Origin of the sequence: Pararhizobium sp. DWP1-1-3, from assembly GCF_049896125.1 — a bacterium.
Classification (GTDB): domain Bacteria; phylum Pseudomonadota; class Alphaproteobacteria; order Rhizobiales; family Rhizobiaceae; genus Pararhizobium.
This window is the reverse complement of the sequence record NZ_JAFCTR010000007.1, coordinates 218,866-275,812: the sequence shown is the minus strand read 5'-3', so window position 1 is coordinate 275,812 and position 56,947 is coordinate 218,866. Positions and strand designations below refer to the sequence as shown.

Genomic DNA, 56,947 nt, shown 5'->3' with positions numbered 1-56,947 from the left:
GCAGGCTGTAATTGGACGATATATCGACGGTGTAGGTCTTGCTGTTGCCGACAGTGTTGGTCGCCGATTTTTCAACGATGTTGATCTTGGTGTTGTTCACAAACGCAGCGTCGAAAGCGGCAATCTCCTCAGGGCTCATGCCGGCGGTCAAGGAGCTTTTCGATTGCGACAGCTGCGACAGCATAAAATCCCTGGCGAGCTTGGTGGCGTTCGGGATGCTCATGCCTTCGTTGATGAGAGACGACGATGCGGCAAGGGCTGCGGTGTCCGTTGCTTCCTGCAACTGGTTTTTGGCCATCATCATACTCGCCATGTCGACGGCGACGCCGCCGGCGGCGAACAGGACCGGAATGATCAATGCTGCCGTCAGGGCGAAATTGCCGCCGCGGTCGCCGATGAAGGTTGAACAAGACTGCCGGAATTTCGATCGCTTTACCATTTTCCCCACTCGAAACAGACGTTGCCTTTTTTGGTGAAGCGACGTCTATCCCGTAAACATTACGATCCAGTTCAACTCATGGGTTGTAATTGAATACAATTCTAATTGTGCCGGAAATCCAGGCATTCCACCCGGTGTTGCGATGTGCGGAAACAAGACAGCCGGCTTTCCTGTTCCGGGTCACTGCAGCGGAATTACATCGACGGCCTGTTCGGTCTTATGCGATCCGTAGCTTTTCAGGACACCGATAACCGGCGCCACGTCGCTATAGTCGCGGCCATGGCCAACGACGATATGATCCAATCCGGCAAAAATATTGTTGGTCGGGTCAAGTTCGAGCCAGCCGGTCGTGGTTCCGCACCAGACGCGCACCCAGGCATGCATGGCATCGGCGCCTTCGAGACGTTCCTTGCCGGCAGGCGGGATGGTTCTGAGAAAGCCGCTGACGTAACCGATCGGGATGCCGAGGCTGCGCAGCGCCGTGATCATCACATGGGTGAAATCCTGGCAGACGCCGCGCTTCAGCTCGAACGCCTCGCGCGGAGTGGTATCGACCGTTGTCGCCTTCGGATCGTACGCGAAGTCCTTGTGGATTTCCGCGCAGACAGCTGTGGCGATCTGGCGGATGGTCATGCCGGGCTTGGCGATATCGCGGGCATAGGCGGAGATGGCTGCATCCTCGGGAAGGCGCGGGCTGGTGCCGAGGAAATGATGCGGCGAATTGGCGTCGAGCGACCAAACATTGGCGATCTCGGTGGGGAACCGGGTGAGGTCGGGCGAAAAATCGGCGGCAAGCGCCTGCTGTTCAAGCTGGACCCGGGCCTGCATGCGGATCACCAGTTTTTCGTGCTGCTTGCGAAACAGGATCGAGGTCGAGGGATTGGCGAAGAAATCGACGCTGTCGCGCCGTTCCTCCGGTGCCGGCGTGCAGGTGACGGTGCCGGCAACGAGGCGCTGGCGGTCGGGAAGCGACAAGGGCAGGACGCGCACGACATGCCGGCCGCCGGAAACCGGAACTTCGTAGGTATAGGTGATCCGCAGATTGATGTCGTAGAGCATGGGTTCCCAAATCCGGCGCGGTGCTGCGTTCGTCGTATCTTATCCGAGATAGGTTTGCGCGAGGATGTCGGAGAAGCGGCCGAGTTCCTGTTCGAGATTGTCGTAGACCTCGGAATTCATCGCTTCCGGGGTCATGACGGCAAGGCCGGCGTGGAGCTTCATGGCCTCGCGGTAGAAGGGCGACATCTGGCCGTTGACGAAGGCGTTCGGCAGTTGCTCGACCTCCGTCTTGATCTCGTTCAGCTGGTAGAGGATCGAGCGCGGGTTGAGCGGATCGAGCGCCAGGAGGTCGGTGACGGTGAGGGCTGCGGTGTTGACGTTGTAGCGGCGGCGGTGGGTCATGACGCTGTCGCCGATTTCAAGCAGCATGTCATAGGCGCCATCGGGTGCATCCTCGCCGGACATATGGCCGAGCAGCCTGGTCATGTGCAGCCCGCGCTCAAGATAGCGGCCGATCGACAGAAAGCGCCAGCCGGTAAAACGGTACATGTTTTCATGCACCAGACCGGCAAAGCCCGCGAGCTTGCGCAGGAGCACGGTCATTGCATGGGTGGCGTCGTCGCCGGCCTGGACCGTCGACTGGAATTTGCGGGCGGTCTTGGCAAGATCGTTCAGCGCCAGCCAGCCATCGGCGGAGAAACGGTCGCGGATATTGCTGGCGGAAAACAGGGCGCTGTTGAGGTTGGCCATCAGGCTGTCGGGGACCGGCTGCTTGGTGTCGATATCGAGCACGGCCAGATAGTCGGTGATGTCCTTCAACAGCGGCATTTCGGTATTGGCGGTTTCGGCATAACGGCCATGCCAGGCGCGCAGGATGCGCAGCGCGCCTTCGGCCCGCTCGATATAGCGGCCGAGCCAGAAGAGATTATCGGCCGCCCGGCTCGGCAGGCTGCCGGGCATGATGCGGATGAAACTTTCCTCGGCCGGCAGAAGCGTCGTGTGTTCCACAGGCTTCTGGCTGACGATCCAGACGTCGGCGGCCGAACCGCCCGCCTGCATGGCGATGGCGGCGGCATCGGCACCGGAGCCGATGCGGGCAAAGCCGCCCGGCATGACCTGCCAGCCATCGCGGGTGCGGGCGACATAGACGCGCAGGCTCATCGGCCGCGGTGTCAGCTTGCCGTTGATCCAGGCGGGTGTGGTGGAAAGGGTGACGACCTCCTGGCCGACAAGTTTCGGGCCATCCGTCTGCAGCCAGTCGGTGACCGACACCTTCGCCGTATCGCGCAGCGACGAGCCGAGAACGGACTGGCCATTGTCGTCGAAGAAGGGGCGGGTGGAATAGGCCGGGCCGATCACCATTTTCTCGATATTGCCGGCCACCTGATCGCGTTCCGGCTGCTGGCCGCACCACCAGGTGGCGATGCTCGGCAGGATCGGATCTTCGCCAAGCAGGTGGCGGCAGATGGTCGGCATGAAGGCGAGGAAGGCGCGGGTTTCGAGTATACCGGAGCCGAGCGAATTGACGATCGACACCGAGCCGGAGCGTAGCGCCTCGACGATGCCCGGCGTGCCGATATGCGAGCTCTGGTTCAATTCCAGCGGATCGGCAAAGGCGGCATCGAGGCGGCGCCAGAGCACGCCGACGGGCTTCAAGCCGGCCACGGTGCGGACCATGACGCGGCCGTCGATAACGGTCAGATCTTCGCCTTCGAGCAGCATGAAGCCGAGATAGCGGGCGATATAGGCGTGCTCGAAATAAGTTTCGTTGGCAACGCCGGGGGTCAGAACGGCGATGCGGTCGTCCGGATGTTTCTTGCGCGATTGCAGTTCGTCGCGGAAAGCGCCGAAGAAGCCGGCCAGGCGATGGACATGGGTTTCGGCGTAGAGATCGGAGAAGGCGCGGGTGGTGGCGACGCGGTTTTCCAGCGCGAAGCCGGCACCCGACGGCGCCTCGGTGCGGTCCGACAGCACCCACCAGTTGCCATCCGGACCGCGGCCGATCTCGAACGAACAGAAATGCAGGAAATGGCCATCGGCCGGAAGCACGCCGACCATCGGACGCAGGAATTCCGGGTTGGAGGCGACCAGCGACGGTGGCAGAAAACCTTCGGCCACCAGCCGGTTCGGGCCGTAGATATCGGCGGCCATGCGCTCCAGCAATTCGGCGCGCTGGATGAGGCCTTTGGAGACCGCCTGCCACTCCACGTCGTCGATCAGAACCGGAACGTGGGAAAGCGGCCAGCTACGCTCAGAATTCTCCTTGGTGCCATAGGCGCGGTAGAATACGCCGGCATCGCGCAGATAGCGATCGGCGCGGGCGAAACGGTTGGAGAGCTCGGTCTCGTCCATGCGGCCGATGGAGGCGAGAAAATGCTGCCAGACCGGCCGGACATTGCCCTGCGTATCGAGCATTTCATCGGCGATGCCGGGCAGGGCGCGATAGCCGAAGACCGGATCGTTGCCGATCCGGTCTTCGCTCAGTGTCGCGTGGGCCGTCTGCTTCTTTGACATCAAAGTCCTACACGCCTGCCGGACGCCGCAAATCGAGCGTCAGGGGAAATTCTGCCGATGGGGCTTCCGGCGCCAGCGCATAAGCGCCGGCCGTATGGCCCCAGGGTTCGAAACGGGCCAGCCTGCGGGCTTCCGCTTCGTTGCCGTTCACCGGAAAGGTGTCGTAACTGCGCCCGCCCGGATGGGCAACATGATAGATGCAGCCGCCGATCGAACGCTTCGACCATGTATCATAAATGTCGAATGTAAGCGGCGTGTTAACCGGCAGATTGGGATGCAAACCCGACACCGGCTGCCAGGCCTTGTAGCGGACACCGGCAACGGAAACTCCATTGAAGCCGGTCTTGGTCAGCGGCAGGGCACGGCCGTTGCAGGCAACGGTGTAGCGTTCGGGATTGGCCGTCTCCAGCTTCACCTGCAGGCGCTCGACGGAGCTGTCGACATAACGCACGGTGCCGCCGGGCGCGCCTTCCTCGCCCATCACATGCCAGGGTTCCAGCGCCTGGCGCAGTTCGAGCTTGGCACCTTCATATTCGACTTCGCCGCAGAACGGGAACCGGAACTCGAGCTGGGCCTCGAACCATTCCGGCCGGATATTGAAGCCGTTGGCCCCGAGATCATTGAGGATGTCGAGGAAGTCCTGCCAGACATAGTGCGGCAGCATGAAGCGGTCGTGCAGGGTGGTGCCCCAGCGCACCAGCTTGCCCTCGGCCGGGTTCTGCCAGTAGCGGGCGATCAACGCCCGCACCAGCAGCTGCTGGGCAAGGCTCATGCGGGCATTCGGCGGCATTTCGAAGCCGCGGAACTCGACCAGGCCCAGCCGCCCCGTCGGGCCATCCGGCGAAAACATCTTGTCGATGCAGATTTCAGCACGATGGGTGTTGCCGGTGACGTCGGTCAGGAGATTGCGGAACAGGCGATCGACCATCCACGGCAGAGGGGTCTGCGCCATGCCGGGTACAGGCACCTGCGCCATGGCGATTTCGAGCTCGTACAGCGTGTCGTGCCGGGCCTCGTCGACACGCGGCGCCTGGCTGGTCGGGCCGATGAACATGCCGGAAAACAGATAGGACATCGCCGGATGGCGCTGCCAGTGCAGGATCAGGCTCTTCAGCAGGTCCGGCCGGCGCAGGAACGGGCTGTTGTTGGGATTGTTGCCGCCGACCACGACATGGTTGCCGCCGCCGGTGCCGGTGTGGCGGCCGTCGATCATGAACTTGTCGGCGCCAAGGCGGGTAAGCCGGGCTTCCTCATAGATCGCCGTGGTGATGGCGACGCAATCGGCCCAGTTGGAGGCCGGGTGAATATTGACCTCGATGACGCCGGGATCGGGTGCGACCCGCATGACGTTGATGCGCTCGTCCTGCGGCGGCGAGTAGCCCTCGATATGGATCGGCAGGCCAAGATCAGACGCGGCTTTTTCAGCGGCGGCGATCAGTTCCAGATAATCCTCGATGCGCTCGACCGGCGGCATGAAGACGCAGAGACGCCCATCGCGCGGCTCGACGCTCATGGCGGTGCGCACAGCACCGCGGATATCGGCATTCGCCGCTTCCAGCACCTGCTCGATGCGCTTCTGGCGGGCGTCGGTGGCCGCCTTGCGGGAGGCCTCGGCCAAGGCTCTGGCCGGCGTTCCGTAATCCGGAAGAGGCTGGCGGTCGATCGACGGGTCTTCCGGGTGGATATAGGGATATTCCGACGGCGGCACGTAAGGCAGCGTGCCGAGCGGCATGCGGAAGCCGATCGGCGAATCGCCCGGCATCAGGAAGATCTTGCCGCGGCGGGTGCGCCATTTCTCGGAGATCCATTTCTGGCCCTCGGCCTTGGAATTCCACGCCTGGACGGGAAGAATGTAGCCGGTCGGCGTCGTCAGGCCGCGCTCGAACACCTTGGCGATGCGGGCGCGTTCCTCCGGGCTTTCCAGCTTTGAATTTTCCGGATCGACATTTTCCGGCAGGCTGCCTTCCTTGATGATCCATTCGGCGGGATCCTCGAAGGCGGGGATGATCATCTCCGGTTCGATCTCAAGCTCGGCGGCGATGCCGGTGAGAAGCGCTGCTGCCTCCTTGTCGGTGACCTTGGTATCCTGGCCCTCGGCAGCGATCAGATCGGGATTGTGCCAGATCGGCAATCCGTCCTTGCGCCAGTAGAGCGAGAAGGTCCAGCGCGGCAGGCTTTCGCCGGGATACCACTTGCCCTGGCCGTAATGCAGGAAGCCGCCGGGAGCGAAGCGTTCGCGCAGGCGGCGGATCAGCTCGTCGGCCTTGTCGCGCTTGGTCGGGCCGACGGCGCCGGTGTTCCATTCTTCCGATTCGAAATCGTCGATGGAAACGAAGGTCGGCTCGCCGCCCATGGTCAGGCGGACGTCGCTGCCGTTCAGCACCTTGTCGACATGCTCGCCGAGCGCATTCAGCGCCTGCCAGCTTTCCTCGGAAAACGGCTTGGTGATGCGCGGATGCTCAGCCACGCGGCTGACGGTCATGGCGAAATCGAAGGTGGTGTTGGCGTCGCCATAGAGACCGCCGGAAATCGGCGCGGCGTTGCGGTAATGCGGCGTGGCCGCCAGCGGGATGTGACTTTCGCCGGTCAGAAGGCCGGATGTCGGGTCAAGTCCGACCCAGCCGGCGCCAGGAATATAGACTTCGCACCAGGCATGCAGATCAGTGAAATCCACCTCGGTGCCGGACGGGCCGTCGAGCGCTTTCAGATCCGGGGCAAGCTGGATGAGGTAGCCGGAGACGAAGCGGGCGGCCAGCCCGAGATTGCGCAGAATTTGCACCAAGAGCCAGCTGGAATCGCGGCAGGAACCAAGCGCCAGCAGCAGGGTCTCTTCCGGTGTCTGGACGCCGGGTTCCATGCGGATGATATAGTTGACCTTCTGCTGCAGGCGGGCGTTCAGGCCGACGATGAAGTCGATGGTGCGCATCGGCGTCAGGTCGATGCCGTTGATATAGGCTTCCAGCGCCGGGCTCATCGGCTCCGGCTGCATGTAGATCTTCAGGTCGTCGCGGATATCTTCGGGATAGGTGAAGGGGAAAGTCTCGGCCTCTTCCTCGATGAAGAAGTCGAAGGGATTGTAGACCGTCATGTCGGCGACGAGATCGACCTCGATCTTGAACTCGGTGACGGGGTCGGGGAAGACATAGCGGGAGAGGTAGTTGCCGTAGGGATCCTGCTGCAGCGTGACGAAGTGATTTTCCGGCGTGACCTTGAGCGAGTGGCTGATCACCTTGGTCTTGGAATGGGCCGCCGGCTTCAGCCGGATGATCTGGGGACCGAGCCGGACCGGCTTGTCATACTTGTAATGTGTGAGGTGATAGATGCTTGCTTTGATCGCCATGCAGATTTTTATCCCCTTGATGACGGGTCTATGCCGCCATTGCGGGGATTTTGTGCAATGCGAAGAGAGATTGCAAGGCGCAATTCCCGCCGGACGGATTCATTTCCCAAGGGCAAGACGAAGCAGGCGCCTGACGGGCGCTATTCCTGCGGCTCGATATTCTGATTGAGGCGGAACAGGTTGGCGGGATCGAGACGGGCCTTCAACCGTGCGAGGCGCCGGTATTTTTCATCGCCATAGGCATCTCGGGCGATGCTCAAGCCGGTGTCGCTCTGTTCGTTGACATAGTTGCCGGTGATTGACGCATCGGACAGCAACCGGCCGGTCGCGCGGCCCCAGGCAATGCATCTGTCGTCGTCGGCGATATCGTCCCAGATGGGCTCGGACAGCCAATAATAGCCTGCTTCCCGTCCGGTATAGGCGGCTGCCTCATCCGGCACGTCACGGATGGCGCCCCCCAGCTGCATGGCATAGATCTCGCAATCCGGCGTCGGTGCACGAGCGATTGCGTCGATGAGATGCACAATCGCCTGGTCACTGATATCGGACCAGAAGCCACCCTTGGCATAGTAACGGCGCGACCACGCGAAAGCCACGTCATTGCGGCTTTGCAAGGTGAGATAGGACAGGTTTTCAAGCCCGCCGCTGGCGCCGTCCGCCAAGGCTCCGAAAGGCAACAGTGCAGCGGTGGCAAGGCCGGCATCGCCGAACCAGACGGCTGTGACGTGGATGCCAGATTGGGATGCGGTGAAGGAAACGGCAAAATCGCGGGATTGTTGACGCGCCCGATCGCGCAATACAGACAGGACCTTCTGGGCCTGCTCGATCGGGTAGATCCATTGGCCGGCGACGATGCCGCTGAACGCATGCAACTGGAACCTGAAACGGGTGACGACGCCGAAATTTCCGCCGCCACCGCGAATAGCCCAGAACAGCTCGGGGTTCCAAGTTGGGCTCGTCCAGGTGATATCTCCGGTGGCAAGCACGATCTCGGCACCCAGCAGGCTGTCGATCGTCAGCCCATATTTCCGGCTTGCCCAGCCCATGCCGCCGCCCAGTGTCAGGCCAGCGATCCCCGTGTGGGAAATCACGCCTGCCGGGACGATATAGTCTCTCGGAACCGTTGCGCGATCGAGATCGCCAAGCAAAGCGCCGCCGCCGACATCGACGGTTTGGGCGATGTTGTCGATGACGACGGAATGGATCAGAGACAGGTCGAGCACCAGGCCGTCATTGCAGGTGGAGAAGCCGGGCAGGCTGTGGCCGCCGCCGCGCACAGCGAGCAAGGCGCCGGACGAGGCCGCCGCACGCACGGCTTTTTGAACATCCTCGACCTCCTGCGGCCGCACGATCGCGAGAGGCAGCCGATCGGCGATGCCGTTCCAGACCCGGCGATAGTGATCGTATTCCGGATGACCGGCCATGATCACCGGGCAGTGAAGATCTGCAGCGGTCAGCGCGTCTAGCAGCGAATTGGACATGATGCTTGCCCCCGACTGGTGGCGACATCTACCATATTTTAGCGAGTGCAGAAATGCCCTGTTTGGAGGCAATGCATCTGCCGCGCGAGCGCGCGACGCACGCCGTCAGCTGAGCTCCTGGGCGATCTCCCAGACATGGCCGGAAGGATCGGCGAAGGCTGCGGTGCGGCGTCCCCAGGGGCGATCGACCGGACCGTTGAGCAGCGTCACACCGCGCCGCTGCAGCTCGGCGCAGGCGCCGTCGGTGTCATCCACCTTGATCGTCAGGAGGACGCGCGAGCCTGACGATGACTTGGCGACGATTGACGGTGCGACCAGCTCCGGTGCTTCCGTTGATTTCAGCAGGTTGACCATGGTGCCCGCGAATTTCAGCACAGCGGATACCGCGTCCTGGTAGACGATTTCGGCCGCAAAGGCCGTTTGGTAGAACGACCTTGCTTCGTCGATGTCATCGACAAACAAGGTGATGACCTCGATCGCGTCAAGCTTCATGGGGGCTCCGGAGTGGCTGGCGGCAAGGCCCCGGCGGTTTTACGCCGGGGCCTTGCCGTGGGGAGACGGATTTACCGTTTCATTGCCACAAGATTGAAATAGGCGCCTTGAGGATCGACGCAATTGACCACCCAGGCGCCGCCGGGAACTTCCATCGGGCCGTTGACGACTTTGCCACCCTTGGCGGTTGACCGTGCGATGGCGGCATCGAGGGCTTCGACGTTGAAGTAGAACCCCCAATAGGGCGGCGCAGGGATCGTCTCCGGCTTTTTCATCATGCCGCCGATCTGGGCGCCATCGTGGGAGAAGAGCTGGTAGACGCCCATGTCGCCCATATCCAGACCCTCGTCCTTCTTCCAGCCGAACATTTCCTGATAGAAGGGCAGGTCGGTGGCGAGATCACCGGCCATCAGTTCGTGCCAGCCGATGCTGCCGGGGTCCATCTGCTTGATATCCGGCATGTCGCCATCATCGGTGCCGAACAGGGCAAAGACAGCGCCGTGCGGGTCGGCGACGACGGCGAAGCGGCCAACGCCCGGAATATCGTCCGGCTGACGGTGGACGGTGCCGCCGAGCTTGGCAAGCTTCTTGGCTGCGGCATCGACGTCATCGACGCCGACATAGCCGAGCCAGGCCGGCGGAATGTTCATCGTAAGGGCACTTTCCGGCATGGTCATCAGTCCGGCAACGCGCAGGCCGTTGGTCTTGAACAGCGTGTAGTTCGCATCCGGCATGCCGGAATCGGCCGAGGTCCAGCCGACAACATCATCGTAGAAAGCTTCGGCAGCCTTGGTATCGGTGGTCATCAGTTCGTACCAGACGAACGCGCCGTGCGGCTTTTTCATAACAATCCTCCTCTTTGATGTTGATGGCCATCCGGCCGGAAAATAGGGTGGTTGCAATGTTCAAATGCGGTGATGCTCGCAGGACATGACCGGTTTCCACGTGAGTTGCAGGCGGCGGTGGCCGTCTACAAGGACTGCCTCGATCGCGAAAAACGTTCGATCTGCGTCTTCTTCAGCATGCCGGACGCAAAACCGCTGCGCAGTCTTGCTGGAAACGTTTCAAGCGTGATTGCCGGTCGGTCATGTCAGGCGCAGCAGGACTGCGCCTTAGGCTCGGTGTCATATTCGTCATGACGCTTCACGAAGCTGAGGGTTCCGGTCTCGTTGCGGCCCTTTGGTGCGCGGTCGAGGATCATCAGGGTGGTGAGGATCTCCTCGCCGCCGCGGGCGTAGTCGGAATAGGTGTGGTAGACATTGCCGGCCTCGTCGCGAATGAAGGCGCTCATGCCGGGCAGTTCGTCATTGGCGTCGTCGCCGGAGATCTCGCGGAAATTATAAAAGACCTTGCCGCTTTCCAGCTCCTCCTTGGTGAAAGAGACATGGTAGTCGAAATTGAAGTCGCTACTGACGGACGAGACCCAGGGGAATTTCCAGCCCATGCGCGTCTTGTAGGCTTCGATCTTGTCAAGCGGGGCGCGGGAGACCGTCACATAGGTGACGTCGTGATTGTTGAGATGGGCAAGCGTGCCGTCGATATGATCGGACAGGAAAGAGCAGCCCGGGCAGCCGGCCTCCCAGTCGGGGCCGAACATGAAATGGTAGATCATCAGCTGGCTGCGGCCGTCGAACAGGTCGGCCAACGTCTTTTTGCCGGCGGGCGTGTCGAATGTGTAGGTCTTGTCGATCTTGACCCACGGCATGTTCTGCCGGCCGGCGCGGATCTTGTCGCGCAGTTTCGTCTCTTCCTTCTCGGTGGCGAGCAGCGCCCTGCGCGCCTCAAGCCATTCGTCGCGGGATACAACCGGATTGCTCAACATCGTTCATTCCTCCTCAGAAAATCGCGTTTCGTTCCGCTTGACTGAATAGGTTGATATCAACATTATGTAAGCATGTCAAAGCCCATCGTGATTCCCTTTCAGACCACCCTTCATGTCCGCGACACATGCCTGTGCCTTCATGTGCAGCGCGCGGCGCGGGCGTTGGCGCGCAAATTCGATGACGCTTTGCGGCCGCTCGATCTGACCAACGGCCAGTTTTCCCTGCTGATGTCGCTCAATCGGCCGGACCCACCGGGCATGGGGCCGGTTGCCCGTCTTCTGGCGATGGACCGCACCACTCTGACGGCCGCGTTGAAACCGCTGGAGAAACGCGGGCTGGTGGTGACCGTGGCCGATGACAAGGACCGACGCTTGCGGCGAATGAAGCTGACGCCTTCAGGCCATGCGTTGTTGTCGATGGCGGTGCCGATCTGGAAAAGCACGCATGCCGATGTCGATGACGCGCTGGGCGAGGGGCGGCCGGACCGCTTGCGCTCCGACCTTCTGGCGCTTGCCTGAGCATCCATTGCTGTCCGCTCAACGAGCGGACAACCCCATCAACAATGAGGAGACTGTTCATGAGGATGATTTTCGTAAACCTGCCGGTCAAGGACATTTCGCGGTCGAAGGCATTCTTCGCCGGGCTGGGATTCGGCTTCAATCCGGATTTCTCCAGCGACGATACGCTGTGCATGATCGTCGAGGAAAACATCTTCGTCATGCTGATGCACGAGACGCGCTTCAAGGAATTCATCATCGACGAGATCAGCGACACCAGCAAGGTGACGGAAGTGCTGACGGCGCTCTCGGCCGGAAGCCGTGAGGAGGTGGACGAGACCTTGGCCAAGGCCCTGTCGCTCGGCGGCAAGGCATGGCGGCCGGTGATGGACTATGGCTTCATGTATGGCTGCAGTTTTCAGGATCCGGACGGTCATGTCTGGGAGCTGGCCTATATGGAGCCGCAGGCGGCGGGTTGATGGGGAGGGTGTCTTCGATTGCCTCTGCGTGTCCTCGATTGTTCTGCGGCAGAAAATTCTCCTCCGTCGTCCTCGGGCTCGCCCCGGGGGGCCAGTGTGCCATGTCTACGGCGCCCAAGACTCTTTAGGTTGCGATTGAAGGAGTCTCCTCACGGCGCGGACGCGCCGTGGCTGGGTCCCCGCCACAAGGGCGAGGATGACGGAGGATGAGGTTGGCCAAAGTCCATAACCGATCCTTTATGCCCCATCTCATTTTGTGAAAACGCATTCCCGATCCCACAATTCCTGCCACAAAACGCTGACATGACGGGGCAGGCATCGCGATATGCGTCCCCCGACGACAAAGAACATGGTGAAACATGACCCAGAACGTCTACGACAATCCCGAATTCTTCGAAGGCTATAGCCAGCTTGGCCGGTCGGTGGAGGGGCTGGACGGGGCGGCGGAATGGGCGTCGATCCGGGCGCTGCTGCCCGATCTGAACGGCCGGCAGGTTGTCGATCTCGGCTGTGGCTTTGGATGGTTCTGCCGGTTTGCGTGGGAGGAAGGTGCGGCAACCGTGCTCGGTTTCGATGTTTCGGAGAACATGCTGGCGCGGGCGCGGGCAACGTCCGATCCGGCGATCGTCTATGAAAAGGCCGATCTTGAGGTGCTGGAATTGCCGGAAGCATCCTTCGACCTCGTCTACAGTTCGCTCGCCTTCCACTATATCAGCGACCTTGAGGCGCTTCTGGCGCGCGTCCATGCGGCGCTGGTGAACGGCGGCCAGCTGGTGTTTTCGATCGAGCATCCGATCTACATGGCACCTGCCCATCCCGGCTGGTCGAAGGATGTCGACGGTCGTGCGACATGGCCGGTCAACGGCTATCTCGATGAAGGTCCGCGCACGACGGATTGGCTGGCCAAGGGCGTCGTCAAGCAGCACCGGACTTTGGGAACGCTGATCAACATCCTGATCGGCCTCGGGTTTACCTTGCAACATGTCGAGGAATGGGGGCCGTCGCTGGAGCAGGTTCTCGCCCATCCGGAATGGGCGGAGGAGCGCGAGCGGCCGATGTTCCTTCTGGTTTCTGCGCGGAAGTAGCGGCGCGCGCCCGTTCTCTCACGGGAAAGTGCTATTCCGCCCATTCCGTATCGGCCGTAAAGGCGATGGTCAGCCAGCGGTTGGGGCCTTCGCTGCCGATGCGGGCGCCGATGTCATCGCGCAACTGGTCCCACTCTTCGATCGTGCGGGCGGGCATGCCGGGCGGCACGATGAAATAGAGCTCCACCTGCATCAGGCGACCGATACGGGCGACATAGGCGCGATGGGACAGGAAAGCCTGTTCCTGGACCACCTCCTCAGCCACTTCATCGATCCTTGCCCGCAACGGCATTGGCGTCATCAGCAGAATATCCGACAGCGCCTGGCGCACGGTGCCGACCGGCATCGGGATGATGACGACCGAGACCAGCGCCAGAACGGCCGGATCGATATAGGGTGCGATCCACGCAAGCGACGTGCCTTCCACGACAAAGCCGCCGATGAAGGCGATCAGCAAGGCAGCGGTGATGCCGGCGGACATGATCCATGCGGTGGCATCCAACGTCAGAAACTCGGAGCGGATGGTGGCGTTTTTCTTCCGGACGACGATCGCCATGGTCAGGCACGCCACGAGCGCTATAGCGGCGTAGAGGATCGCATAGTCGAATTCGAGCGTATGGCCACCGGAGAGGATGCTGATGATCGCGTTGATCAGGGCGTAAACGGCGACGCTCATCAACAGGATGCCGTTCAGCCCGAGTACGATCGGCTCGAGATGCCAGAAGCCGAGGGAAAACCGTGCTCGCAGCTTGCCCCTGCCGCGGCTCGGATCGGTATCGCTGGCAATCAGCTTGGCAACCACCAAAGCCAGCGTGCTCATGCTGGCATCGGCCAGGGAATAGACCCCGTCGAAGGCGATCGAGAAAGAGCCGGTGACGATGCCGAAGAGAATACCGGAACAGGCGATCAGGATGGTCACGCCGATGGAGATTTTCAGGACGGTCTGTTCGGCTTGCATGGGTTTGCTCGGAGTGTGGTGGGCTTTGGGACGGACTTATGGGGATTGTGGGCGCGTTTCGCGGATTTGACTATATCGCAATGACGGCCGAATGGCGGCTTGGCAAAGAACTGCAACCATGTGCCGGCTTGCAGCGCATCGCCTAACCCAGAAGAGTCTTTGCGGCGGAAAAAGAAACACCCCTGAATCCGTTGGGATTCAGGGGTGCGCTAGGAGTTGATGAAGGCGCGTCGCCCGTTTTAGCCGAGGTCACCCAGATCGCGGACTGCGCCGCGGTCGGCCGAGGTGGCGAAGGCGGCGTAGGCTTTCAGCGCCGTGGTGACCTTGCGCTTGCGCAGTTCGACCGGCTTCCAGCCCTTGGCGTCCTGCTCGGCGCTGCGAGCGGCGATTTCCGCTTCACTGACGCGCAGCGAGATCGTCCGGTTGGGGATGTCGATGTCGATCATGTCGCCTTCGCGCACGATGCCGATCAGGCCGCCATTTGCAGCTTCCGGCGAGACGTGGCCGATCGAAAGGCCCGACGTGCCGCCGGAGAAGCGGCCGTCGGTGATCAGTGCGCAGGCCTTGCCGAGGCCCTTCGATTTCAGGTAGCTGGTCGGATAGAGCATTTCCTGCATGCCCGGGCCACCCTTCGGGCCTTCATAACGGATGACGACGACGTCGCCGGCCTTGATCTCGTTGGAAAGGATCGCCTTGACCGACGAATCCTGGCTTTCGAAGACGCGGGCGGGTCCGGAGAATTTCAATATCGATTCGTCCACGCCGGCCGTCTTCACGATGCAGCCGTTGGGGGCGATATTGCCCTTCAGGACAGCGAGACCGCCATCCTTGGAGAACGGATGCTGGGCATCGCGGATGACGCCCTTTTCGCGGTCGAGATCGAGTTCCTTCCAGCGGGCGCTCTGGCTGAAGGCAACCTGCGTCGGGACGCCGCCGGGAGCGGCGCTGAACAGTTCGAGCGCAGCCGGATTGTCGGTGACGGAAATATCCCATTGCGACAGCGCGTCGCCGAGCGTCTTGGCATGGACGGTCGGCAGGCCGGCGTTCAGCAGGCCGGCACGGTTGAGCTCGCCGAGGATGGCCATGATGCCGCCGGCGCGGTGCACGTCTTCCATATGCACGTCTGCCTTGGCCGGTGCGACCTTGGAGAGGCACGGAACCTTGCGCGACAGGCGGTCGATGTCGTCCAGATTGAAATCGATTTCGCCTTCATGGGCGGCAGCCAGGATGTGCAGCACGGTATTGGTCGAGCCGCCCATGGCGATATCCAGTGCCATGGCATTCTCGAAGGCACCCTTCGAGGCGATGGTGCGTGGCAGCGCGGTTTCGTCGTCCTGCTCGTAGTAGCGCTTGGCGAGACCGACAATGCGGCGGCCGGCTTCCAGGAACAGCTTTTCACGGTCGGAATGGGTGGCCAGCGTCGAGCCGTTGCCGGGCAGGGACAGGCCAAGCGCCTCGGTCAGACAGTTCATCGAATTGGCGGTGAACATGCCGGAGCAGGAGCCGCAGGTCGGGCAGGCCGAGCGTTCGATGGTCTGGACGTCCTCGTCCGACATATTTTCGTCGGCAGCGGCGACCATCGCATCGACCAGGTCGAGCGAATGAATCTTGCCGTCGGAGAGCAGCACCTTGCCTGCTTCCATCGGGCCGCCGGAGACGAAGATCGTGGGGATGTTGAGGCGCAGCGATGCCATCAGCATGCCGGGGGTAATCTTGTCACAGTTGGAAATGCAGACCATCGCATCGGCGCAGTGGGCGTTGACCATGTATTCGACGCTGTCGGCGATGATTTCGCGCGACGGCAGCGAATAGAGCATGCCGTCATGGCCCATGGCGATGCCGTCATCGACGGCGATGGTGTTGAATTCCTTGGCGACGCCGCCATGGGCTTCGATCTCGCGGGCAACCAGCTGGCCAAGGTCCTTGAGGTGCACATGGCCCGGCACGAACTGGGTGAACGAGTTGACCACCGCAATAATCGGCTTGCCGAAGTCGCTGTCCTTCATGCCCGTCGCGCGCCAGAGGCCGCGAGCGCCGGCCATGTTGCGGCCGTGGGTGGTGGTGCGGGAGCGATAGGCGGGCATGGACGTCTTCCTTGATCTTGTCTGGGTGAACGGCAGATATAGGGTTCAGGGACCACAATTTCAGCGGTTCCTAGCGCAAAACTGCGCCCACGTCACGAATTTCGTAACAATATTTCGTGTTTTTTGGACGCGAATGGTATCGCGGATCTCTCAGCAGTGCACGCTGAAATGGATTGCCTTGTGGCGGCATCGCCAGGAATTGCACGTTTGGCCCGATCTGTCGAATATGTTGCATGTAGCGCAGGGTTTCCTGCCCAACCGGTTGATTCCGAACAATAACGGTGTCTGCCTACCTTGTTTGGGGGATGCGTGGCGCAGCTTTTCAATCTTTATTGCCGCCGCTGGACACTTTGCAACCCAGCAATTTCATCACGTAAACCATTGTACAAATCTCCTCTCCGGCAACGGGGAGGGGATTTTGCGCTCTATACCAGCGGGCTTTTCCGCCCGGCGAGGTGATCTCCGTTCAGCGCATCCATGATGTCTTTTGCATCGTCATGCTCCAGGCCAGTCAGATCGCGGCCGTCCGAGGCCGCAGGCACCCGCGTGACGACGTCGATCACGGTCCATGTGCCATTCTTTTCCTGGCGGAGATCGTAACGCGCTTCTTTCACTGGCGAAATCGTCCTTGGCCGCAGCGTTGCATCGATGGGCTGTTCTTGATGTGGCCGGTCGGGCGGCGGAGCATGATTCGGACGGTGAACCGCAAAGTCAACCGGTCCGGTCGCTGCTTGGGTGCGCCGTTCTTCAGGCATGCCGCAAAAACTTAAAAGGCCCTCCGGTTTCCCGAAAGGCCTTTAAAAACTGGATGGTGGGCGTAACAGGGATTGAACCTGTGACCCCTACGATGTCAACGTAGTGCTCTCCCGCTGAGCTATACGCCCATCCGATGTCGGCGCATAGACCACAAACCTCCTGGGGCGTCAATAGGCTTTTTTCGGCTTTTTGACAGGAAGTTTTGCGGCCCTTGCGGCGCAGGCCTATGCGGCCAGCATCTTGTTCACTTCGTCCACAAGATCACGCAGATGGAAGGGCTTGGACAGGACCTTTGCGTCCTTCGGAGCCTTCGAATCAGGGTTGAGCGCCACCGCGGCAAAGCCGGTGATGAACATGACCTTCAGGTCCGGATCGAGTTCAGTCGCCCGCCGGGCGAGCTCGATGCCGTCCATTTCGGGCATGACGATGTCGGTGAGAAGAAGCGAAAACGGCTCTTCGCGCAGCCGGTCGTAGGCGCTGGCGCCATTGTCGAACGACAACACCTTATAGCCGGCCTTTTCCAGGGCTTTCACCAGGAACCGGCGCATGTCGTTATCGTCTTCGGCGAGGAGGATTTTTGGACTCATGGATTAAAGCCGTTGCACCTTACGTGTCGATGTCGGGAATTGCGGTAACGTCATGAAACCGCATGTGGGTAAATATCCGGTGAAGACTTAAGATCAAGCCCGTTCACTGGCAGGAAACGACTATGGACATGATTGCCGCCTGCTGGCAACATACACGAAGCATCAAGATTGTGACATGGTAAAAAAGGGCTGCGATGACGCAGAACGTCAGCGAAACCGAACAGTTCGAAGTTCGCGAGCCGGAAATGCAGCGCATTCCCTTTGTCTTCAATTCCCCTCACAGCGGCAGGGTCTACAGCCGTTCCTTCCTTGAAAAATCGCGTCTGGACGAGGTGTCGATCCGCCGGTCGGAGGATCATTTCGTCGACGAACTGTTCCATTCCGTGACAGATCTGGGCGCGCCATTGTTAATGGCGCATTTCCCGCGCGCCTTTCTCGACGTCAACCGCGAACCCTATGAACTCGATCCGCGCATGTTCGACGGGCCATTGCCGCCGCATGCCAATATCAGCTCGATGCGGGTGGCGGGTGGTCTCGGCACCGTGCCGCGGCTGGTGGCGGAGAACATGGAAATTTATCGCGGCCGCTTTCCGGTCGCCGAAGCGCTGGAGCGCATCGAGACGATCTACAAGCCCTATCATGCCTGTCTGCGGCGGCTGATTGCCCGCACCCATGTGCATTTCGGATTGGCGGTTCTGATCGATTGCCATTCGATGCCCGGCAATATCCGGCTGGCCGGAACGGGCCAACGGCCGGATTTCATCATCGGCGACCGCTACGGCACCAGCGCCTCGGCCGACCTGTCGCGGGCGGCGGTGTCTTTGCTGGAGGACCTCGGGTTTTCGGTTGCCCGCAACAAGCCCTATGCTGGGGGGTTCATCACCGAGCATTACGGCCGCCCCGCGCGCGGGCTGCATGCGCTGCAGATCGAGATCAATCGCGGTCTCTACATCGATGAGGCGACACTGCAGAAGAAGAAGGACTTTCCGATGCTGGCCCAAGCCATCAGGATGTTCCTCGGCGGACTGGCCGCGCATGTGGACACATACGCGCCGAGCACGTCGCTGGCTGCCGAATAGGCCGACTTTCTTCCCGGCATCAAGACAAAAAAAACCGCGCTTGTGGCGCGGCTAAGTCTAGGGAGGAAACACCCAAGGAGGGTATTTACAGCCACAAGTGACTGTAGGGAAAAGCTAATATTGCAGCGCACAATTGTCAAGCAAGATTTGGCCATAATTGTTGCGCTGCGCCAAAACCAACGGGTGCTGAACTGCTGCAAAACGCCCGGTTTTGCCGTTCCTTTTGATTTTTGAGGCACGTTCTTCGAAAAATCGGGGCAGGACGGCTTTCGCATGTGCGAATCGGTGCGATTCCTTCGATTTTTTCGCCGAAGACTTCTTTTTCAAAAAAATGTGTCATAAGCACAAACAGCCTTCCATTTCCCGATTTTCGTGAGGTTTCATGCTGCCGGACCGTGAGTTTTTCGATCGCCTTGCCGATGCTGCCAAGGCGCAGACCCTGCCGCGTTTCCGCACCGGCATCAGCGTCGCCAACAAGGAGGCTGCCGGCTTCGACCCCGTCACCGAGGGCGACCGCGCGGCCGAGACGGCAATCCGTACGCTGATCGAAGCGCATTTTCCCGAGCATGGCATTCTCGGCGAAGAGTTCGGCAATGTCGGGCTCGACCGCGATTATGTCTGGGTGATCGATCCGATCGACGGGACCCGCGCCTTCATTTCCGGCCTGCCGGTCTGGGGTACGCTGATCGGCCTCTATCACAAGGGCGAGGCGGTGATGGGGCTGATGGACCAGCCGTTTATCGGCGAGCGCTATTTCGCCGATGGCAAGAGCACCCATTATCGCGGGCCGGGCGAGGACAAGATTGTCTCGACGCGGCCCTGCGCCGACCTTTCCCAGGCGATCATGTTCACCACCTCGCCGCATCTTTATATCGGCGATATCAAGACCCGCTTCGAGGCAGTGCAGAGCAAGGTGCAGCTCGCCCGCTACGGCTGCGACTGCTACGCTTTCGCGCTGCTTGCCGCCGGTCATATCGACCTCGTCATCGAATGCGGCCTGAAGCCTTACGATGTCGGTGGCATCATTCCGCTGATCGAGCAGGCCGGCGGCATCGTCACCGATTGGAATGGCGGTCCGGCGGAAATGGGCGGCGAAGTCATTGCGGCCGGTAGTGCTGAAATCCACGCACAGGCGCTGGCCATCCTGAAGGGCTGAGAGCCGGGGCGCGTCAGGCCGACAGGTCCTCGCTGTCGACCAGGGCCGTATCCGCCGTGCTGCCGGGAATGAAGGCCTCGATGGCGGCGATCGCCTGGGCGCGATAATGGTCGGCTTCCTGCAGAAGTTCGTGCCGGGCGCCATCGATGGGGATCATCTGGCCGGCGCGGAAGTTGCGGGCAAGCGTCTCCACGGCCAGGTGCGGTACCAGTCTGTCCTGCGTCGGCGCCAGCACGATGGTCGGCACGCGGATCTGCGTCAGGTGTTCGCGGGCTGAAACGCGCCTGATCGCCTTGAAGGTTTCGTGCAGCCAGCGGGCGGTGGGCGGTCCGAGCGCCAGTTCTGGATGGGTGTCCGTCAGCGCCTTGTTGCGGGCAAAGCGCCGCCCATCCGAGGTCAGAAGATTTTCCGGAAACGGCCGCGCTCCCCTGTCGCGCATCAAGGGAAGGGAGCCGAGGCCAAGTAGCGTGAAAACGCTGGCCATGAAGCTGATCATGCCAGGACCGACCTTTTGGCCGCCAAGCGCCATGAAGGGGGCGGCGATGGCCAGCCGGTCGATGCGGCTGGCAAGCATCGGCGCCTGCGACAAAGCGACCAGCGCCCCCATCGAATGGGCCAGCATGAAGAAGGGCAGGCGCGTGTCGGGCAGGACGATCTTTTCGAGGAAGGTCGACAGATCGCTCTCGTAGTCGGAAAAGCGCCTGACGTGACCACGCCGCGCGTTTTTCAGCAGCCGCTCGGAACCCGCCTGGCCGCGCCAGTCGAAGGTTGCCACCCAGAGACCCCGCGCAGTGAGTTCGCCGATCGTCTCGGCATATTTCTCGATCGATTCGTTGCGTCCCTGCAAGAGCACGACGGTGCCCTTGGCGACCGGCGTATCCGACTTGAAGATGGCATAGCGGATCCTGCAGTTGCCCACGCCCTCGAAGAACCCGACGGTGTGATTGCCGGGGATCGGGTTGTCCGGGGTGGCGTGAAGCGTAGGCGTCATGGGCAAGTCCGTGTCCGGCGGGTCTTTGAGGGTGCGATGCTGGCGCAAGGATGCGCCGGCAATACACCGGATTTGTGATGGCTCATCCTTGATCGACAGCGATTAAGGAACGGTGCAGGTGAGGCAGCAGAAATACGGGAGCAATTGCCCGGTCACAGAAAAGGACGGGGAAAAAGGGCCGGAAACGGTGGGGACGATATACCGTTCCCGGCCAGAGACAGTCGGCCGGTTGAGGACAGGCAGCATGTGGGAGAAGGGACGTTCACCGCCGCTGCCAGCCTCGTCTTCCGATGTTTGGTTTTATCGCAGTAAAGCTGAACGCAGCTCGAACCGGCCGTTCATCCTGCGTTTATCAGCTGCCGGGCCGATCACAAGGCCGCCGAAGCTTGTCCGCCTTGGGGCTTGAAGGCCGCAAAATGAATTCCCATCTCATCATCACGGGCGCCGAAAACGGGCTCGTTCACCGGTTCTGCCATCGCCGCTTCAAGGGATGACAGAGCCAAGATCGCACACCAGTTGCTCAAAAGAGGACATCATGCGTCACGTTGATTTTTCCCCCCTTTACCGTTCCACCGTCGGTTTCGACCGTCTCTTCACCATGCTCGACAGTCTCGGCCAGCCGGACCAGTCCCAGACCTATCCGCCCTATAATATTGAGCGGACCGGCGAGAGCACTTACCGGATCACCATGGCCGTTGCCGGTTTTGACGAAAGCGAACTTTCGATCGAAGCCCGCGAGCACACGCTGACCGTCAAGGGCGAGAAGAGCGAAGAAAAGGCGAACGACAACCAGTTCCTCTATCGCGGTATTGCCAAGCGCGCCTTCGAGCGCCGCTTCCAACTCGCCGACCATGTGGAAATCCAGTCCGCTTCACTGAAGAACGGCCTGCTTCACATCGATCTCCTGCGCGAAATCCCGGAAGCCGCCAAGCCGCGCCGCATCGACATCGTTGCCGCGCAGTCGGCGCCGAAGCAGATCGAAGCCACCCAGGTCAACGGTAGCGCCAACTAAGCTGTTGACGAGAAGATGCAGCGTCTGAACGGGCGCTGCTGATAATCCAGAGCCGTTTGCAACCTTGTGTTGCAAACGGCTTTTTTGTATGAGTGGGTGATGATCTTGAAGTGGGGTTCAATGAGCGAACTGGTATCCGTGCTGCACCCTGGTGATTTGCCACCCGCGTGGCGCACGAGGTTGTCGCCCTATCATTTCGAACGTGATGAGGTTGGCCAATCATCAGCAGGTGTCTTCAAGCTGGCCAACGGGGGAGAGCCGGGCCTCTTCCTGAAATGTGATCCTACTGGTCCGTTCTCTGAATTGCCGGATGAGGCAACGCGGCTGCGATGGCTTGCGGGAGCCGGGATTGCCTGCCCGAATGTGATTGCGCAGGACGTTCATGACGGACGGAACTGGCTGCTGATCAGCGCTATGCCGGGCCGGGATCTGTCCGCCGCCGCGATCACGCCGCAACAGTGCATTGGGATATTGGCCACCGCTTTGCAGCTGTTGCACGCCATCGATATCCGGACCTGCCCGTTCGACCACAGCCTTTCTAACCGGCTGGCGCTAGCCAAGGCGCGGATGGAGGCAGGGGAGGTTGACGAGGACGACTTTGATGAGGCGCGGCTTGATCAATCGGCCGAAGACCTCTTCCAGCTTCTTGAAACACAAAAGCCTGACGGTGCCGATCTCGTTGTGACGCATGGCGATGCGTGCTTGCCGAACCTGCTGGCGCAGGATGGCCGGTTCAGCGGGTTTATCGACTGTGCCCGTCTGGGCGTCGCTGACCGCTATCAGGACCTGGCGCTTGCCTATCGCAGTGTTTGTGACGATTTTGGCGAGGCTTGGGGACAAGCCTTCCTTGATCTCTACGGTGTCCCCCAGCTGGATCGGGCCAAGCTCGCTTATTATCAATTGCTGGACGAGTTTTTCTAACTCCTGCCTATTCGGCTGCGGCAACCGCGAGGCGCCGTGAGCGTTCGGCATATTTCTGGGCGATCACCGCACAGGCCATCAATTGGATCTGGTGGAACAGCATCAAAGGCAGGACGATGCTGCCGATGCCCTGGCCGGCGAAGATGACGTTGGCCATCGGCACGCCGCTGGCAAGGCTCTTCTTCGAGCCGCAAAAGGTGATGGCGATCTCGTCTTCCCTGGAAAAACCCATCAGGCGGCTGCCGAACATGGTGATGACCAGCACGACGGCGAGAAGCAGGATGTCGAGGACGATGACCACGGCGATGTCGCGGACGGAGAACGTGCTCCAGATGTTTTCCGTCACCGCTTCGCTGAAGGCGAGATAAACGACCATCAGGATCGAGCCGCGATCGACCGGCATCAACAGCGTCTTGCGGGCGCGGATGAAATTGCCGATCCATGGCTGCAGGATCTGGCCAAGGATGAACGGCGCGAGCAGCTGTAGCAGGATCTGTTCCAGCGCATCCAACGAGAAGCCGCCCTGGCCGCCGGACGCGAATAGAAGGCCGACCAGCAGCGGCGTCAGGAACATGCCGAAAATGTTGGAGGCGGATGCGGCACAGATGGCAGCCGGTACGTTGCCGCCGGCCATCGAGGTGAAGGCGATCGACGATTGCACGGTCGAGGGCAGAACGCAGAGGAAAAGAATGCCGGTATAGAGCGCCGGTGGCAGAACGCTTTCAGGCAGGAAGCCGACAGCAAGGCCGAGCAACGGGAAGAGCACGAAGGTCGAGGCCAGGATGACGATGTGCAACCGCCAGTGCAAGAGGCCCGCCACCACGACATCGCGCGACAGCCGCGCACCGTGCAGGAAGAACAGCAGGCCGATGGCGATCTTCGTTGCCAGGCCGAACCAGTCCGCCGGCGCGCCTGAAATCGGTAGCAGCGATGCAAGGATCACCGTGCAGACAAGCAGGATGGTAAAAGTATCGGGCAGGAAGCGGCGCATATCGATCGTCCAGATAATCGGAAAGCAGATGGCGGCATCATTGTCATTATGATATCGAATGCAAGAAATAACGATTATCACATTTCAGGATGACCGATGCTTGATCTGGTGCAGCTTCGCAGTTTCCTCGCGGTCGAGCAGATGGCGAGCTTCACCCTGGCGGCCGAGCGGCTTGGGCTCGGGCAATCGACGGTCAGTCAGCATATCCGGCGGCTGGAAGCCGATCTCGGCCGCAAACTGGTCGAGCGCGATACACATCATGTGTCGCTGACGGCAGATGGCGAGGCCTTGCTAGGCCCCGCCAGAGCCATGCTGTCGCTGGACGGGCAGGTTAAATCGCTGTTTGCCGAGCGCAGCCTGCATGGCCGGCTGCATCTCGGCGTGTCCGAAGATTTTGTCATGAGCCGTCTTCCGGCGGTGCTAGAGGATTTTACCCGGGCACATGCCTCGGTCGATCTCGAACTGACGGTGGCCTTGAGCGGGACGCTCTATCAGATGCAGGACGAGGGCGCGCTGGATCTGGTGCTGGCCAAGCGCCGGATCGGCGATGCGCGCGGCCAACTGGTCTATCGCGAGCCGCTGGTCTGGTTGGCGCGCGATCCGGAGCGGGTGATGCGCAGCGATGTGCTGCCGCTGATCGCTTTTCCGCCGCCGAGTATTACCCGCAGCGTCGCACTCGAAGCGCTGGAGCGGGCCGGAGTTCCGTGGCGTATCGTCTGCACCTGCGGCAGCCTCAGCGGACTGACAGCTGCGGCGCGTGCCGGAATGGGCGTTCTGGTGCAGCCGCGCAGCATGGCACCGGCAGGATTGCGCGAGATCACCTCGGACAGGCTGCCGCGGCTTGAGGATGTCGAGTTCGTGCTGGTGGCGCGGCGTGGGGCGGACAGGGCGCTGGTAAAAGCCCTGTCCGGTGAGATCCTGTCCACAGTCGGCGGCCTGCAGGCGGCTGCGGGGGCAGGCAAGGCGCTCTGATCAGAGGGCTTTCAGAAACTGGTCGACATCCTCAGGCGTCGTCGCAAAGCTGGTGACCAGGCGGTAGAGGCCTTCCTTCTCAGCGACCGAGTCCGACAAAGTGTGCGGCACCGGCCAATCGTAGAAGACGGCGCCATCAGCCTGAAGCTTGACTGCTGTCTCCTTCTTCAGCACGACGAACAGCTCGTTGGACCCGGTCGGCCAGGCAAGATGGGCGCTGTTCGACCTCTCGATACCCGTGGCAAGCCGGCCCGCCATGCTGTTGGCGTGGCGGGCAAGGTCGAGCCAGAGGCCGCCTTCGAGATAGGCGTCGAACTGGGCGGCGATGAAGCGCGATTTTGAAAACAGCTGGGCGGAGCGCTTACGCAGGTAGCCCATCTCCTCGGCCTTGGACGTATCGAACAGGATCAGCGCCTCGGCGCACCAGCAGCCGTTCTTGGTGCCGCCGAAGGAGAGCAGGTCGATGCCGCGTTTCCAGGTCATTTCGGCTGGCGTCGTATCGAGCGTCACCAGCGCATTGGCGAAACGGGCGCCGTCCATGTGCAAAGGCAGCTTGGACGACTTGGCGATGGCGGCGATCGCATCGATTTCGTCCAGGCTGTAGACGGTGCCGGCCTCGGTCGCCTGCGTCATGGTGATGGCCATCGGCTGGCCGCCGTGGACGCCGCCGCCGCGGGTGCGCTGGATTTCCTTCTCCAGCCGGCTCGGGTCCATCTTGCCATTCGGCCCATCGACCGGGGCAAGCTTGGCGCCATGCGAGAAGAATTCCGGCGCGCCGCATTCATCTGCATTCACATGCGCTTCGCGGTGGCAGAGTACGTGACCGCCCGGACGGTTGGTGCTGGCCAGCGCCAGCGAGTTGGCGGCGGTTCCGGTGGCGACGAAAAAGACGGCGACCTCACGTTCGAACACCTCTGACAGCGCCTTCTCGACCTTCTTGTCGAGATCGCTGGTGCCATAGGCAGGCGCAAAGCCGCCGGCGGCCTTGACGAGGCTTTCGGCAATCACGGGGTGGGCGCCCGCCCAGTTGTCGGAAGAGAAAATCATGATGCAATCCTGCTGTTTCGAGGAAATGTCCCCGAATTGAACGGTCGGGAGAGACCATACGGATGCCGTCGCGGCAATCAATCCAGACAAGGCGAGATAGGGACAATATCAGACCAGTTTGAAACCAAATTGAAGAAAACGAGAGGTTAGCGAAAGAAAATTACAAAAAGGCGAAATTAACCGCAATGTTCGGTAAAATAGGATCGAATATTTTGCATTAGTGGTCTTGCAGAGGAGGGTGCTTTCTGGCATAGAGCCTATGAAATAGGACAGTATGACTGTCCTATTTCGGTCTCAAGACCGGAAGGACGCCGAAAAGCCCGCCTGATGCGGCTTCTGGCTGACGATTGTAGACCGCGCCGGACGCTTTCTTGTCCGGGCAGGCGGGACAATCGCGATGGTCGCGAGCACTCTGTGCCGGATGCAGTCCATGCTTCATTTGCGACCGGATCAGGATCATGCAACGATAATGCCGGTGCCGGCTTCAGCGGGACTCTTGCCCGCAAAAGCCTGCCTGGATTGCGGAAATATCCGGCCATGCCGGGTTAACAGGAGGGAAGACGATGACGGACCTTACGCCATCCACCGTAACTGGTTTCAACACTGCGCGCCCAACGGCGACGGTTGAAAAAAATACCGCATTTCCGGGCCTGCCGAAAAAACAGGGACTTTATGATCCGCGCAACGAGCATGACGCCTGCGGCGTCGGCTTCGTCGCGCATATGAAGGGCCAGAAGTCACACCAGATCGTCAAGGACGGCCTGTTCATCCTGGAAAACCTGACGCATCGCGGCGCTGTCGGCGCCGATCCGCTGATGGGCGATGGTGCCGGCATTCTGGTGCAGATCCCCGACCGTTTCTTCCGTGAGGAAATGGCGCTGCAGGGCGTCATCCTGCCAAAGGCCGGAGAATACGCTGTCGGCTACCTGTTCATGCCGCAGGACGAGGCGCAGATCGCCCATTTCAAGCAGGTCATCACCGATGTCGTTGCCGAAGAAGGCCAGACGCTGCTCGGTTTTCGTGAAGTGCCGGTCGATAACGCGTCGCTGTCCAAGGCCGAACACATTGCCGCGACCGAGCCGCACCACGTCCAGGTCTTCATCGGTGCCGGTCGCGATGCGGCCACCAACGCCGAATTTGAACGCCGCCTGTTCACGCTGCGCAAGGTGATTTCCAACCGCATCTACGATGCCTTCGAAGGCGCCGAAACCGGTTTTTATCCGGTATCGCTGTCGACCAAGACCATCGTCTACAAGGGCATGTTCCTGGCCTATCAGGTTGCCGCCTATTTCAAGGATCTGGCCGATCCGCGCTTCGAATCGGCTGTCGCGCTGGTGCACCAGCGCTTCTCGACCAACACCTTCCCGTCGTGGAAGCTGGCGCATCCTTACCGTATGGTTGCGCATAACGGCGAAATCAACACGCTGCGCGCCAACGTCAACTGGATGGCCGCGCGCCAGGCATCGGTGTCCTCGCCGCTGTTCGGTGGCGACATTTCCAAGCTGTGGCCGATCTCCTATGAGGGACAGTCGGATACCGCCTGTTTTGACAACGCGCTCGAATTCCTCGTGCAGGGCGGTTATCCGCTGTCGCATGCGGTCATGATGCTGATCCCGGAAGCCTGGGCCGGCAACCAGCTGATGGCGCCCGAGCGCAAGGCATTCTACGAATATCACGCCGCTCTGATGGAGCCGTGGGATGGTCCTGCCGCCGTCTGCTTTACCGACGGCAAGCAGATCGGCGCGACGCTCGACCGCAACGGTCTGCGCCCGGCGCGCTACCTCGTCACCGACGACGACCGCGTCATCCTCGCGTCCGAAGCCGGCACGCTGCCGGTCAAGGAAGAGAGCATCATCAAGAAGTGGCGCCTGCAGCCGGGCAAGATGCTTTTGATCGATATGGAAGAAGGCCGGATCATCTCCGACGAGGAGTTGAAATCGACCCTTGCCAACCAGCATCCCTACCGCCAGTGGCTGGACAACACCCAGCTCATTCTCGAAGATTTGAAGCCGGTCGAGCCCCGGGCGCTGCGCCGCGACGTGTCGCTGCTCGATCGCCAGCAGGCGTTCGGCTACACCCTGGAAGACACCAAGATTTTGATGTCGCCGATGGCGACGACCGGCCAAGAAGCCATCGGCTCGATGGGAACCGATACGCCGATCTCGGCGATGTCGGACAAGACCAAGCTGCTCTATACCTATTTCAAGCAGAACTTCGCGCAGGTCACCAACCCGCCGATCGACCCGATCCGCGAAGAGCTGGTGATGAGCCTCGTCTCGTTCATCGGCCCGCGCCCGAACCTGCTCGACCATGCCGGCATGGCCCATGCAAAGCGGATGGAAGTGCGCCAGCCGATCCTGACCAACGGCGATCTCGAAAAGATCCGCTCGATCGGTCACACGGAAGACCGTTTCGACACCAAGACGCTCGACTTCACCTATGACGTAACGCGCGGTGCCGAAGGCATGCCGGAAATTCTCGACCGGCTGTGCGAACGGGCCGAGGCCGCCGTCAAGGGCGGTTACAACATCATCGTGCTCTCCGACCGCCAGATCGGTCCGGACCGCATGGCGATCCCGGCGCTACTGGCAACGGCGGCCGTCCACCATCACCTGATCCGCAAGGGGCTTCGCACCTCCGTCGGTCTCGTTGTTGAAACCGGCGAGCCGCGCGAAGTGCACCATTTCTGCCTGCTGGCAGGCTATGGTGCCGAAGCGATAAACCCCTATCTTGCCTTCGATACGCTGACCGACATGCACAAGCGCGGTGAATTTCCGAAGGAAGTCGATGGCAGCGAAGTCGTCTACCGCTACATCAAGGCGGTCGGCAAAGGCATCCTCAAGGTCATGTCCAAGATGGGCATTTCGACCTACCAGTCCTATTGCGGCGGCCAGATTTTCGACGCGATCGGCCTGAACTCGGAACTGATCGACCGGTATTTCTTCGGCACGGCAACGCAGATCGAAGGCATCGGCCTCGAAGAGATCGCCAAGGAAACCTTCAACCGCCACCAGGCGGCCTTCGGTGCCGATCCGCTTCTGAAGAACACGCTCGATATTGGCGGCGAATATGCCTACCGCATGCGCGGCGAAGGCCATGCCTGGTCGCCGGACGCGGTTGCCTCGCTGCAGCATGCCGTGCGCGGCAATGCCGAGGATCGTTACCGCGAGTTTGCCGAGATGGTGAATGGCGCAGCGTTGCGGATGAACACCATTCGCGGCCTGTTCTCGATCAAGGGCGCCGAAACTATCGGCCGCAAGCCGATCCCGATCGACGAGGTCGAGCCGGCCGTCGATATCGTCAAGCGGTTTTCGACCGGCGCCATGTCGTTCGGATCAATCTCGCGCGAAGCCCATACGACGCTGGCCATCGCCATGAACAGCATCGGCGGCAAGTCGAACACTGGCGAGGGTGGCGAGGAAGCCGATCGTTACCTGCCGCTCCATGATGGCTCGCGCAATCCGGAACGTTCGGCGATCAAGCAGATTGCCTCCGGCCGTTTCGGCGTCACAACCGAGTACCTGGTCAATGCAGACATGCTGCAGATCAAGGTGGCGCAGGGTGCAAAGCCCGGCGAAGGCGGCCAGCTGCCCGGCCACAAGGTGGATGCGACGGTTGCCAAGACCCGCCATTCGACGCCGGGCGTCGGCCTGATATCCCCGCCACCGCACCATGACATCTATTCGATCGAGGATCTGGCACAGCTGATCTACGACCTGAAGAACGTCAACCCGGAAGCGGATATCTCCGTCAAGCTGGTCTCCGAAGTCGGTGTCGGCACGGTTGCGGCCGGTGTTGCCAAGGCCCGCGCCGATCATATCACCGTCTCCGGCTATGACGGCGGCACCGGTGCTTCGCCGCTGACATCGCTCAAGCATGCAGGATCCCCTTGGGAAATCGGCCTTGCCGAAACCCATCAGACGCTGGTGCTGAACGGCCTGCGTTCGCGCATCGCGCTGCAGGTCGATGGCGGCCTGAAGACGGGCCGTGACGTCATCATTGGCGCGCTGCTGGGAGCCGACGAGTTCGGTTTCTCGACGGCGCCGCTTATTGCCGCAGGCTGCATCATGATGCGCAAATGCCATCTCAACACCTGTCCGGTGGGGGTGGCAACGCAGGACCCGGTCCTGCGCAAGCGCTTCAAGGGTGCGCCCGAGCATGTGGTCAACTACTTCTTCTTCGTTGCCCAGGAAGTGCGCGAAATCCTGGCGTCGCTCGGCTTTGCCAGGTTCGATGAAGTCATCGGGCTTTCCGAACTGCTCGAAAAGGATGCGATGATCTCGCACTGGAAGGCCAACGGTCTCGACTTCTCCCGCATCTTCCACAAGGTCGATGCGCCGAAGGAAAAGACCTATTGGACCGAGAGGCAGAACCATCCGATCCACGACATTCTCGACCGCAAGCTGATTGCGGCAGCGATGCCGGCGCTGGAATCGAAGACGCCTATGACGATCGAGGTCGATATCAAGAACGTCGACCGATCGGCTGGCGCGATGCTCTCCGGTGAAGTCGCCAAGCGCTACCGTCACAAGGGGCTGAAGGATGACACGATCACGGTGAAGCTCACCGGCACCGCCGGACAGTCGTTCGGCGCCTTCCTGGCGAAGGGCATCACGTTTGAACTGATTGGCGACGGTAACGACTATGTCGGCAAGGGTCTGTCGGGTGGCCGCATCGTCGTGCGCCCGCCGGAAAACTCCAAGATCGTCGCGGCCAAGTCGATCATCGTCGGCAATACGGTGCTTTACGGCGCGATTTCCGGCGAGTGCTACTTCAACGGTGTCGCCGGCGAACGCTTCGCCGTGCGCAACTCCGGCGCCATCGCGGTCGTCGAGGGCGTCGGAGATCATGGCTGCGAATACATGACAGGCGGTGTGGTCGTGGTTCTCGGCGAAACCGGCCGCAACTTCGCAGCCGGCATGTCGGGCGGTGTTGCCTATGTGCTGGATGAAAGCGACGATTTCCCGAAACGTTGCAACATGGCGATGGTCGAACTCGAGCCGGTTCCGGAAGAGGACGACATGCTGGAGAAGCTGCATCATCACGGCGGCGACCTCATGCACAAGGGCATGGTCGATGTTGCCGGCGACATGACGCGCCATGACGACGAGCGGCTCTACCAGCTGATCTCCAACCATCTGCACTACACGGGCTCGCCGCGCGCCAAGGAAATCCTCGACCACTGGGTCGAGTTCCGGCCGAAATTCCGCAAGGTCATGCCGGTCGAGTACCGGCGTGCGCTCGAGGAAATGGAGCGCATGCGTATGGGCATCGCGGCGGAGTAGTTAAAGATCGGTGCCTTGTGTTATGGGAATTCAACCTATGATGGAGGCGCCGATGTCGGCAATTGCAAGAGAACACAGAAGCAGGATCATCAAAGAAGGCAATCGACGCCTTGTCGCCATTCCGGATGATTTCTTCCTCGAAGGGGAGGAGATCGTCATCGTTCAAGACAGGGACGGCGTCATATCTGTTCATCCGGCGGAAGAAGCCGAGCGTGAAGCGATGTGGGCAAGGTTCAATCCTTTCATAGTGTGGAAGGATGGGATTGGCCAGGGGTTGTTGAGCCGGACGAATAACAACTGGTGACGGGAAAGGTTTGGAATATGCGTTTTTCCGTTGCCATTCACAGGCTGATTTCAGTTTCCATCGCAGTCGCCATTCCAATGGCAGTCTATGTGGTGAACGGTGCAGCAGGGTGGGAATTCATCGTATTGGGCGCGGCCGTGGGTTTCGCCTACTGGTATTGGGGACCGGCATGGCCCTCGCTGTGAAATAAGGGACGGGTAGATGGGTAAGGTCACAGGCTTCATGGAAATCGACCGGCAGCTGGCGAAGTATCAGCCGGCGTCGGACCGTATTCGGCATTTCCGCGAGTTCACAATCCCGATGTCGGAACCGGAAGTGCAGAAACAGGCGGCGCGCTGCATGGACTGTGGCATCCCCTATTGTCATGGCCCGACCGGCTGCCCGGTGCACAACCAGATCCCCGACTGGAACGATCTGGTCTATAACGGCAACTGGGAAGAGGCGATCCGCAACCTGCACTCAACCAACAATTTTCCGGAATTCACCGGCCGCATCTGCCCGGCGCCGTGTGAGGAAGCCTGCACGCTGAACCTTGAAGATGCGCCAGTGACGATCAAGACCGTCGAGCAGGCGATTGCCGACAAGGCCTATGAAATGGGCTACATCGTGCCGCAGCCGGCCTTCACCAAGACCGGCAAGAAGGTGGCGATCATCGGCTCCGGCCCGGCCGGCATGGCAGCGGCCCAGCAGCTTGCCCGCGCTGGTCACGAAGTTCATGTGTTTGAGCGTGAATCCAAGCCCGGCGGACTGCTGCGCTACGGTATTCCGGACTTCAAGATGGAGAAGAACTTCATCGACCGCCGCGTCGATCAGATGCGCGGCGAAGGCGTGACCTTTCATTGCGGCGTCAATGTCGGTGTTGATCGCACCGTTGACAGCCTGATCGAAGAGCATGATGCCGTGCTCTATTGCGGCGGTGCCGAAACGCCGCGCGATGCCGGTATTCCGGGCGTCGAATTCCACGGCGTCCATGATGCGATGCCTTATCTCGTCCAGCAGAACCGCCGTGTCGGCCGCGAAAACATCGACAGCGTCGGCTGGCCGTCGGACCCGATCCTCGCCGGGGGCAAGCATATCGTCGTCGTCGGCGGTGGCGATACCGCGTCCGACTGCGTCGGTACAGCGTTCCGTCAGGGTGCCGTCAAGGTCACCCAGCTCGACATCCGCCCGCAGCCGCCGGAAAAGGAAGACAAGCTGTCCGTCTGGCCGTTCTGGGCCACCAAGATGCGCACCTCGTCCTCGCAGGCCGAAGGTGCGGTGCGCGAATTCCAGGTGGCGACGCTTGAGTTCGTCGGCGAAGACGGCGTCTTGACCGGCGTCAAGTGCTGTCAGGTCGATGAGCGCCGCAAGCCGATTGCCGGTACGGAATTCGTCATCAAGGCCGATCTCGCCTTCATCGCCATCGGCTTCAGTGGCCCAGGCACCGACAGCGTTCTGAAAGACATGGGCGAGAAGCTCACCATCGGCAAGGACAAGCGCGGCGGCTCCTTCGTCACCGCCAATGACAAGGACTACCGGACCTCGGTCGACAAGGTCTGGGCGGCCGGTGACGTGCGCCGTGGCCAGTCTCTGGTCGTCTGGGCGATCCGCGAAGGCCGCCAGGCAGCCCGGGCGATCGATGAAGCGCTGATGGGCTCGACCGTTCTGCCGCGTTAATCACGCCCGCCTTCTGGCTTAAGGCAAACCCAATTGGAAAACGCCGCGTGCCGGGCTGGTGCGCGGCGTTGGCCGTTCCGTTGCAACGGCGCGCCGCCTGCACTTGGGTTGAAGTAATGGCGCCGCGATCCCATGCAACATTAACTTGCTGCAATGAAACGGTAATAAACCTTTAATTTGTAAATATTCGCAGCAGTTATAATATCCATCTCAAGCGTATTTCATGATCCATCAGTATTGATCGCCAGTTCAGGCGCATCTCTGAAGATAAATCGTGGAAGAAACGCTGCCGATCACCCGACGCCGCGTTCCCATCACAGGGAGCCATGACGCCGCACCCCAACGCATTCGTAAGGGACCCTTTGTCATGTCCAACATTCTCCTGACTCACCGTGCCGCAGCGCTGGTCGGAGCCGCCATCCTGGTCGGCGCGGCGGCGTTCCCCTTCACCATTCATCCCACACCTGCAATGGCAGCGTCCGCGCCAGCCACCGCGCCGCTGGTGTCCAGCGGCTCCTTTGCCGATGTCGTTTCTGCCGACAAGCCGGCGGTCGTCACCATCACCACGACCATGAAGGCTACCGATGTCAGCGACAGCGGCGACAACTCGCCGATGGACGAGCAATTCCGCCAGTTCTTCGAGCAGCAGGGCATTCCCATGCCCAAGCAAGCGCCGCAGCACCAGGAAGGTGAACGCGGCATGGCCCTCGGGTCGGGCTTCATCGTCAGCAGCGATGGCATCATCGTCACCAACAATCATGTGATCGACAACGCCATCGATATCAAGGTGACGCTGGATGATGGTACGGAACTGCCGGCCAAGCTGCTGGGCGCCGATCCGAAGTCCGATCTCGCCGTGCTCAAGATCACGGCCGGCAAGCCGCTGGCCACGATCGCCTGGGGCGATTCCGACGCATTGAAGCTGGGCGACCAGATTCTGGCGATCGGAAACCCCTTCGGCATCGGCACGACGGTCACCGCTGGTATCGTTTCGGCCCGTGGCCGCGATCTGCACAGTGGCCCCTATGACGACTTCATCCAGATCGACGCGCCGATCAACCATGGCAATTCCGGTGGCCCCCTCGTCGATCATGCCGGCAATGTCGTCGGGATCAATACCGCGATCTATTCGCCGAACGGCGGTAGCGTCGGTGTCGGTTTCGCCATCCCGTCCGATCAGGCGCAGAAGGTCGTCGCCAAGCTGGAAAAGAGCGGATCGATCGACCACGGTTATCTTGGCGTCCAGATCCAGCCGGTGACGGCGGATGTTGCCGACGCGGTCGGGCTCGCCAAGGCGGAAGGCGCTCTGGTCGCTACCGTCAACGCGGGGACGCCGGCGGCCCATGCGGGTGTGAAGACCGGCGATATCATCATGAGTATCGGCAGCGAGGCGGTAAAGTCGCCGCACGATCTGTCGCGGCTGGTTGCCGATCTGGCACCGGGCGCAAAGGAAGCCATGACCGTCTGGCATGATGGCAGGACTGTTGACCTCCGCGTCACCGTCGGCGGCAATGACGGCGACGAGAAGCAGGCTTCGGCTACCAGGGAGGACAGCAAGATGCAGACCGGTCCGAGCATCGGCGTGGCCCTTGCCGACCTGACACCGGATGTTCGCCAGGAACTGAAGCTACCTGACAATGCGACCGGTGCCGTTGTTGCCAAGGTCAACCCGGACAAGCCGGCTGCCGCTGCCGGTATCCAGACGGGCGATGTCGTCGTCTCGGTCAACGACAAGGCCGTCCTTGGCGCCAGCGATGTGAAAACTGCGATCGCCAATGCGGTGAAGTCCGGGCGCAAATCCGTGCTGCTGCTCATCGAACGCGGCGATCAGAAGACCTTCATCGCCGTGCCGTTCGCGGCAACCTGACCCCGGGTTGGCAGCCTTACTCGCAAGATGCGGGCTGCCGAAGACCCCGTTCTCCCGGCGGAAGGAGGACGGGGTTTCATGCTTGAGCAGGGTTAGTTGCGGAATACCGGATTGCTGATCACCGTGTCCGGTTTTGATAATCGGAAATCATCCACCCGCCCCGCCGGCGCTTCGGCCACTTCGCCCTTTTCAACGAGCCGGTCGCGCGGGCTCTTGCCGTTGCTCGTCAAGACCGCGCCCCCACCGAGAAGGGTGGTGGAGCCGTCCAGTTCGGGATCGTTGAGACCGATCGGCTGGGTCTGGAGAATATCCTCGTTGGCCGTCGGGGCAGCGACGACCAGGTCCTTCATGCCGTCGGCGCCCGGAATATCCTGGGCCGAGGCGGCAGCATCGCCCAGAAGCTTGCGGATATCCTTTTCGACATAGAAGGCGAGCTTGCGCTTGCCGGCCTTGGTGAGGTTGATACCGTCGGATCCGCGCAGACGGACCTGCTGGCCGTTGATATCGGAGCCCGTCATGACGAATTTTCCGTCCTCATCGACGAAGCCATCCCAGATATCGACAAAGGTACCGCCGACCTTTTCGGCTTCCGTGCGGAAGACCCCGTTCAGGGTCACCATATCGGCGGTCATCGACGTCGACTGGAAAGGCGGCATGCCGACCCAGAGCATCGGCGTCTTGTCCTTGCGGGCAAGCGCAGCGAAGGCGCCGGCCCGGCGGGTATATTCGGCAAGCCAGCGGTCGGTGCGGAATTTTTCCTTCTCACCGCCGATCGACATCTGCTGACGCTCGTTGGCGCCGAGGCTGATGATGATCAGTGCCGGTTTCGTTTCTGAAATATAGGCGGACAGGTTTTCCGGCCAGTTGAAATAGTCCTCGCGAACAAGTCCGGAGGAGCCATTGGCGCGGGTTTCGATGACGATGCCTGGGGTCGTCTCAAAGGCAGTCTTCAGTCCGTCGCCAAGACTGCCGGCAACAAAGTCGCCGACGACGAGGACCTTCTTGGCCGTTTCCAGCTTTTCGACGACGACGGGGGCGGGCTCGGCAGGCGCCGGTTTCGCCTTTTGCTGTGTCTTTCTGACCTTCAGACGTTGCTGCTGCTGTGGCTGCCTTTGCCGAGGCTCGTAGATCGGAGCGTCGTCGTAGACGGGAGGCGCTTGCCGGCGGCCAAATCCGAAAAGCATGTCGAGAATGGTCCGGCGTTCTTGCGCTTGCGCCTGGCGGGGTGGCTCCATGACGCACGCAGTCAGGCTGATCGCGACGACGATCAGACCGTTGAACAGGCGGTGAAGGCCGCTGCTGCTGTCTCTGCCGCTCATGCACCTGTTCCGCACTGTTCTGGCCCGACGTCTAAAGTGTCTCTACGCAAACGCGCAACGCCTCTCTTTCGAAAGGCGCCGCATCAAGGATGCACAAGGATTGCGCCGCAATTGAGAGCGTTCAACGCCCCGGAATGTTACTTCCGCAACGCCTTCAGCAGGTGCTGGGTCGGTTCGCCGTCAGGCGAAAGGCCATTGCGGTTCTGGAAGGCCTGGATGGCGGCCTTGGAGCCGGAGCCGAAATTGCCATCGACTTCGCCGTCGTAATAGCCGAGTTCCTTCAGGCGGGACTGCAGCTCGAACTTCTGCTTGATGTCGAGCGAACCGTCCGGGCGGCTCCAGGCCTGCTGCATGCCGCCATAGCCGGCGATCTCGTCTGCCAGAAGGCCAACGCCCAGCGCATAGGAGTCCGAGGCGTTGTAGCGCTTGATGACGAAGAAATTCTTGGTCATTAGGAAGCCTGGGCTACCATCGCCACCGGGCATTTTCAGCTCGGCGCGGGCGTCGCCGTTGCGGAAACCCTTGCCGTTGGGGCGGGTGAATCCAAGTGCTGCCCACTGGGCAACCGTCTTCGTCTGGCCGGCATACTGGCTGCCGTTTTTCGGCGGGGAGACCTCGTAACCCCAGGTCTGTCCGGATTGCCAGCCGTTCTTCTTCAACAGGTTGGCTGCGGTCGCGAGCGCGTCCGGCACCGAGTTCCAGATGTCTTTATGGCCATTGCCGTCGGCATCGACTGCGTAGAGCAGGTAGCTGGTCGGAATGAATTGCGTGTGGCCCATGGCACCGGCCCAGGAGCCGTTCAGCTCGCGCGGCGTGACATCGCCGTTCTGCAGGATCTTCAGAGCCGCGATCAATTGCGTCTTGGCATATTTGGACCGTTTCGGATCGGCATAGGCAAGCGTGGCGAGAGCGCGCGGCACGTAATGCAGGCGATCGTCCTTTTCCAGCACGGCGCCGTAGTTGGATTCCATCGACCAGATGGCCAGGAGCACGTTCCTGTCGATACCGAAATGCTTCTCGAGCGCCGCGAGCGTGCGGCCATGCTTGACCGCCATCTCCTGCCCGACCTTGCGGGTGTAGGGATTGACGCGGCTGTCGATATATTCCCAGATCTTGCTCTTGAACTCGGGCTGATAGGCCGCCTTCTGCAGCACGTCCGGATCGGGCGTCTTCACGCCGGCGAAAGCCTGGCGGTAGGTCGCCTTGGTGATGCCGCTCTTGGCGGCGGTGGCATAGAAGCTGTTGATCCAGGTCTCGAAACCCGCGTCAGCCGAGGCTGTTGCCGGGGAAAACAGGGCTGCGGCTGTCATCAATGCGGCGGCAGCACAGCGAAGGAGGGTGTGTCGGGTCTTTGTCATCAGCTGTCGTTTCCGTTGGTCGGCGCTCTGCTGCGATCAGGGGTGACCGGCGGTGCGCAAATTTACAGTCTTAGAGCCAGCTTCATGCACAGGTTACATGCATGTGGTTCCATTCTCTAGCCGTTCAGCCCGAGAGGCAACCGCCAGAAACGAAATCTTACGAAAATGAAGTCAACAAATTCTTTACCATGAATGGTTGGTAAGGTCTTCCTTTGCAAAAAAATAGCAATTTTACGTTTATTGCCTATTGATAGAGGCCCTAACCGTTTTAAATCACGCTGCTGTGATCCTGGAGATGTCAATGACTGACAAGCGTAAAGTTCGTAAAGCCGTTTTCCCTGTCGCCGGCCTGGGGACCCGATTCCTGCCCGCGACCAAAGCCGTTCCGAAGGAAATGCTGACCGTCGTCGACAGGCCGGTGATCCAGTATGTCGTGGACGAGGCGTTGAATGCGGGCATCGAACATCTGATCTTCGTCACCGGCCGCAGCAAGCACGTGATCGAGGACTATTTCGATATCCAGGTCGAGCTGGAACAGACCCTGCGCGAGCGTAACAAGACGGCGGAACTGACGCTTCTCGAAAGCATTCTGCCGGTTGCCGGCAGCACCAGCTTCACCCGCCAGCAATCGCCGCTTGGGCTTGGCCACGCCGTCTGGTGTGCGCGTGAACTCGTTGGCAACGAGCCTTTTGCGCTGCTCTTGCCCGACATGATCATGCAGTCCGAAAAGGGCTGCCTGAAGGGCATGGTCGAGCTTTACGAGCAGAGCGGCGGTAACGTCATCGCCGTCGAAGAATGCGCGCCGGACCAGACCCATAAATACGGTATCGTCGGCGCTGGCGAAAAGGTCGGCGACGGGTTCAAGATCACCAAGATGGTCGAAAAGCCGCCGCAGGGTACCGCCCCCTCGAACTTCTTCATCAACGGCCGTTACATCCTCCAGCCGGAGATCTTCTCGATCCTGGCGACGCAGGAGCGCGGCGCCGGTAACGAGATCCAGCTGACCGACGGCATGCTCAAGCTTGCCCAGACGCAGGATTTCGCCGGGTACCATTTCCGCGGCAACACCTATGACTGCGGCATGAAAGAAGGCTTCATCCTGGCCAACGTCGCTTTCGCCTTGGCGCGCGGCGACATCCGGCCGGGGGTGGAAGGTCCTCTGAAGGCTTTGTTGCACGACCTGAAGTAACCCATCCGATAGACGCAAAAGAGCCCGTTGACGGAATGGTCGGCGGGCTCTTTTCGTTGTCGGGTCAGCGGCGCAGGGTCAGTCCGACGCCGACGCGGGCGACATTGGTCGCCGGGCCGCTGTCGCGGGTCGTGTGCTCGTAGCTGACGTCGCCCGTCAGGGCGAGGTAGCGGTTGAGGTCCCAGGTGAGGCCCGCACCCGTCGCCCAGACTTTTTCGTCATCCGAATTGCCGCTGGGGAAATTGCGAAGGGTCAGGCTGTTCGACAGCCGAGCCACGAGAGCGGTGCGTAATTCGTGGGTCGCCCGGCTGCTCAGCGTATAGACCATGGCGCCGCTTTCGCCAGCGGTCGTCGATGGCTCGAGGCCGGTGGAAACGCCGTAGGCTACCTCGGTGCCGCGCTGCGGTGACCAGTTGATCGTGCCATCGACGGTGAAGCCCTTCAACTCGTCGAGCCGGTTGTCGTCGAACCGGTAGGTTTGATAGCCGAGGGCGATCTCGCCATTGAGCTTCTCGCCCAGATCAGCCTCGATACCGGCGCGGGCGCCGTAGCTGTCATAGGACCGTTCGAACCCGAGCGTATCCCTGCGCAGGTCGTAGATCGACTTTCCGGCCGATGCCTCGATGAATGGAATGAGTGCCGGCGAAAGCTCGTAGCCGACACGCACGGTGACAGCACCGGCATTGCGGTTTCTGTCTTTCATCGACAGCGTGCCGCCATTGTCGAGTTCGGCACTACCATAGACATAGCGGTCGAAATCGACCTTGGCGGAGCCGCGCAGGATGCCGAAATCGCGCTCGATACCGGCGCCCAGCGTATATTGATCGATGCCGGACTGGACGCTTGCATTGGTGATCGCGTTCGGGTCGGTCGAATCCTCGCGCTCGAAATGATAGCCGGCCTTGAGCGTCGCGGTCGTCTGTTCGGAAAGGTCGAGCCTGAGCGCCGCCTCGATGTCGGCGGTCGGTTCCGTCTCTCCGGAGCCGGAGACATTGCGCTGCCATGTGCCTTCGCCGGTCACCGTCAGCTGGTGGCGGGACCAGTCGGAGGTGAGCGTGCCCTTCAGTCCGGTCTCAAGATAGCTGCGGCTCTGCTTGGAACTGCCGGTTTTGTTGCTTTCGAAATTATAGGTCTGGCCGAGGGTCGGCTTCAGGATGAAGCTGCCAAACCGGATGCCCTGTGCATCGTTGCGACCGATATCGAGCTGCGATCTGAGGCCATCGACGGTATTTTGGCGCAGGTTGGTGCGAGCCATATCCTCGTCGACCGTGGGGTCGTTGAGCAACGGTTCGCCGGCATCGGTGCTGATCGAACCGGTGGTGATCGCTGCATCCGCTGCAGGCTCCGCGCCGGGCAGTGCTGTTCCGGGTAATGCTGTGGCCGTGGTTGCAGGGGCGGTGCCGTCCGATGCGGGAAGAAGAGCCTGGGCAGAGACGTTTTGCGGCAAAAACAGCGCACAGCCGGCCACCAGCCAAGCCGCAGTGGCTGCCGGACGCGCGAGGGTCGTCCTCTTCGTGCGTGGATAGAATGGCGTCATCTGCCGAATGCCCGGAAATCCGTTTACCAGTGTTGAGCAACCGTAAACGGATGTGGTTAACCATTCCTTTCCGAAACGGCATTCGGCTTTATTTTCAGGCGCTTTCGACGGTCAGGCGGCCGCCGTTGCTGCCGATCACCTTGACGCGGACACCGGCGGCAAGGTCCGGTCCGTTGACGGTCCAGGTGGTGTCGTCGAGCCGCATGCGGCCGCGTCCCTCGGCAATCGGCTGTTCCAATACGGCGGTACGGCCGATAAGGCTCGCACCCCGCTGGTTGAGCAGCGGTTCGTCGGACGTGTCGCCAGAGCGGGCGAGCAGCCGGCGGCCGATGAGGGCGGCTGCGACTGAGAGGACCGCAAAGAACACCAGCTGTGCCTGCCAGACCCAGAAGCCGGCGTCCCAGAGCAGCAGCGAAAGGGCGCCGGTGATGATGGCCGCAATACCGATCCAGACGAGAAAGACGCCAGGTGCGACGACTTCGGCGGCCAAAAGCACCAGACCCAGAACCCACCAGCTCCAGGGCCCCAGTTCGAGGATGACGCGCTCGATCATCGGTCAGCCTTCCTGCTTGGCCGTATCGAACGGATTGCGCACAGGCGCCGTGCGTGGGGTCACCTGGCGTACCGGGGCCGGCGCATCGCCGCCGCCATTGCCGAAGACTTCGCGCGCGATCGCACCGATGCCGCCGAGCGAGCCGATCAGCGAAGAGGCCTCCATCGGCATCAGCACGATCTTCGAATTCGGCGCGGTGCCGATTGCCGCCATGGCCTCGGTGTACTTCTGGGCGACAAAGTAGTTGATTGCCTGCACGTCGCCGGCGGCGATGGCTTCGGAGACCATCTTCGTCGCCTTGGCTTCTGCCTCGGCCAGGCGTTCGCGGGCCTCGGCATCGCGGAAGGCGGCCTCGCGCTGGCCTTCGGCCTGCAGAATGGCCGATTGCTTGGCACCTTCGGCGCGCAGGATCTGGGCGTTACGCGAGCCTTCGGCTTCCAGAACCTGGGCGCGCTTTTCGCGTTCGGCCTTCATCTGGCGCGCCATGGCATCGACCAGATCCTTCGGCGGCTGGATATCCTTGATCTCGACGCGGGTCACCTTGATGCCCCACGGACCAACGGCCTCATCGACCACATGCAGCAGCTTGTCGTTGATGATCTCGCGGTTGGACAAAAGTTCGTCGAGATCCATCGAGCCCATCACCGAACGGATGTTGGTCATCGTCAGGTTTAGGATGGCGCTCTGCAGGTCGGAGACCTGATAGGCGGCCTCGGCAGCGTTCAGCACCTGATAGAAGGCGACGGCATCGGCAGCGCAGCTGGCATTGTCGCGGGTGATGACTTCCTGCGTCGGCACGTCGAGCACCTGCTCCATGACATTCATCCGGGCGCCGATCTTGTCGATGAACGGAATGATGATGTTGAGGCCGGGCTCGAGGGTTCTTGTATAGCGGCCGAAACGTTCCACCGTGTAGCGATATCCTTGCGGTACCGTCTTGATGCCGGCGAATAGCACAAGGATGACGAGTACCACGAAGGCGATGACGACGATGTCCAGTCCGGCCAGAGGCATGGGGGTGATTCTCCTTTTGGGTGCGTCTTGTTGTTGGATGCACTCTAGGAAAACACGTGGCAGTTGGTCAGCTTATTTGCAAGAAGACGGCCGAATTTCTCGCGCCCGCCGAGCGTCGTTCCCGGCAAGGGAGGGTGGTTATACCCAGCCCTGCAATTCCCGGCGTACCACGTGCTCCAGCACGGTCATGCCACCCTGGCTGTCGTTCAGGCACGGGATATGGGCGAATTTCTCGCCACCGGCATGGTGGAAGGTCTCGGCGGCTTCCACCGCGATTTCCTCAAGCGTTTCCAGGCAATCCGAAACGAAGCCCGGATTGATCACTGCGATGCGCTTGATGCCTTCCTTGCCGAGTTTCTCGACGGTCTTGTCGGTATAGGGCTGCAGCCATTCTTCCGGGCCAAAGCGGGACTGAAAGGTGACCTGCAGCTTTTCCTTGGACCATCCGAGCTTTTCGCGCACCAGCCGCGCCGTCTTCTGACACTGACAGTAATAGGGATCGCCCTTGTCGAAATAGGACTGCGGGATGCCGTGGAAGGATGTCAGCACCACCTCCGGCTCCCAGTCGAGCGTGGCGAGGTGGCTGGTGATCGAATTGGCCAGCGCCTCGATGTAGACCGGGTCGTCGTGATAGGGCGCAACGGTGCGCAAAGCCGGCTGCCAGCGCATTTTCAAAAGCGCCTTGAACGCCTCGTCGTTGACGGTCGCCGTCGTTGCCGCCGCGTATTGCGGATAGAGCGGGAAGACGAGGATCCTTTCGCAGCCGTCTTTCTGCAGTTCGTCCATCTTCGACTTGATCGACGGCTGACCGTAGCGCATCGCCCAATCGACGCGGACATTCGGCAGGTCGGCGAAGGATTTCGCCATCGTTTCCGCCTGGTTGCGGGTATAGGTGCGCAGGTAGCTCTCATCGAGCTCCTTGTTCCAGATCGTCTCATAAGCCTTGCCGACCTTGGCGGGACGTGTGTTGAGGACGATGCCGAACAGGATCGGGTACCAGAAGAAGGGCGACCACTCGATCACCCGCCGGTCCATCAGGAATTCCTTGAGGTAGCGCCGCATCGACACCTTGTCTGTGCCATCCGGCGTGCCGAGGTTGACGAGCAGCACACCGACCTTGCCAAACTTGACGGGCGGATGGTTCGGGGCGGTCATCTCGGTGGCAGCGGTCATGGCATATCCTGCAAGTACGGGGTTGGAGCCTCTTATACGGCAAGGGGCGCCTGCGGTTCACGCTGTTCTTAAAAAGAAAAACCGGCCCGGGAAACCCCGGACCGGCTGTTTGGCAAGAGACATATTGTCTTACCTGGCGGGAATCGTCAGTTCCTTGCCGATTTCCAGGTGTTTCGGGGCCGGGTTGCCATTGGCATCGGCAATCGTCTTCCAAAGTTCACCATTGCCGTAGACGGCCTTGGCCAGATCCCAGAGCGTATCGCCCTTGACGATAACATGCTTGTTTTCGGCTGTTGCAGCCGGCTGCGCCGCAGGCTTGGCTTCCGGTGTCGCCGTTTCCGTCGCAGCCGGCTTGGCGTCGGTGGTTACGGCCGTGTCGGTGCTGGTCTGCGTCGAGGGTTCTGCCGGTGTCGCAGGGGCGATTTCGGTGATGCGGCCGTCAGTCTTGGGCTTGTAGGGATTGTTGGCCGTCAGGTAGTCGGCAAGGACCGTCTCGAGCCCTGGGCCGTAATCATAGGCATTTTCGGCGTTGGTCTTGAAGATGCTGTAGCCATCACCGCCATTGCGCATGAAGTTGTTGGTAACGACATTGTAGGTCTTGGCCGCATCGAGCGGCACATAGGCTTCGCCTTCCTTGACCTCGACGACGGAGAGCCGGCTGCCGACGGGGCGGGATTTGTCGAAGGAGAACTTCATGCCGGCCACCTGCGGAAAGCGCCCACCGGCTTCCTCAAGCTGGCTGAGGCCGTTTTCCAGCGCGGCGCTGATGTCGGCGCCCTTGATCTGGAAGGTCGCAACGGTGTTCTGGAACGGCAGAACGGTAATCGCCTCGCTCATAGAAACGTCGCCCGCATCGATCGAGGCGCGCAAGCCGCCACCATTGGTGATGGCGATGGTCACGCCCTGGCCTTTGACGCGGTCGAGCATGGCATCGGCTACGAGGTCGCCCATCTCGCACTCCTTGGCACGGCAGGATTCACGGGTGCCGTCGATCGCCGCTTCCGTCTTGCCGATGATCTTGGCTTTCAGCTCCTCGATCGGCTTGGCCATTTCCTTGACACGGGCAAGCACCGCTTCGTCGGGCTTGAACTTGGAATCGATCAGGATCGGATCGCCCTTTGCGGATTTGACGACGCCGTTATCGTCGAAGTTGACGACGAGATCGCCGAGATACTTGCTGTAGGAACCGGCCTGGACAACCGGAACCTTGTAGCCGCCGGGATTGTCGACCATCGTCGGGTAGGGGCCTTCGGCCTTTTCGTCGGTGTTGGACAACAGGCTGTGCGAATGGCCGCCGACAACGACATCGACATCCGGGATCTTGGCAATGACGGCGAGATCGCGCGGATAGCCGACGTGAGTGAGCGCGATGATCTTGTCGACGCCCTGCTTCTTCAGGTCCTGGACGGCGGTGGTGATCGTATCGACATCGAGCCCGATCAGCACATTGTCGCCCGGCGAGGAGATTTCAGTGGTGTCATTGGTGACCGCGCCGACGATGCCGATCTTCTGGCCGCCGACTTCCAGCACCAGCGAGGGCTTGATGCGGTCGAGGAGCTTGGACTTGTAGCCGGCAAGCACGTTGGAAGAGAGAACCGGGAAGGTGGCCTTGTCGAGGAAGGTGATAAGGCCGTCCTCGCCTTCGTCGAATTCGTGATTGCCGACGGTCATGGCGTCGAACTTCATCAGGTTGAGAAACTCCGCCTCCGCAGCGCCCTTGTAAGTGGTGAAAAACAGCGATCCCTGGAAATTATCGCCGCCGTTCAACAGAAGGACGTTCTTGCCGGTCAATTCCTGGCGCTTCTGATCGATGGCGACTTTCAGCCGTGCGACGCCGCCGAAGCACTCGCTCTTGCCTTCTTCCTCAGTCGAGCAAGTGGAATCGTACTTGTTGATCGATTCGATGCGCGAGTGGAAATCGTTGATATGCAGGATGTTCAATTCATAATCGGCGAAGGCGGCACCGGACGAAAGCGCAAGGATCGAGGCTGTCATCAGCCCGGTTCGCAAATGTCTGATCATGGATGTCTCCTGTTCCTGGTGTTTGTCGTCAGCATAATAGAGCACTGCTGTGACACTTGGGTCGGAACCGATGGTTTCATTTGGTTGCAACGACTTCAAGCATTAAATCGATCTATCCCCGCGAGGCCTTCCGGCAAGGTTAAAATCGAAGGCGCCAGACGAAAACCGCCTTTGGCTTCCGGCGCGTGTGTCTCGGTCATGCGGAGACATCCGAGACGGTGGCGGGCTTTTTTAAGGTCTGTGCAGATTGGTGGCCCTCGAAAAGGAAAACCCTCCGGACGCCATGCCCGAAGGATTTTGATAGCCGTGATCGCGAAAATGCGACCTGAATTTTGGATCAGACCTTGCGGGACAGCGAGAACTGCGCGCCGGAATCCGTGGTGCAGTTGAGCTGCGACATCGTCACCATGGCGCAATTGACCTTGGACTGAGTTTTGCGAACCATCGAGGTCATGTTGATCTCGACCAGCTTCGGCGACAGATTGACGTAGTTTCCAGAGGCCAGAACCTGATTGGTATCCGTGGTTCGGGTGGTGAAGGTTCCTGCCGAGAATGTCGAAACGATCCCGTTCGGATCGACCCATGCGCCTTCGACGCCAACTGGCGCCATCTGGCGGTTTTGCGGCAGTTCCCGCACTTGTCCCCCGCCCTGGCAGGAGGCCAGAGCTGCGGCGGACAGGACTGTCAGGATGGCGATCGGCTTCATGTGGGTCTCCCGGAGGCTGCGCGGAAAGCTGTCTTTCGATTGAAAAAACCATGCCGTGATCAGGAGTTGAAAGCAAGAGTGAGGCGCCGGCACGGCGGGTATTATTCGATCCATAACGAAAAACGCCCGGAGATCGTTCCCCGGGCGTTAAATATTCCAGCGTAATCAGTCGGTTCAGCGAACGAGAATGTTCTTGAACTGCCACGGATCCTTGGTGTCGAGCTCTTCCGGGAACAGGCCCGGACGGCCGTCGAGCGGGGTCCAGTCGGTGTAGTGTCCTTCGACCGGGCCGAGATACGGCGTCTGTACTTCCAGGCAACGCTTGTAGTCGATCTCGTCGGCTTCGACGATGCCGGCGGTCGGATTTTCGAGGGCCCAGACCATGCCGGAGAGAACAGCGGACGTCACCTGCAGGCCGGTGGCGTTCTGATACGGTGCGATGCGGCGGGTTTCTTCCAGCGACAGGCGCGAGCCATACCAATAGGCGTTCTTGTCGTGGCCGTAGAGCAGGACGCCGAGTTCATCGATGCCGTCGACCAGTTCGTGTTCGTCGAGCACGTGGTGAACCGGCTGCGCATTGCCGCCATTGCCGAACATTTCGTGCAGCGACAGAACCGCGTCATTGGCCGGGTGATAGGCATAGTGGCAGGTTGGGCGGAACGTGACGTCGCCGTCCTTGTCCTTCACCGTGAAATAGTCGGCGATCGAGATCGATTCATTGTGGGTGACGAGGAAGCCGTACTGCGGGCCCGGCGTCGGGCACCAGGTGCGGACGCGGGTGTTGGCGCCCGGCTGTTCCAGGTAGATGGCGGCCTTGTTGCCCTTCTTGTGCTTCTTGGCGTTCTTCGGCATCCAGTTTTCGTGAGTGCCCCAGCCGAGTTCGGCCGGCTGCAGGCCTTCGGAAATGAAGCCTTCGACCGACCAGGTGTTCCAGAAGACGTTGAGCGGCTTCGGGTTCTTGGTCAGCTGCGTATCGCGTTCGGCAATATGGATGCCCTTGACGCCGGTCTTCTTCATCAGCTTGGCCCAGCCTTCGCGGTCATGCTGGTCCGGCTCTTCGAACTTGATGTCGAGATCGTTGGCAAGGTTTACCAGCGCCTGCTTGACGAACCAGGAGACCATGCCCGGGTTTGCACCGCAGGTGGACACGGCGGTTGCGCCGCCCGGGTTCTTGGCCTTTTCCTTGCGCAGCGTTTCGCGCAGCGCATAGTTGGTGCGGTCGGCATTCTTCATGTTCTTGTCGAAATAGAAGCCGAGCCAAGGCTCGATAACCGTGTCGATGTAGAGAACGTCGAGCTTGCGGCAGAGTTTCATCAGGTCAACCGAGCCGGTATCGACCGACAGGTTGACGCAGAAGCCCTGGCCGCCGCCTTCGGTGAGAAGCGGCTTCAGAAGGTCCTTGTAGTTGTCCTTGGTGACATATTCCTTGATGTGGCGAACGCCATGCTTGGCAAGGATTTCCATGTCGCCTGCGTCTTCGCGCGGGTCGATGACAACCATCCGGCTCTTGTCGAATTTGAAGTGGCGCTCGATCAGGGGCAGGGTGCCGCGGCCGATGGAGCCAAAGCCGATCATCACGATCGGACCGGTGATTTCGCCGTGAATCGGGTAGGTTGTTTCTGCCATTTCGCTTGTCTCCTGCGGACGGGTTCGTCTGGATATGGAGGGCATACCGTGCCTGCCCTCTGGTTGAAAGGCCCTAGAGCACAGATTTCTGTCACAATAAAGGGCGGCGCCGCAACTGGGCTGGTTTCTAGCATGCGGCCGATGACAGGTTTGTGGATGGCGGGGGAGGCCGTTCTCAGACCGTCTGTGTTGTTTCCTGCGACCAGGCCATCACCGTCCCGGCCATGCTCTTCATGTGGCCGGCAGCCGAGAAACCGGAGACCGTCTTGCGCGGTTTCAGGTCGTGATCACCGTCTTCCAGCCAGAGGATGCGGATGTTGCCTGATAGTGCGTAGCCTGCAACCTCCTCGCGCGTTCCGAATTCGTCACGGGTGCCCTGGCAGATCAGCGTCGGCGTTTTCAACCCTGCAAGATGTTGCGTGCGCAGGTTTTCAGGCTTGCCCGGTGGATGGAACGGATAGCCGAGGCAGAGCAGGCCGGCGATCGCGTCCTGCGACAAAAGGTCATCGGCGACCATGCTGGCAACGCGGCCACCCATCGACTTGCCGCCGATGATCAGCGGTCCGCTGGCGCCGAGCCGGGCGACGGCCGCCATGTATTCGGGGATCAGCTTTTCTGCCTTTGGCGGTGGTTTGCGGGTTTCCGAGCTGCGGCGGGCGGCCATGTAGCCGAACTCGAAGCGGGCGACACGAAATCCTACGGCGACAAGTGCTGCAGTGGCTGAATTCATCGAGGCGGAATCCATCGGCGCCCCGGCGCCGTGGGCAAGCAGGATGGTGACGGCCGCGTCTGCCGGGCCATCGATGAGGAAGTCCTGATCCATGGTGAAGTCTGCGTTTGGTTGCGAAGATGGCCGTCACCGGCCAAGGCATCACTTATGACAAAAACGGCTTACGGCGAAAAGCAGCCCGATAGGCATTTGGGCTATTTTGGTGCGGCCTGATCTGGATGGGCTGCCACAAAGGCGGGGAGTGCGGCGCATTTGTCGGCAATGGCCACCGCGCGTGGGCAGACAGTCAAATCGACGTTCCAGCGCCGGGCATTATAAATCTGCGGCACGAGGCAGAGATCGGCCATGCTTGGTTTATCACCGTGACAGAAATCGCCGGTTGTCGGATGGTCAAGCAGCCGCTCGAAGGCTTGAAGACCTTCGCCAATGAACTTGCGCATCCAGGCGGAGCGCGCCGCCTCCGGATCGCTCGCCTGCTGCATGACGTGAAAGACGACGCCCAGATTGCAGGTCGGATGGATATCCATGGCAATGGCATAGGACAGCGTCCTGACACGCTGACGCCCGAGCGGATCGCTGGGCAGCAGGCTGGTATTCTGACGCGTCTCCGAAAGATATTCGATGATGGCGAGAGACTGCGTCAGCATGTGGCCATCGATCTGCAGGGCCGGGACCCGGCCCTGCGGATTGCGGGCGAGGTGCTCCGCCTGTTTGTGTTCCCCGGCCAAGAGATCGACAGGCACCGAACTATAGGGGATCGCCAGCATGTTGAGCGCGATCCGCACCCGGTAGCTGGCCGAGGAGCGCCAGTAGTCGAACAGTACCGTATCGGTCATGTGGCTACCTCAGTTGGGTTTATGTTGCGTCACGGTCTGCTCGATCGCGCCGAAGATCGAATGGCCCGCCTTGTCCTTCATTTCGATGCGGACGGTATCGCCGAAATGCATGAACGGCGTGGTGGGCGTGCCTTTCTCGATGGTTTCGATGGTGCGGATTTCGGCGATGCAGGAATAGCCGACGCCACCTTCGGAGACCGGCTTGCCCGGGCCGCCGTCGAGCTTGTTGGAGACGGTGCCGGAGCCGATGATGGTGCCGGCTGACAGCGGCCGGGTTTTTGCGGCATGGGCAATGAGCTGACCGAAATCGAAGGTCATGTCGATGCCCGCATTGGCGCGGCCGAAGGGTTTTCCGTTGAGATCGACGAGCAGCGGCAGGTGCAGCTTGCCGCCATCCCAGGCATCGCCGAGCTCTTCCGGCGTTACCGTGACAGGCGAGAAGGCCGAAGACGGTTTCGACTGGAAGAAGCCGAAACCCTTGGCGAGTTCCGCCGGGATCAGGCCGCGCAACGAGACGTCGTTGACCAGCAGGATCAGACGGATCGCGGCCCGCGCGTCCTCGACTGTCGCTGCCATCGGCACGTCATCGACGATGACGGCGATCTCGGCTTCCATGTCGATGCCGTAAGCCTCGTCCGCCATGACGATCGGGTCGCGGGGATTGAGGAACGCATCCGAGCCGCCTTGGTACATCAGAGGCTCCGTCCAGAACGTTGCCGGCATCTCGGCGTTGCGGGCCTTGCGCACCAGTTCGACGTGATTGACATAGGCCGAGCCGTCCGCCCATTGGAAGGCGCGCGGCAGGGGAGAGGCGGCGTCGCTTTCATGAAATCGCATGGAGGGTTGCGCCCCGGTTTCCAGCCCTTCCGCCACCTCGTCGAGGCGCGGGCCGACATAGGCCCAGTCGTCCAGCGCCGCCTGCAGCGTGCGGGCGATATGGCCGACCTCGGAACAGCGGGTCAAATCACGCGAGACGACGACCAGACGGCCGTCGCGGGTGGAGTCCTTGAGAGTCGCGAGCTTCATGATTTTGGTTTCCGTTGTTTTATCTATTTGCTGCGTTGCCGCTTGTCCTTTCTCCCCGTTTACGGGGAGAAAGGTGGCCGGCAGGCCGGCTGAGGGGCCGTTATTATGGACTACCTCACTTGATACCCGGCGTGCCGTCGAATTTACGGTCCAGTGCGTCCCAGCATTCGAGATAATTGTCCTGCAGCGTTTCGAGTTCGGCGGCGTAGCGGGTCAATTGCTGCGGGTAGCGGGTCTCGAACATGAAGGCCATCGTATGGTCGAGCTTCACCGGCTTGAGTTCGGTGTTGGAGGCTTTCTCGAAGCCCGGCGCATCCGGTCCGTGCGGCAGCATCATGTTGTGCAGGCTCATACCACCGGGCACGAAGCCCTCTTCCTTGGCGTCGTATTGGCCGTGGATCAGGCCCATGAATTCGCTCATGATATTGCGGTGATACCATGGCGGGCGGAATGTGTGCTCAGCGACCAGCCAGCGTGGCGGGAAGATGACGAAATCGACATTGGCGGTGCCGGCTTCTTCCGTCGGTGCGGTCAGCACCGTGAAGATCGATGGGTCCGGATGGTCGAACAGGATGGCACCGACCGGGGAGAAAGTGCGCAGGTCGTATTTGAACGGCGCGTAATTGCCGTGCCAGGCGATGACGTCGAGCGGCGAATGGCCGATCTCTGTGACGTAGAACTTGCCGCACCATTTCACATGCACCCGGCACGGCGTTTCCTTGTCTTCGTAGGCGGCGACGGGCGTCTTGAAGTCGCGCGGATTGGCCAAGCAATTGGCGCCGATCGGGCCGCGATCCGGCAGGGTGAACTTGGCACCGTAGTTCTCGCAGATGTAACCGCGCCACGTGGAGCCTTCGCCAAGCCGCGAGACCTTGAACATCATGCCGCGCGGGATCAGGCAGATCTCTGATGGCTCCACGTCGATGATGCCCATTTCGGTGAACACCCGGATGGTGCCGAGCTGTGGCACGACCAGCAGTTCGCCATCGGCATTGAAGAAATAGTCGTCGATCATGTCGTCGTTGAAGATATAGGCGTGGGCGGCCATGCCGACCTGGGTCATGACGTCGCCAGCGGCCGTCATGGTGCGGATGCCGGCGAGGAAGTTGAGTTTTTCGGTGGGTTCCGGGATCGGGTTCCAGCGCAATTGGCCGAGCGGTAGGGAATGATCGTCGAGGCACGGCGCGGACTTCCAGAATGGGTAGCTGGCATTGGAAAAGCGCCGCGTGTGGCGCACGCTCGGGCGGATGCGGTAGAGCCACGAGCGCTCGTTGGTGCCGCGCGGTGCCGTGAAGGGCGAGCCGGACAGCTGCTCGGCATAAAGGCCGTAATTGCATTTCTGCGGGCTGTTCTGGCCTTGCGGCAGCGCGCCGGGGAGGGACTCGGTCTCGAAGTCGTTGCCGAAGCCGGGCATGTATTGCGGGCTGTTGGCCAGCGCATCGACAGTAGCCGTCCGGGTTTTTTCCAGCATGGCTTGATCCTCCTCCATGTATATGGTTACAAATGTAACTGTCTATTTTGTAACTATCAAGGAAGCCATGAACTCCCGGAAAATCATCGGCGATTTCGATCTTGAGCAGTTCCTGCCGTTCCGTCTCAATCGCGCGGCGGAATTCATCGCTCTGCGCTTCGCCGCGGCCTACAAGGCGGAATATGGGCTGACGCGGCCGGAATGGCGGACGCTGGCGGCTTTGGGCAGTTCGGGCCGGATGACGGCCACGGAGGTCGGCATCCATTCGACCATGCACAAGACCAAGGTCAGCCGCGCCGTGTTTGCGCTGGAGGAGCGCCGCTGGCTGAAGCGGACGCAGGATGAGGACGACCGCCGGGCCGAACATCTGGAACTGACGGCTACCGGGGCAAAAGCGTACCGGGACCTGACGCGGCTGGCGCGAGACTATTCGGCGGAATTGTCCGAACTGGTGGGGCAGGAGGGGTTGCAGGCCCTGTCATCGGGATTGACCGCCGTCGAAACGGCCATGGCCAAACGAGGCGGCTAAAATTTACGTTTTACCGCGTTGGCGTACCGGCAGTCCCTCAAAGTCCTTCAGCGTCGCCAGCACGATCGACGTCTTGACATGCTGGACGCTGTCATGCGGCAGAAGCACATCGTTGACGAAATGGGCAAGACCGGCCAGGTCCGGCGTCACGACCTTCAGGTGATAGTCCATCTCGCCGGTCAGCGCATAACATTCGAGCACCTCCGGCAGGTCGGCGATCAGTGCTGCAAAACGCTTGGCATTGTCACGGTTGTGGGTTGCCAGCGTCACGGCAATAACGATCAGCAGATCGAGCCCCAACCGGCCGCGGTCGAGCATCGCCCGGTAGGTCTGGATGAACCCTTCCGTCTCCAGCCGCGCCCGCCGCCGCGAGCATTGCGAGGGCGATAAAGCGATCCGTTCCGAGAGTTCGTTATTGGTCAGGCGGCCATCGCCCTGCAGTTCGGAGAGGATCTTCAGGTCGTATCCGTCAAGCTGTTCCATCTGTGCGTCAATCCTCCAAATTTCGCATGATCCGTGCGTAGATTTTGCCAAAACGTGCAAGAATGCAAGCACAATGCACGACGTTTCCGTCATTATGGCCTTAAATTAGGACGTTCAGAGGAGAGAACGATGGGCCCCTTCCCGCATGATACGGCACCGACCGGCATCACCAACGACAATCCCGCCGGTACCGATGGTTTCGAATTCGTCGAATTTGCCCATCCCGAGCCGGAAAAGCTGCGCGAACTCTTCGCCCGCATGGGCTATTCCTGCGTTGCCAAGCATCGCACCAAGGATATCAGCGTCTGGCGCCAGGGCGATATCAATTACATTCTGAATGCCGAACCCGGCAGCCATGCGATGCGCTTCGTCGAGGATCACGGTCCCTGTGCGCCGTCGATGGCCTGGCGCGTCTCCAACGCGAAACACGCATTCGATCACGCGGTTTCCAAGGGTGCGACACCCTATGAAGGCACGGACAAGGCGCTCAACGTTCCCGCCATTGTCGGCATCGGTGGATCGCTGCTCTATTTCATCGATACTTACGGCCAGAAAGGTTCGCCCTACGCGGCCGAATTCGAGTGGTTGGGCGCGCGCGATCCGAAGCCTGAGGGCGTCGGCTTCTATTATCTCGATCACCTCACGCATAATGTCTATCGCGGCAACATGGACACGTGGTGGGATTTCTACCGCGAATTGTTCGGCTTCAAGCAGATCCATTTCTTCAACATCGATGGCCGCATCACCGGGTTGACGAGCCGGGCGATCACCTCGGCCTGCGGCAAGATTCGCATTCCGCTGAACGAGTCCAAGGACGATACCAGCCAGATCGAGGAATATCTGCGCAAGTACAAGGGCGAGGGCATCCAGCATATCGCCGTGGGCACGGATGGCATCTACGAGGCGACCGACAAGCTGGCCGCCAATGACCTGAAGTTCATGCCGGGGCCGCCCGAAACCTATTACGATCTCTCGCATGCCCGCGTGAACGGCCATGACGAACCGATCGAACGGATGAAGCAGCACGGTATCCTAATCGACGGCGAGGGCGTGGTCGATGGCGGCATGACCCGCATCCTGCTGCAGATATTCTCGAAAACCGTGATCGGGCCGATCTTCTTCGAGTTCATCCAGCGCAAGGGCGATGAAGGGTTCGGCGAGGGGAATTTCCGCGCCCTGTTCGAATCGATCGAGGCCGACCAGATCCGCCGCGGCGTGCTGAAACCGGCTGCCGCCGCCGAGTAGGCTTGTCCTTTCCCGTCAAAGCCCTGCCGATTGCGAATCGGTGGGGCTTTTCGCGTTTTTGGCTTGGGTGTTATCCGTTGTCGCGTGGCCACAAAACGTCATGTTGATATCGGTTTGGGCTAGCAACCTTTGTCTCACTCTGAAGCATATGGAAAGATTTCATCAAGCATAAGAATTGCTTACCGGGGGGAAGCCTCACAATCCGCATTATTCTGGCATGGTGAACGATATGGCTGCTACCATGAATGCGGTGATACGGAATCTGTGCGATGGATGACCTACAGGCGAGACTGGCGTCACTGCGGGATGATACCGAAGCCTTTATCGCGCTGTACGATCAAAAGGATCGCCTGCGTTATGCCAACAGGGCTTTTCGCGCGGCCTTCGCGCTCAATGATACGGAGACGCCGCTCTGGCCGGATTTGATGCGGCGCAATCATGCGCTTGGCCATGGCACCGTCATCAGCGTGCCGGATTTCGAGGCATGGGTCGTCTCCGCACAGTCGCGGCGCGGTAAGGTGCCGTTCAGGGCCTTCGAGACCGATCTGGTCGATGGCCGCTGGCTCTGGATGACCGAGACCGTCAATCGCAGCGGCTGGATGCTGTGCATCGCCAATGATATCACCCATCTGCGCGCCGACGAACGCACCCTGCGGCAGGATCGCGACTTCGCGCTGAAGGCATCGCAGACCGACGAGCTGACCGGTATCTCCAACCGCCGCTACATGATGGCGCAGCTCGAGGCGATGATCCGCAGCCAGCCGGCGGGAGGGCCTGTCAACGGCTGTATTTCCATTCTCGATATCGATTTCTTCAAAGGCATCAACGATCTCTATGGCCACCAGACCGGCGACGAGATTCTGTTGGATTTCGCCCGCCGGGTCCACCCGATCGTTCGGCGGCACGATTGTTTCGGCCGCATCGGCGGCGAGGAATTCATGCTGATCTTTCCGGAGACGACGCTGGCCGAAGGCGAATGGATCGTCGCCCGGGTGCTGGAAACGGTGCGCACAGCCCGCCCGCTGCTCTCAGCGCCACTGTTTTCCTACACCTGCTCAGCCGGTATCGCGGCCTTGCAGCCGGGCGAGACGGCAAAGGAAATCTATTCCCGCGCCGACGCCGCCCTTTACGATGCCAAGCATTCCGGCCGCGACCGGATGGCGGTCGGTGCCCGCTGAACTATTGCGCCAGTGCTTCAAGGCCGGGGGCTGTGCGGGTCACCGCGACCTCGGTGATGTCGTAATCAGCAACAGCGTGGATGGTGAACGGGTCTGCTGCGACAAGCGCCTCGATTTCAGCCCTTGTGCCGCGTGCGAAAATCACTCCACCGGTGCGCGGGTTCTTCCGTCCCGATGCGAGAAAGACGCCTGTGTCATAGCCATCCTTCACCCAATCCATATGCGGCGCGATATGGCGGTCCACCTCGGACAATTCGGCCGTGTAGGTCAGCGACAAGATGAACATGGTCAGGTCCCCGTTAAGAGTTTCGCGCGGATCAGCCCGCGCAGCGAATTGCCCATATAGAGCGTGCCGGTTTGCAGGTCGGCCAGTGACAGGTGCTGGATGCGGGCGCGGCGTGCGCAGATCAGCTCGGTGCGCAGCACGCCGGCCAAAAGGCCGCAGGCGACCGGCGGTGTTTTCAGGGCGTCGGAGCCGTCATCGAGAAAGATCGAGGTGATCGTGCCCTCGCAGGGCTCGTTCTTCTCGTTGAGCAGCAGGACCTCGTCGGCGTCCGCCGCCGGATATTCGGCGCGGGCTGTCTCGTAGATGTCGCGGCGGGTGGTCTTGTGGCGCAGCAATCTGTTGGAGGAATCAAGCCGGGCGGAAGCGATTGCGACGCGCCAGACGGTATCCGCCGGTAGCGGGGAGAACGGCGCGGTGGTGATGGCGATCCCGCCGGTGGGGCTGAGGGTCAGGCGGACGCGAAGGGCAGGGATACCGGCTGCTATCTTTATGGGGTTACCCCCCTCTGTCGGCATGGCCGACATCTCCCCCTCAAGGGGGGAGATCAAATCGGAGTCACCTCTCAGACGGGATTGGCTTTCTGTAATCTCCCCCCTTGAGGGGGAGATGCCCGACAGGGCAGAGGGGGGTAAAATTTCCCCAAGCACTTCGGCCAGCTTTTCCGCCGCCTTATCCGCTCCTAAAAACCCCAGCCGCCCTGCCGAGCGCTTCAGCCGGGCGAGATGCAGCCGCAGGCGGACGATGCCGGTGCCGGGCTCCCATCGCATGGTTTCGATCAGCGAGAAATCGCTCATCGATCGATCCAGGCGTCGCCGACGGCGAAGCGGGCTTTGAGCAGGCATTCCTCATATTCGGCTTCGGCAGTCGAATCAAAAACGATGCCGCCGCCGACATTGAAGATGGCCTCGCCGTCCGGAAACAGCGACAGCGTGCGGATGGCGACGTTGAAGCGCATCGTCCCATCCGGGGCGATGAAGCCGATCGAGCCGCAATAGGCATCGCGCGGGCCGTCCTCGAGATCGTGCAGGATTTCCATCGCCCGCATTTTCGGCGCGCCGGTCACCGAGCCGCAGGGAAACAGCGCTTCGAAAATCTGGGTGATACCGATATCGGGCAGCAGCTTTGCGCGCACATGGCTGACCATCTGGTGGATGGTCGGATAGGTCTCGATGTCGAACAATTTTGGCACATCGAGCGTACCAACCTCGGTTATGCGGGAAATGTCGTTGCGCAAGAGATCGACGATCATGCGGTTTTCGGCCTGGGATTTTGGGTCCTCGCGCATTTCGCGGATCAGGTCCTGGTCTTCCGCAGGCGTTGCGCCGCGCCGTGCCGTGCCTTTCATCGGATGCGTCTCGATCCAGCCATCCTTGTCGATCCGGAAGAACAGTTCGGGCGAGCGTGACAAAAGGATGGGGCCACCGAGCGAAACCAGCGCACCGTATTTCACCGGCTGCCGCTCGATCAGCGACCAGAAAGCGGCCAGCGGATCGCTGTTCCAGCGGGCGTTGATCTGCATGGTCAGGTTGGCCTGGTAACAATCGCCCTGTCGCAGGTGTTGATGCAGCCGGTCGAAGCGCTGCTTGTAGGTGTCGAAATTCCAGCTGGCGCGGGGCTCGGTGATGAACGGTGCGTTTTCGATGCGGCGCTGCGGCTCTGCCAGTGCATGCCGTTCAGCGGGACCATCGAACACGCCGAACGCCATCAGCGGCGTGCGGCGGTTTTCCTCTGCAAAAGGGGCGAGTTTCTGCTCGAACAGGTGGCCCGCCTCGTAGCTCATGAATCCGGCCAGCCATTTTCCGGCCTTGTGGGCGGCTTCGATGTCCTTCAGGCCTTGCCAGAATTCCGGCT

General features: G+C 60.9%; 50 protein-coding genes and 1 tRNA gene (2 of these 51 running past the window's edge). 17 read left to right on the top strand and 34 right to left on the bottom strand.

What is annotated here, in order from left to right; genetic code table 11:
• The 8 genes from ACP7BS_RS16965 to ACP7BS_RS16930 form a co-directional block, all read right to left on the bottom strand.
• On the bottom strand, positions 1-439 hold the start of the coding sequence (locus tag ACP7BS_RS16965) for a vWA domain-containing protein (RefSeq protein WP_426239027.1). It extends 824 nt beyond the left edge of the window; only the first 439 of its 1,263 coding nucleotides appear in the window; its start codon is at positions 437-439; its stop codon lies beyond the left edge, outside the window.
• Positions 440-619: 180 nt separating this feature from the next.
• The gene (locus ACP7BS_RS16960; RefSeq protein ID WP_426239026.1) at positions 620-1,498 is read right to left on the bottom strand and encodes a transglutaminase family protein; all 879 of its coding nucleotides are present in this window, start codon (positions 1,496-1,498) and stop codon (positions 620-622) included.
• Between the two features lie 39 nt (positions 1,499-1,537).
• A complete protein-coding gene (locus ACP7BS_RS16955; protein ID WP_426239025.1) occupies positions 1,538-3,952 on the bottom strand; it encodes a circularly permuted type 2 ATP-grasp protein in 2,415 nt (804 codons plus the stop codon).
• Between the two features lie 7 nt (positions 3,953-3,959).
• Positions 3,960-7,292 (bottom strand): DUF2126 domain-containing protein, encoded by a 3,333-nt coding sequence (locus ACP7BS_RS16950; RefSeq protein WP_426239024.1) that lies wholly within the window; start codon positions 7,290-7,292, stop codon positions 3,960-3,962.
• A 140-nt stretch (positions 7,293-7,432) separates the two neighbouring features.
• Positions 7,433-8,773 (bottom strand): FAD-binding oxidoreductase, encoded by a 1,341-nt coding sequence (locus ACP7BS_RS16945; RefSeq protein ID WP_426239023.1) that lies wholly within the window; start codon positions 8,771-8,773, stop codon positions 7,433-7,435.
• 105 nt (positions 8,774-8,878) lie between these two features.
• Complete coding sequence (locus tag ACP7BS_RS16940) at positions 8,879-9,265, bottom strand: VOC family protein (protein ID WP_426239022.1); 387 nt, start codon at positions 9,263-9,265, stop codon at positions 8,879-8,881.
• 71 nt (positions 9,266-9,336) lie between these two features.
• On the bottom strand, positions 9,337-10,110 hold the full coding sequence (locus ACP7BS_RS16935) for a VOC family protein (RefSeq protein ID WP_426239021.1): 774 nt from the start codon (positions 10,108-10,110) through the stop codon (positions 9,337-9,339).
• 245 nt (positions 10,111-10,355) lie between these two features.
• Complete coding sequence (locus ACP7BS_RS16930) at positions 10,356-11,084, bottom strand: DUF899 domain-containing protein (RefSeq protein WP_426239045.1); 729 nt, start codon at positions 11,082-11,084, stop codon at positions 10,356-10,358.
• A gap of 75 nt (positions 11,085-11,159) precedes the next feature.
• Between ACP7BS_RS16930 and ACP7BS_RS16925 the strand changes: the two genes are divergently transcribed.
• The 3 genes from ACP7BS_RS16925 to ACP7BS_RS16915 all read left to right on the top strand — a co-directional run bounded on the left by ACP7BS_RS16925 (position 11,160) and on the right by ACP7BS_RS16915 (position 13,149).
• Positions 11,160-11,606 (top strand): MarR family winged helix-turn-helix transcriptional regulator, encoded by a 447-nt coding sequence (locus ACP7BS_RS16925; protein WP_426239020.1) that lies wholly within the window; start codon positions 11,160-11,162, stop codon positions 11,604-11,606.
• A 59-nt stretch (positions 11,607-11,665) separates the two neighbouring features.
• A complete protein-coding gene (locus ACP7BS_RS16920; RefSeq protein ID WP_426239019.1) occupies positions 11,666-12,064 on the top strand; it encodes a VOC family protein in 399 nt (132 codons plus the stop codon).
• Between the two features lie 359 nt (positions 12,065-12,423).
• The gene (locus tag ACP7BS_RS16915; protein ID WP_426239018.1) at positions 12,424-13,149 is read left to right on the top strand and encodes a methyltransferase domain-containing protein; all 726 of its coding nucleotides are present in this window, start codon (positions 12,424-12,426) and stop codon (positions 13,147-13,149) included.
• A 31-nt stretch (positions 13,150-13,180) separates the two neighbouring features.
• On the opposite strand, the gene ACP7BS_RS16910 is transcribed toward ACP7BS_RS16915, so the two are convergent.
• The 5 genes from ACP7BS_RS16910 to cpdR1 all read right to left on the bottom strand — a co-directional run bounded on the left by ACP7BS_RS16910 (position 13,181) and on the right by cpdR1 (position 17,534).
• Entirely contained in the window at positions 13,181-14,107 is a 927-nt protein-coding gene (locus ACP7BS_RS16910; protein WP_426229744.1) for a cation diffusion facilitator family transporter, read from the bottom strand.
• A gap of 239 nt (positions 14,108-14,346) precedes the next feature.
• The gene (gene ilvD / locus ACP7BS_RS16905; RefSeq protein WP_426239017.1) at positions 14,347-16,191 is read right to left on the bottom strand and encodes a dihydroxy-acid dehydratase; all 1,845 of its coding nucleotides are present in this window, start codon (positions 16,189-16,191) and stop codon (positions 14,347-14,349) included.
• Between the two features lie 425 nt (positions 16,192-16,616).
• A complete protein-coding gene (locus ACP7BS_RS16900; RefSeq protein ID WP_426239016.1) occupies positions 16,617-16,946 on the bottom strand; it encodes a hypothetical protein in 330 nt (109 codons plus the stop codon).
• A 54-nt stretch (positions 16,947-17,000) separates the two neighbouring features.
• A tRNA-Val gene (locus tag ACP7BS_RS16895) sits at positions 17,001-17,075 on the bottom strand.
• Between the two features lie 96 nt (positions 17,076-17,171).
• Positions 17,172-17,534 (bottom strand): response regulator CpdR1, encoded by a 363-nt coding sequence (gene cpdR1 / locus ACP7BS_RS16890; protein ID WP_018327941.1) that lies wholly within the window; start codon positions 17,532-17,534, stop codon positions 17,172-17,174.
• 194 nt (positions 17,535-17,728) lie between these two features.
• Between cpdR1 and ACP7BS_RS16885 the strand changes: the two genes are divergently transcribed.
• On the top strand, positions 17,729-18,613 hold the full coding sequence (locus ACP7BS_RS16885; protein WP_426239015.1) for an N-formylglutamate amidohydrolase: 885 nt from the start codon (positions 17,729-17,731) through the stop codon (positions 18,611-18,613).
• Positions 18,614-18,749: 136 nt separating this feature from the next.
• Here the strand turns inward: ACP7BS_RS16885 and ACP7BS_RS16880 are convergent, their stop codons facing one another.
• Positions 18,750-18,953 (bottom strand): hypothetical protein, encoded by a 204-nt coding sequence (locus ACP7BS_RS16880; protein ID WP_426239014.1) that lies wholly within the window; start codon positions 18,951-18,953, stop codon positions 18,750-18,752.
• A 42-nt stretch (positions 18,954-18,995) separates the two neighbouring features.
• On the opposite strand from ACP7BS_RS16880, the gene hisN reads away from it, so the two are divergent.
• Positions 18,996-19,769: a histidinol-phosphatase gene (hisN, locus tag ACP7BS_RS16875; RefSeq protein WP_426239013.1), complete on the top strand. Its 774-nt coding sequence runs from the start codon at positions 18,996-18,998 to the stop codon at positions 19,767-19,769.
• A 13-nt stretch (positions 19,770-19,782) separates the two neighbouring features.
• Here hisN and ACP7BS_RS16870 read toward each other — a convergent pair whose 3' ends face one another.
• Entirely contained in the window at positions 19,783-20,760 is a 978-nt protein-coding gene (locus ACP7BS_RS16870; RefSeq protein ID WP_426239012.1) for an alpha/beta fold hydrolase, read from the bottom strand.
• 535 nt (positions 20,761-21,295) lie between these two features.
• Here ACP7BS_RS16870 and ACP7BS_RS16865 point away from each other — a divergent pair.
• Both ACP7BS_RS16865 and ACP7BS_RS16860 read left to right on the top strand, forming a co-directional pair.
• A complete protein-coding gene (locus ACP7BS_RS16865) occupies positions 21,296-21,772 on the top strand; it encodes an Hsp20 family protein (protein ID WP_426239011.1) in 477 nt (158 codons plus the stop codon).
• 120 nt (positions 21,773-21,892) lie between these two features.
• Positions 21,893-22,693, top strand: coding sequence for an APH(3') family aminoglycoside O-phosphotransferase (locus ACP7BS_RS16860; protein ID WP_426239010.1), 801 nt, complete (start codon positions 21,893-21,895; stop codon positions 22,691-22,693).
• A 7-nt stretch (positions 22,694-22,700) separates the two neighbouring features.
• Here ACP7BS_RS16860 and ACP7BS_RS16855 read toward each other — a convergent pair whose 3' ends face one another.
• Positions 22,701-23,684: a bile acid:sodium symporter family protein gene (locus ACP7BS_RS16855; RefSeq protein ID WP_426239009.1), complete on the bottom strand. Its 984-nt coding sequence runs from the start codon at positions 23,682-23,684 to the stop codon at positions 22,701-22,703.
• Positions 23,685-23,780: 96 nt separating this feature from the next.
• Here ACP7BS_RS16855 and ACP7BS_RS16850 point away from each other — a divergent pair, with 96 nt between their 5' ends.
• Positions 23,781-24,656 carry a LysR substrate-binding domain-containing protein gene (locus tag ACP7BS_RS16850; RefSeq protein WP_426239008.1) on the top strand — a complete coding sequence of 292 codons (876 nt, stop codon included), beginning with the start codon at positions 23,781-23,783 and terminating at the stop codon, positions 24,654-24,656.
• On the opposite strand, the gene ACP7BS_RS16845 is transcribed toward ACP7BS_RS16850, so the two are convergent.
• Positions 24,657-25,703 carry a threonine aldolase family protein gene (locus tag ACP7BS_RS16845; protein WP_426239007.1) on the bottom strand — a complete coding sequence of 349 codons (1,047 nt, stop codon included), beginning with the start codon at positions 25,701-25,703 and terminating at the stop codon, positions 24,657-24,659.
• Positions 25,704-26,266: 563 nt separating this feature from the next.
• Between ACP7BS_RS16845 and gltB the strand changes: the two genes are divergently transcribed.
• The 5 genes from gltB to ACP7BS_RS16820 all read left to right on the top strand — a co-directional run bounded on the left by gltB (position 26,267) and on the right by ACP7BS_RS16820 (position 34,815).
• Positions 26,267-30,988, top strand: coding sequence for a glutamate synthase large subunit (gltB, locus tag ACP7BS_RS16840; RefSeq protein WP_426239006.1), 4,722 nt, complete (start codon positions 26,267-26,269; stop codon positions 30,986-30,988).
• Between the two features lie 52 nt (positions 30,989-31,040).
• Complete coding sequence (locus tag ACP7BS_RS16835) at positions 31,041-31,292, top strand: hypothetical protein (protein WP_426239005.1); 252 nt, start codon at positions 31,041-31,043, stop codon at positions 31,290-31,292.
• A gap of 17 nt (positions 31,293-31,309) precedes the next feature.
• Entirely contained in the window at positions 31,310-31,477 is a 168-nt protein-coding gene (locus tag ACP7BS_RS16830; protein WP_426239004.1) for a hypothetical protein, read from the top strand.
• A 16-nt stretch (positions 31,478-31,493) separates the two neighbouring features.
• The gene (locus tag ACP7BS_RS16825; RefSeq protein WP_426239003.1) at positions 31,494-32,948 is read left to right on the top strand and encodes a glutamate synthase subunit beta; all 1,455 of its coding nucleotides are present in this window, start codon (positions 31,494-31,496) and stop codon (positions 32,946-32,948) included.
• A 367-nt stretch (positions 32,949-33,315) separates the two neighbouring features.
• The gene (locus tag ACP7BS_RS16820) at positions 33,316-34,815 is read left to right on the top strand and encodes a DegQ family serine endoprotease (protein WP_426239002.1); all 1,500 of its coding nucleotides are present in this window, start codon (positions 33,316-33,318) and stop codon (positions 34,813-34,815) included.
• Positions 34,816-34,907: 92 nt separating this feature from the next.
• Here ACP7BS_RS16820 and ACP7BS_RS16815 read toward each other — a convergent pair whose 3' ends face one another.
• Entirely contained in the window at positions 34,908-36,134 is a 1,227-nt protein-coding gene (locus tag ACP7BS_RS16815; protein ID WP_426239001.1) for a DUF459 domain-containing protein, read from the bottom strand.
• 137 nt (positions 36,135-36,271) lie between these two features.
• Positions 36,272-37,492 carry a lytic murein transglycosylase gene (locus tag ACP7BS_RS16810; RefSeq protein WP_426229728.1) on the bottom strand — a complete coding sequence of 407 codons (1,221 nt, stop codon included), beginning with the start codon at positions 37,490-37,492 and terminating at the stop codon, positions 36,272-36,274.
• 301 nt (positions 37,493-37,793) lie between these two features.
• Between ACP7BS_RS16810 and galU the strand changes: the two genes are divergently transcribed.
• Entirely contained in the window at positions 37,794-38,681 is an 888-nt protein-coding gene (gene galU / locus ACP7BS_RS16805) for a UTP--glucose-1-phosphate uridylyltransferase GalU (RefSeq protein WP_426239000.1), read from the top strand.
• A gap of 64 nt (positions 38,682-38,745) precedes the next feature.
• Here the strand turns inward: galU and ACP7BS_RS16800 are convergent, their stop codons facing one another.
• The 11 genes from ACP7BS_RS16800 to hmgA all read right to left on the bottom strand — a co-directional run bounded on the left by ACP7BS_RS16800 (position 38,746) and on the right by hmgA (position 51,375).
• Complete coding sequence (locus ACP7BS_RS16800) at positions 38,746-40,218, bottom strand: outer membrane beta-barrel protein (protein ID WP_426238999.1); 1,473 nt, start codon at positions 40,216-40,218, stop codon at positions 38,746-38,748.
• A gap of 94 nt (positions 40,219-40,312) precedes the next feature.
• Complete coding sequence (locus ACP7BS_RS16795; protein WP_426238998.1) at positions 40,313-40,771, bottom strand: NfeD family protein; 459 nt, start codon at positions 40,769-40,771, stop codon at positions 40,313-40,315.
• 3 nt (positions 40,772-40,774) lie between these two features.
• On the bottom strand, positions 40,775-41,785 hold the full coding sequence (locus ACP7BS_RS16790) for an SPFH domain-containing protein (RefSeq protein ID WP_426229724.1): 1,011 nt from the start codon (positions 41,783-41,785) through the stop codon (positions 40,775-40,777).
• A gap of 138 nt (positions 41,786-41,923) precedes the next feature.
• Positions 41,924-42,958 (bottom strand): ferrochelatase, encoded by a 1,035-nt coding sequence (gene hemH / locus ACP7BS_RS16785; protein WP_426229723.1) that lies wholly within the window; start codon positions 42,956-42,958, stop codon positions 41,924-41,926.
• Positions 42,959-43,087: 129 nt separating this feature from the next.
• Positions 43,088-44,980, bottom strand: coding sequence for a 5'-nucleotidase C-terminal domain-containing protein (locus tag ACP7BS_RS16780; protein WP_426238997.1), 1,893 nt, complete (start codon positions 44,978-44,980; stop codon positions 43,088-43,090).
• 337 nt (positions 44,981-45,317) lie between these two features.
• Positions 45,318-45,686: an outer membrane lipoprotein Omp10 gene (gene omp10, locus ACP7BS_RS16775; RefSeq protein ID WP_426229721.1), complete on the bottom strand. Its 369-nt coding sequence runs from the start codon at positions 45,684-45,686 to the stop codon at positions 45,318-45,320.
• 174 nt (positions 45,687-45,860) lie between these two features.
• Positions 45,861-47,312, bottom strand: coding sequence for a homospermidine synthase (locus tag ACP7BS_RS16770; protein ID WP_426229720.1), 1,452 nt, complete (start codon positions 47,310-47,312; stop codon positions 45,861-45,863).
• 175 nt (positions 47,313-47,487) lie between these two features.
• A complete protein-coding gene (locus ACP7BS_RS16765; RefSeq protein WP_426238996.1) occupies positions 47,488-48,135 on the bottom strand; it encodes an alpha/beta family hydrolase in 648 nt (215 codons plus the stop codon).
• A gap of 101 nt (positions 48,136-48,236) precedes the next feature.
• On the bottom strand, positions 48,237-48,878 hold the full coding sequence (maiA, locus tag ACP7BS_RS16760) for a maleylacetoacetate isomerase (protein WP_426238995.1): 642 nt from the start codon (positions 48,876-48,878) through the stop codon (positions 48,237-48,239).
• A gap of 9 nt (positions 48,879-48,887) precedes the next feature.
• Entirely contained in the window at positions 48,888-49,904 is a 1,017-nt protein-coding gene (locus ACP7BS_RS16755; RefSeq protein WP_426238994.1) for a fumarylacetoacetate hydrolase family protein, read from the bottom strand.
• A gap of 115 nt (positions 49,905-50,019) precedes the next feature.
• Positions 50,020-51,375 (bottom strand): homogentisate 1,2-dioxygenase, encoded by a 1,356-nt coding sequence (gene hmgA / locus ACP7BS_RS16750; protein WP_426229716.1) that lies wholly within the window; start codon positions 51,373-51,375, stop codon positions 50,020-50,022.
• A gap of 67 nt (positions 51,376-51,442) precedes the next feature.
• Between hmgA and ACP7BS_RS16745 the strand changes: the two genes are divergently transcribed.
• Positions 51,443-51,904: a MarR family winged helix-turn-helix transcriptional regulator gene (locus ACP7BS_RS16745; RefSeq protein WP_426238993.1), complete on the top strand. Its 462-nt coding sequence runs from the start codon at positions 51,443-51,445 to the stop codon at positions 51,902-51,904.
• Positions 51,905-51,907: 3 nt separating this feature from the next.
• On the opposite strand, the gene ACP7BS_RS16740 is transcribed toward ACP7BS_RS16745, so the two are convergent.
• Positions 51,908-52,387 (bottom strand): Lrp/AsnC family transcriptional regulator, encoded by a 480-nt coding sequence (locus tag ACP7BS_RS16740; protein WP_426238992.1) that lies wholly within the window; start codon positions 52,385-52,387, stop codon positions 51,908-51,910.
• A gap of 129 nt (positions 52,388-52,516) precedes the next feature.
• Between ACP7BS_RS16740 and hppD the strand changes: the two genes are divergently transcribed.
• Entirely contained in the window at positions 52,517-53,632 is a 1,116-nt protein-coding gene (gene hppD / locus ACP7BS_RS16735) for a 4-hydroxyphenylpyruvate dioxygenase (protein ID WP_426238991.1), read from the top strand.
• A gap of 269 nt (positions 53,633-53,901) precedes the next feature.
• The gene (locus ACP7BS_RS16730; RefSeq protein WP_426229712.1) at positions 53,902-54,810 is read left to right on the top strand and encodes a GGDEF domain-containing protein; all 909 of its coding nucleotides are present in this window, start codon (positions 53,902-53,904) and stop codon (positions 54,808-54,810) included.
• Position 54,811: 1 nt separating this feature from the next.
• Here ACP7BS_RS16730 and ACP7BS_RS16725 read toward each other — a convergent pair whose 3' ends face one another.
• The 3 genes in view from ACP7BS_RS16725 to ACP7BS_RS16715 are tightly spaced (at most 2 nt apart) and all read right to left on the bottom strand, a layout consistent with a single transcriptional unit that may run on beyond the window.
• On the bottom strand, positions 54,812-55,096 hold the full coding sequence (locus tag ACP7BS_RS16725; protein WP_426238990.1) for a YciI family protein: 285 nt from the start codon (positions 55,094-55,096) through the stop codon (positions 54,812-54,814).
• Positions 55,097-55,098: 2 nt separating this feature from the next.
• The gene (locus tag ACP7BS_RS16720; protein WP_426238989.1) at positions 55,099-55,890 is read right to left on the bottom strand and encodes an aminotransferase class IV family protein; all 792 of its coding nucleotides are present in this window, start codon (positions 55,888-55,890) and stop codon (positions 55,099-55,101) included.
• Positions 55,887-56,947: the 3' portion of an aminodeoxychorismate synthase component I gene (locus ACP7BS_RS16715; protein WP_426239044.1), read on the bottom strand. Its footprint extends 97 nt past the window's final position; the window shows 1,061 of its 1,158 coding nt (coding positions 98-1,158); its start codon lies beyond the right edge, outside the window — the gene reads right to left on this strand; its stop codon occupies positions 55,887-55,889. The genes ACP7BS_RS16720 and ACP7BS_RS16715 overlap by 4 nt, the downstream gene beginning before the upstream one ends.

Bases quoted from the DNA above. Each gene is read 5' to 3' on its own strand.
- ACP7BS_RS16725 (WP_426238990.1), bottom strand. From the start codon at position 55,096: ATGTTCATCTTGTCGCTGACCTACACGGCCGAATTGTCCGAGGTGGAC.
- galU (WP_426239000.1), top strand. From the start codon at position 37,794: ATGACTGACAAGCGTAAAGTTCGTAAAGCCGTTTTCCCTGTCGCCGGC.
- ACP7BS_RS16765 (WP_426238996.1), bottom strand. From the start codon at position 48,135: ATGGATCAGGACTTCCTCATCGATGGCCCGGCAGACGCGGCCGTCACC.
- ACP7BS_RS16940 (WP_426239022.1), bottom strand. From the start codon at position 9,265: ATGAAGCTTGACGCGATCGAGGTCATCACCTTGTTTGTCGATGACATC.
- ACP7BS_RS16855 (WP_426239009.1), bottom strand. From the start codon at position 23,684: ATGCGCCGCTTCCTGCCCGATACTTTTACCATCCTGCTTGTCTGCACG.
- ACP7BS_RS16860 (WP_426239010.1), top strand. From the start codon at position 21,893: ATGAGCGAACTGGTATCCGTGCTGCACCCTGGTGATTTGCCACCCGCG.
- hppD (WP_426238991.1), top strand. From the start codon at position 52,517: ATGGGCCCCTTCCCGCATGATACGGCACCGACCGGCATCACCAACGAC.
- ACP7BS_RS16810 (WP_426229728.1), bottom strand. From the start codon at position 37,492: ATGACAAAGACCCGACACACCCTCCTTCGCTGTGCTGCCGCCGCATTG.
- ACP7BS_RS16850 (WP_426239008.1), top strand. From the start codon at position 23,781: ATGCTTGATCTGGTGCAGCTTCGCAGTTTCCTCGCGGTCGAGCAGATG.
- ACP7BS_RS16815 (WP_426239001.1), bottom strand. From the start codon at position 36,134: ATGAGCGGCAGAGACAGCAGCAGCGGCCTTCACCGCCTGTTCAACGGT.
- hemH (WP_426229723.1), bottom strand. From the start codon at position 42,958: ATGACCGCTGCCACCGAGATGACCGCCCCGAACCATCCGCCCGTCAAG.
- ACP7BS_RS16915 (WP_426239018.1), top strand. From the start codon at position 12,424: ATGACCCAGAACGTCTACGACAATCCCGAATTCTTCGAAGGCTATAGC.
- ACP7BS_RS16835 (WP_426239005.1), top strand. From the start codon at position 31,041: ATGTCGGCAATTGCAAGAGAACACAGAAGCAGGATCATCAAAGAAGGC.
- ilvD (WP_426239017.1), bottom strand. From the start codon at position 16,191: ATGCCCGCCTATCGCTCCCGCACCACCACCCACGGCCGCAACATGGCC.
- ACP7BS_RS16830 (WP_426239004.1), top strand. From the start codon at position 31,310: ATGCGTTTTTCCGTTGCCATTCACAGGCTGATTTCAGTTTCCATCGCA.
- ACP7BS_RS16900 (WP_426239016.1), bottom strand. From the start codon at position 16,946: ATGCCTGAAGAACGGCGCACCCAAGCAGCGACCGGACCGGTTGACTTT.
- ACP7BS_RS16870 (WP_426239012.1), bottom strand. From the start codon at position 20,760: ATGACGCCTACGCTTCACGCCACCCCGGACAACCCGATCCCCGGCAAT.
- ACP7BS_RS16910 (WP_426229744.1), bottom strand. From the start codon at position 14,107: ATGCAAGCCGAACAGACCGTCCTGAAAATCTCCATCGGCGTGACCATC.
- ACP7BS_RS16820 (WP_426239002.1), top strand. From the start codon at position 33,316: ATGTCCAACATTCTCCTGACTCACCGTGCCGCAGCGCTGGTCGGAGCC.
- ACP7BS_RS16880 (WP_426239014.1), bottom strand. From the start codon at position 18,953: ATGACACATTTTTTTGAAAAAGAAGTCTTCGGCGAAAAAATCGAAGGA.
- ACP7BS_RS16865 (WP_426239011.1), top strand. From the start codon at position 21,296: ATGCGTCACGTTGATTTTTCCCCCCTTTACCGTTCCACCGTCGGTTTC.
- ACP7BS_RS16825 (WP_426239003.1), top strand. From the start codon at position 31,494: ATGGGTAAGGTCACAGGCTTCATGGAAATCGACCGGCAGCTGGCGAAG.
- hisN (WP_426239013.1), top strand. From the start codon at position 18,996: ATGCTGCCGGACCGTGAGTTTTTCGATCGCCTTGCCGATGCTGCCAAG.
- ACP7BS_RS16745 (WP_426238993.1), top strand. From the start codon at position 51,443: ATGAACTCCCGGAAAATCATCGGCGATTTCGATCTTGAGCAGTTCCTG.
- ACP7BS_RS16925 (WP_426239020.1), top strand. From the start codon at position 11,160: ATGTCAAAGCCCATCGTGATTCCCTTTCAGACCACCCTTCATGTCCGC.
- ACP7BS_RS16790 (WP_426229724.1), bottom strand. From the start codon at position 41,785: ATGCCTCTGGCCGGACTGGACATCGTCGTCATCGCCTTCGTGGTACTC.
- maiA (WP_426238995.1), bottom strand. From the start codon at position 48,878: ATGACCGATACGGTACTGTTCGACTACTGGCGCTCCTCGGCCAGCTAC.
- gltB (WP_426239006.1), top strand. From the start codon at position 26,267: ATGACGGACCTTACGCCATCCACCGTAACTGGTTTCAACACTGCGCGC.
- hmgA (WP_426229716.1), bottom strand. From the start codon at position 51,375: ATGCTGGAAAAAACCCGGACGGCTACTGTCGATGCGCTGGCCAACAGC.
- ACP7BS_RS16845 (WP_426239007.1), bottom strand. From the start codon at position 25,703: ATGATTTTCTCTTCCGACAACTGGGCGGGCGCCCACCCCGTGATTGCC.
- ACP7BS_RS16720 (WP_426238989.1), bottom strand. From the start codon at position 55,890: ATGAGCGATTTCTCGCTGATCGAAACCATGCGATGGGAGCCCGGCACC.
- ACP7BS_RS16935 (WP_426239021.1), bottom strand. From the start codon at position 10,110: ATGAAAAAGCCGCACGGCGCGTTCGTCTGGTACGAACTGATGACCACC.
- ACP7BS_RS16730 (WP_426229712.1), top strand. From the start codon at position 53,902: ATGGATGACCTACAGGCGAGACTGGCGTCACTGCGGGATGATACCGAA.
- ACP7BS_RS16955 (WP_426239025.1), bottom strand. From the start codon at position 3,952: ATGTCAAAGAAGCAGACGGCCCACGCGACACTGAGCGAAGACCGGATC.
- omp10 (WP_426229721.1), bottom strand. From the start codon at position 45,686: ATGAAGCCGATCGCCATCCTGACAGTCCTGTCCGCCGCAGCTCTGGCC.
- ACP7BS_RS16920 (WP_426239019.1), top strand. From the start codon at position 11,666: ATGAGGATGATTTTCGTAAACCTGCCGGTCAAGGACATTTCGCGGTCG.
- ACP7BS_RS16950 (WP_426239024.1), bottom strand. From the start codon at position 7,292: ATGGCGATCAAAGCAAGCATCTATCACCTCACACATTACAAGTATGAC.
- ACP7BS_RS16755 (WP_426238994.1), bottom strand. From the start codon at position 49,904: ATGAAGCTCGCGACTCTCAAGGACTCCACCCGCGACGGCCGTCTGGTC.
- ACP7BS_RS16885 (WP_426239015.1), top strand. From the start codon at position 17,729: ATGACGCAGAACGTCAGCGAAACCGAACAGTTCGAAGTTCGCGAGCCG.
- ACP7BS_RS16780 (WP_426238997.1), bottom strand. From the start codon at position 44,980: ATGATCAGACATTTGCGAACCGGGCTGATGACAGCCTCGATCCTTGCG.
- ACP7BS_RS16800 (WP_426238999.1), bottom strand. From the start codon at position 40,218: ATGACGCCATTCTATCCACGCACGAAGAGGACGACCCTCGCGCGTCCG.
- ACP7BS_RS16795 (WP_426238998.1), bottom strand. From the start codon at position 40,771: ATGATCGAGCGCGTCATCCTCGAACTGGGGCCCTGGAGCTGGTGGGTT.
- ACP7BS_RS16960 (WP_426239026.1), bottom strand. From the start codon at position 1,498: ATGCTCTACGACATCAATCTGCGGATCACCTATACCTACGAAGTTCCG.
- ACP7BS_RS16740 (WP_426238992.1), bottom strand. From the start codon at position 52,387: ATGGAACAGCTTGACGGATACGACCTGAAGATCCTCTCCGAACTGCAG.
- ACP7BS_RS16945 (WP_426239023.1), bottom strand. From the start codon at position 8,773: ATGTCCAATTCGCTGCTAGACGCGCTGACCGCTGCAGATCTTCACTGC.
- ACP7BS_RS16770 (WP_426229720.1), bottom strand. From the start codon at position 47,312: ATGGCAGAAACAACCTACCCGATTCACGGCGAAATCACCGGTCCGATC.
- cpdR1 (WP_018327941.1), bottom strand. From the start codon at position 17,534: ATGAGTCCAAAAATCCTCCTCGCCGAAGACGATAACGACATGCGCCGG.